This is a genomic window from uncultured Maribacter sp. (genome assembly GCF_963975365.1).
In the GTDB taxonomy this organism is placed as follows: Bacteria; Bacteroidota; Bacteroidia; order Flavobacteriales; family Flavobacteriaceae; genus Maribacter.
Genome location: NZ_CAXBGF010000010.1, coordinates 115,343 through 166,010, shown reverse-complemented (window position 1 = coordinate 166,010; position 50,668 = coordinate 115,343). Strand labels below are relative to the sequence as shown.

Genomic DNA, 50,668 nt, shown 5'->3' with positions numbered 1-50,668 from the left:
ATTATAAGAGTAGTTAATGAATTTTGATGCTAAAATCGCTGGATTCAAAATCCAGTTCTTCGGAGTGCGGGTTCGATTCCCGCCTCGAGTACTATTATGATATCAAATTAAATCAAAACCCTGTAAACCTTATGTTTTACGGGGTTTTTAATTTTATGCCATTTCATTTCATATCATTTTAAACCATCTGAAAGGTGTCTTATTCGGTTGCACTAGAGGCTTGAGATTTACTGCAACCGAATTGAATACAATTATCTTATTTTCAATTAGTTACAGTGTTATTTTCTGTAATTTATTTTCTATATTTAAGTATTAAAAGTCAGAAAATCATGCAAGATTTATTGTCTGTTCTATTTTATATTCGAAAAGCTGGGACCAGCGACCTTACTCAGGCCACTGTCTATCTCAGAATAACCGTTAATGGGAAAAGAGCCGAAGTTAGCACTATGAGGAAAGTTCCTATTGCTAAATGGGATGCTAAAGCGAACAAAGTTATTGGATATACCATAGAGACAAAACAAACCAATCGTCAGCTTGATATTGTTAAGAATAGAATCTATGAGATTTATCATAACCTTTTACATGAAGATATGGAAGGTATATCTGCAAATAGGATAAGGGATGAATATATAGGTGCCAATAAAAATCGGAAGTTTATTCTAGAGATGTTTGAAGAACACAATCTAAAAATGGAGCGATTGGTAGGTAAGGATTTTTCTTTTAGAACGCTACAAAGATATAGGACCACAAAGAAGCATCTTGTCAATTACATTAAATCTGGCTACGGTGTAAAGGATTACCCATTAAAGAAGATAGATGTTAAATATGTCAACGGCTTCATTTATTTTCTAAAAGCAGAACAAAATCTTTCCCATAATTCAGCTCTAAAGTATGTAGCTTATTTCAAAAAAATTATAAGGGTGGCATATGCAAATGGATGGTTAGATAAGGATCCTTTTTATAATTTTAAACTACGTCCAAATACCATCGATAAAGAATTTTTAAGTAATGATGAAATTGTTAAACTGATTCAAGCTGATTTTTCTATTCTTAGATTGGAACAGGTCAGAGATGTTTTCATCTTTAGCTGCTACACAGGTTTAGCCTATGTTGACGTTGCAAAACTCAAGGAAGACGATATTGTAATCGGAATGGATGGTAGGCGGTGGATCAAAGTGAACAGGACCAAAACAAAAACACTAAGTAGTATTCCAATTTTGCCCATTGCTGAACAAATTATATCCAAATATACTAGCCTACCAAAACATAAAAATATACTACTTCCGGTATATAGTAATCAAAAAACAAACGGATACCTTAAAGAGATTGCAGATCTTAGTGGTATTACAAAGAAATTGACCTTTCACATGGCAAGGCATACCTTTGCAACTACAGTAACGCTTTCTAATGGGGTACCTATTGAGTCTGTCTGTAAAATGTTAGGTCATAAATCTTTAAAGACTACGCAGCATTATGCTAAAATTCTGGACCATAAACTTTCGGAGGATATGGCAAAACTTAGATTGCGAATTGAAGGAAAGAGTGTTGCGCAATCTTTGAGTAATGGCATAGTTAACTTTCCCCAAGTAGAAACTAAGGAGACATTTTAAAACTTTATTGTTGGGAAATTGAACTAAGAATATTTATGTAAATAAAGATGCCCCTCTGTTTTTTCTAGGGTAATTTATGCCTTTTAACGATAATGCTTAAATAGGACAAGCCCGATGAAATGCCGAATACTTCCATAAGTGGTATTGGTGATGCAGTTCAACGATATATTACCCGATGTTTATCGAATTTTTCTGCCATTATTAAAGAATAGGGAGAAGTTTGGTGAAAATTAAACCCCCGAATATGAAAACAGTTTTACTTGTAAGAGAAATCTATTTTGAAGGATTTAGAAACCTTGGTAACAATATAATAAAGAATTCTTTCAGGGCTTTTGCATGGTTCACTATAGCTATGTACGCTTTAGTTCTTTATGCTTTTATTGAAAGAGTATCTAATGGCTTCACCTTTAGCAACCTTTAACTATGGATAAGAAAAAGAATCATGACAATGAGTTTATTATCATAGGTAGCATGTTTTGCATTTCTATGTTGATGTTTATTGTAGAGATGACCATAGGTTCATATTAGCACTACGAGCTTAACTTGAAAGCTTCAACTCAATTTATTTTGGCTTTTATAAAAGGATACGGTCTTATTTTTGAATGTAGTTTGTCATCGAATCAAATTGTTGAATATGAAATATATGATCGTAAACGAATTTCGATGATACGATGATAAAACGATTACCAGTAAATCATAGTTCCTAAGGGTGGTCAGCTAGATTCCGTATCATTTGAAATTAAATTTTTCTTTTGAAAGGATAAACATACCACTAACTTTAATTTTTTTGATGAAACGATGACAGTAAAGGTTAACCCAAATCTTTATAGGGGCTAAAGCTGTCATCAAATTATCATCAAAAAACTGAGATGAGGGAAAATCTTGAAAATAGTTAAGAGTGATGCTATGCTAAAGAATTGATGACGTTTAGAGAATATTGGTTAGGAATTATAGGGAAGATTATCATCAAAAATTTATGCGGACTGATTGGTTATAGAAAGAAAAAAATAACTATTCCCTGGTCAGGAAAGTGTAGCAGTTATCCCTCAATCATTATTTATCTGCTCAATTATAGAAATCGTTATCAACGGTATTTGCTCCATATTATGGCGCGCTTCTTTTAGCCTGAACGTCTTTCCATAGAATTTTGAAAATATGGAATAGTACCTAATTAGTTACCTAAGGATGAAGGAAATCAACGGCACTGGGACTTAGTATCAGGTAACTTTTATAATACTATCTTACCTAAAGGTTACCTATCCTACCTAAATGGTAACATAGGTGACTTGAATAAAAGAACCGACCTATGCCATAAGCCCTTTAATTTAGGGAATAGGTAGGAAGGTAGGTAAAATCTAATACGATAAGCTGGTGAAGAAAAAAGATAGTGAATTGTTATAGATTTTCAACAAGCGCTTTAAAATTGATACTAGGGAAATCCGATTATTAACCTCATATAGTCAATACTAGTTAATTATTTTTTTTCTTCATCAGCAACCTTTGAACAATATTAAGAGGTGGAAATAAATAGCATAAATTATAATAATAACAATCAAACAAGTGCCATCGAGGACCAAAACCAATACAAAGGATATAGTACTGAAAATGGAATTGGTCAAGAAGCGCAAGAAGCGCAAGAAGCGCAAGAAGCACGAGATGTGTTTTTGTGGCCACAAAAACAAACTCGCTTTACTCCCGACGGTTGCAAAGTGAATGAAATTGAAGAAAAGTGTTCCAAATCAAAAGTAGGGTGCGCCCTATTTTGATTTTACTTAACGCTTATCTGCCGGAATACTATAAAATCGAAATAGGATCCAGGCGCAGTTAAGTCATGGTAAGATTTGGGATAGACACCTTGTAAGAGCCAGATGTTAAATAATCGTTCATAACTCAACCAACTTCTTTAAGATAAATTGGATTAATCAAACTATTGCATAATTTTAAATATTCTTAATCTTTTAATTGAACAAAAAAAGCCAACTCCTTAAAGGTCGGCTTTCCCATTGTACTGGCTGAGATAATCGAACTCTTGACCTATGGTAGTAGGTGCTAAGTTAAAGCACTCAATATAAATGATAAGATTTGGGTTCAATTCCTTAATTCTACTTAAAGATAAGTAGTTAATTTTCATTTGGAAAATAATGATGTTTCACCTACAAATCTTAAACGTTTCACAACATTTTATGGAATCTAAAAATGTTATTGCCTAGCTTTTATCTAAATCCCCTAAATAATTAAGTATTCTAAAATCTATTTGATCGATGACGTGGAATTGGTGAACCTAAGGCATCAGGTCCTTCTTAGGAAATTTGGATTGGATGACAAAATAATCTCATTTACCAATCTAGAAAAGGCTTTGGACCATTTATGTTTTCAGGAAACAAATTCGGAACCAATTCTAATTCTCTTGGATATTAATATGCCGGAAATGACCGGTTTTGAGTTTCTAGAATTTATGATGCTTGAAGAGTTTCCTGCCAACATTGATGTAGTGATTGTAACTTCTTCCATTTATGATAAAGATAAAAGGCTGGCAAAAACTTTTCCACAGTTCGTAAAGAATTTCGTATCTAAACCATTAAAAACAGAAAAATCAAGAGAACTGTTTCAGGAACCTTTAAAAAAGGTTGTATAGGAATTTAATATTTTTGGCTAGTAAATCAAGTTAAAACATATTAAAACCCATAATAAAATCATAAAAAAATGTTAAAGTTTGCTGATTCGGTTGCACTCCTTTTTCTATTTTTTTAAAGGTTTATATATAGGGAGCTGTTAAGAATTATTGGCACTCCCGCCTCGAGTACAGATTAAAACCGTAACAATCTAATTGTTAGATTTTTAGGGTTTTTGTTTATTTTATAAGGATGTTTTAATGGTCTTACCATACGTTTTTCAATAACAGATAGTTTTAAAATGGTTTTTTCTATGAGCAATATTAGTTTTGAAGCTGATATATTGTTAAGGGAAAATAATAACAGCATTTCTTTTCCCAAAAGAGATGTGTGTAATCTTTAAAAAATTTAAGTGGAATATATGATCTTAAAGGATTTTGGTTTATAAATAATAACTTTCCCCGACATAATGGTCAATTAGAAAGGCTCTTTTTTTATTCAAGTCATGTAAAATGTACCAGTATTATGTAACTTTTGAATAAAGGGGTGTATTCATTTAATAATGCATAAGAAGTATTAACTTGGCAATTACCTGTCTTAATATTTTACCTGTACTAAAATTAATCTGATTTTTAACTTCTAGGCTTGTTCTAAAGTATTTTGATTAAATTATTAGTTAGAATTTCAAGTGTCGAAATTCTAACTAATAATTTAAATTAATAACCCAAAAAAAAGTAAAAAAATAATATGAAGATTGTAGTTCTATCACAAAACCCAAACTTATATTCTACCAAGAGATTAGTCGAAGCCGGAGAGAAAAAGGGTCACGAAATGGTTGTTATAGATCATACCAAATGTAATTTGGTCATTGAAAAGAAAAAACCAAGTATTATTTATAAAGGGCAAGAAATTACTGATGTAGATGGTGTTATACCTAGAATTGGTGCTTCCGTGACTTTTTTTGGTACAGCCGTTGTTAGGCAATTCGAAATGATGAAGGTTTTTACCGCAACTGAATCTCAAGCATTGGTTAGATCTAGAGATAAACTTAGAAGTTTACAGATTTTGTCTCGAGCGGGCTTAGGGCTACCTAAAACCGTTTTCAGTAATTATTCTAAAGAAGTAAGTCAAATTGTAGAACGTGTTGGAGGAGCTCCGTTAGTTATTAAATTACTAGAAGGAACTCAAGGTTTAGGTGTGGTTTTGGCAGATAATCAAAATTCAGCGGAGTCTATTTTAGAAGCATTTAATGGACTACAAGCTCGTGTAATAGTGCAAGAATTTATAAAAGAAGCGAAAGGCGCAGATATAAGGGTTTTTATTGTTGATGGTGTAGTGGTGGGTGCTATGAAGAGACAAGGAAAAGAAGGTGAATTTAGATCAAACCTTCATAGGGGAGGTAGTGCGAGTATTATAGAATTAACTGATGAAGAAGAAAATGCAGCACTTAAGGCAGCAAGAGCTATGGGCTTAGGAATCGCAGGGGTAGATATGCTACAATCAGCACGTGGACCTCTAATATTAGAAGTGAATTCTTCGCCAGGCTTAGAAGGCATTGAAAATGCAACTGGCAAGAATATTGCAAATCATATTATTAAATATGTTGAAAGAAATGCTGAATAACAATTCAGATATTATTGGCTATTATAAGAAAATGGTTTTTTTTGTTTATAAAGTATTAAAATTTTTATGGAATACGATACCTTTTTACATTCAACGGCCTTTAATATAGGTGTAATTTTATGATAAAATCTCACAAGTATTATATTGAAAACATGTGTGTTATAACATTTTTTAAATTTTAATTTCCGTGTTAAAATTTAATATACTTTCGCACACTTTTTACTAGCAAAGAAAACAATGTAAAAGCGGTAATTGAACATAATATGGATCAGTATATTATTTATTTAGGGTTTTTTATAGCGGCCTATGCTGTTATTGCAAATGATGTAATTCAAACATTGGGAACATTTATTGCTTCGAACTCTGGTGTAAAATGGTGGTTACTTTGGGCATTTGCGGGGTCAATATTGACATTGACTTTAGTATACGGATGGTATGTAAATGTAGGTGATGTGTCGTATGGTAGGTTGTCAGGTATTCCATTACCTGATTCTATGCCATGGTGGTACCTACTTGCACCCATTTCATTATTGGTAATAACACGTTTTGGAATTCCTGTTAGTACCACATTTATGATTTTGAGTGTTTTTTCTTCTGGTCAGTTGATAGAAAAAATGATTTTAAAGTCTGTCTTGGGTTATTCCTTGGCCTTCGTTTCAGCCTTCGTTCTATATTTATTAATAACCAAGAAATTCGAATCTCCCGCCTCTATACGATTGATGGATAAAAAGAAACAAAGGCCATATTGGTTGGTTGCTCAATGGTTTTCTACAGGATTTTTATGGTCACAATGGCTCATACAAGATTTCGCCAATATTTATGTCTTTTTACCTAGAAGCCTTTCGGTATATGAGCTTATTGTTTCCCTAGGTTTGATTTTGTTGATTATGGCCTATATTTTTAATGTGAAAGGAGGTAAAATACAAGGCATTGTAAATCAAAAGTCAAATACACAACATATACGCTCAGCGACTATAATTGATGCGTGTTATGGTCTACTGTTGTTGTTTTTTACGACAATCAATACCATACCCATGAGTACAACTTGGACATTTATCGGTATTTTGGCTGGTAGGGAAATTGCAATTAGTTACCGTCTTAATAGGGATGAGCTCAATAAAACGTATCGGATCATTGTCAAAGACTTTGCAAAAGTAAATATCGGACTTTTTGTAAGTATTTTGATAGCCTATTTAATTCAGTTTCTAAAAGCATAGGCAACTAGTGTGCACTTGTAAATTTATCTGATAATGTCTTTAATAATTGAATATGCCATGCTCATAAATTATGAGATGGTATTACTTAACACTAATCAATACAGCTTCACAACTTTGAAGGTCTGAATTTAGAACAATATTCTCAGATTTTTTACCATCTGAAATTTCAACTGATACGGTGTTAGGCGGTGAGTCCCCTAAATTGTGTGCATAAAGAAATAGGTCATTAGATTTCTTAGGATCTATTTTTACGTTAAATTCTTTTTTCCAGTATGTTAAATGATATTTAGAAACTACCGATAATCCATTGAGGTATATAGAAACAATATCGCCATCTTGTCTACCATGATCCCAAATCTTAATAATTATATTTTCAGAATCGAATTGTAATTCCTTGGTGTATGATATTTTTCTACCCTCAAAAGTTTCTCTTAAGACCGGTTTCTTTTCGGTTTGTATTACTTCGGTGTTTTTAGGAGCAATTGCTTTTTTAGCTTTTGATTTTTTCTCACTTGGGACAGAGGTGGTGTTTGCTAATTGTTGTTTTTTCTTTCGCTCATCAGATGCCACATTGGTAATGGTAAAGAAGGGAGTCACTCTTTTGGCAATTTTAAATTTATTGTTTGGAAACAATTCTATTGCAACAACTTGATATCGACTGCCTGATCCAATATTCTTAGCAAGCTCAATACCATCTTCAAATCCATCATTCTTAAAAGTCCCTAATTCTTGAACGACCATTTCATTTCGTACCAGAAAAAAACGGATAGTTTTACTCGTGTCAATATGTACGGTGTTCCATTCTAAGGTAATTTTATCAGGAATGTTCCAATTAGTACCTGTATCGGGTTTGGTAAGATTTATAACAGAAATCGTATTGTCTGAATTATCTTGTCCAAAAGAAGTTGCACTAAAAAGACACAAAAAAAATAAAATTAAAAAATGGTTTTTACGCATATATAAAGTCTTGTTTCAAATATAGTATTAAACCCATGCATCCTAAGTGCTTTTGTAGATTGCAATGTATATGCCATTTATTTACACAAACTATAATCAAATTATATTACGTAGCTTTATTATGTATGAAACTGTCCACTATGATACTATTTTTAAACAGATATTCAAAAAAGATAAGCAATTACTTCTTAGCACTATTAATAATAACCTCTCTAATTTCCTGTACGTATAAAATGGGTTCTACAGGAAAAATGGTACATGATATAGTGCAAGATTCTTTATTGGATTATAAGACCTATCAACAAAAAAACACTGATATTACAATCTCGAGATCAGTATACAAGAATAAATTATATGGATTTTGGTTGGGCCAATGTATTGCCAATTGGACAGGCTTGATTACCGAAATGGATAAAATTGGAATTCCCAATAGTGAAGGAAAAGGAGAAGGTTTTTACACTATGGATGATTGGGGAAAAGCCGACCAGCCTAATTTATGGGGCTCAAATAATTATTCTAAGACAATTGATTTTTTATACGCTGATCAAGACAGTATATGGGGTGCAGATGATGATACGGATATTGAATATATCTACCAAGAGTTGCTTTATAAGAATAAGACCTCAATCTTAACAGGTGACATGATTAGAACCGGATGGTTAAAGCATATTAAAAAAGAAGAAGAAAATTATTTATGGGTTTCCAATCAGCAAGCGCTTGATTTAATGGAGGAAGGTATGCTACCACCGCAGACAGGGTTACCTGAAAACAATCCGTTTTATGAAATGATCGATGCCCAATTGACTACCGAAATATTTGGTTTTTTCGCTCCCACACGTTCAGATGTAGCGCTGAAAATGGCGAATTTGCCTATACGGACGGTTGCGAGAGAAAATGCAGAGTGGATCTCTAATTTTAATGTGGTTATGTATGCTTTGGCCCCTTTGGCAGATGATGAAAAATCAATTAAAGAGAACTTAAATTGGATGGCTGCAGAAGCCCGTAAACAATTGCCCAACGATTCATACTCAGCTAAAATGTTCGATTTTGTAAAAGGGGAATATGAATCTGGTGTTACATGGGAAGAAGCTAGAGATGCTTTGCATGAGAAATATCAAATTCTTCAAGAAGACGGCTATTTATGGGCTACTAAAGATGAGACTTGTAATGGTTGTTTTGCGGCGGGCATCAATTTTGGGGCAAGTATTGTTAGCTTGCTATATGGTGAGGGCGATATAAAGGAAACCATAAAAATTGGTGCACTTTGCGGGTGGGATTCAGATAACCCTACCGCTACGTGGGGTGGTTTATTGGGTTTTATGCTTGGCAAAGAAGGAGTTGAAAAGGCTTTTGATAGAAAGTTTGCCGAAAAATTTAATATACATCGTACTAGAATCGGTTTTCCAAACAATGGTATCGATGATTTTAACCATATGGCTGAAAAAGGAATTTTTATCATAGATAGGGTAGTGCAAGAAGAACTTGGCGGTGGGGTTGACTTAAATAAAGATGTTTGGTACATACCTCAAAAAAATCGAATCAAATAGTAAGATGTTAAATATTGGAATAAATCCTAATTATTGGAAATAATCCATAATTTAGCTATCCCGATTTTTTAGAGGGATAGTTATGAGCAAGACCATACTTCACATAGATTTAGATACATTTTATGTATCCGTAGAGCGACTCAACAATCGTGAATTGCAGAACAAACCTTTGCTGGTAGGCGGTACGGGAGACCGTGGTGTGGTAGCGGCATGTAGTTATGAAACCCGTGGGTTTGGGGTGCATTCTGGTATGCCCATGAAAATGGCTCGTGAACTCTGTCCCGAAGCTTTTGTAATTCGTGGTAATGCAGGTGAGTATAGCAAGCACTCAGATGTGGTGACGGAAATCATCAAAGAGTATGTTCCCGTATTCGAAAAATCGAGTATCGATGAGTTTTATGCAGACCTCTCCGGTATGGACCGTTTTTTTGGTTGCTACCAGTACGCCTCTGAAATGCGGAAGAAAATCATCAGAGAAACCGGACTCCCCATTTCCTTTGGTCTATCGGTAAACAAGGTTGTTTCTAAAGTTGCTACTAACGAAGCAAAACCTAACAATCAATTGAAAATAGATGAAGGGCTTGAGAAACCTTTTTTAGCTCCTCTTTCTATAAAAAAAATCCCCATGGTGGGCGATAAAACGTATCAGACGTTACGAAATCTTGGATTGCGACAAGTGCGAACCGTACAGGAAATGCCTATGGAGGTCATGCAACGGGTATTGGGTGCCAATGGGGGAGTCATTTGGAAAAGGGCCAACGGCATAGATAATACGCCCGTAATTCCTTTCTGTGAACGAAAATCGATTTCTACCGAACGTACGTTCGATAAGGATACCATTGATGTAAACAGACTTAGAGGTATTCTCATTGCCATGACCGAGAATCTAGCGTACCAATTACGACGAGGAGAAAAGTTGACGGCCTGTATTTCTGTTAAAATCAGATATTCAGATTTCAATACCTATTCAAAACAGTTACGTATTCCTTATACTAGTGCAGACCATATTCTCATTCCCAAGATTTTAGATCTATTCAAGAATTTATATAACCGTAGATTATTGGTGCGGTTGATAGGCATACGTTTTAGTCATCTAGTGTCCGGTAATTATCAAATCAACCTGTTTGATGATACTGAAGAAATTCTAAGTCTTTATAATGCCATGGATGAAATACGTAAACGCTATGGAGATAAAAGTGTATTGCGAGCATCGGGCATGGGAGCAAAGACGATTGGGCGAATGCATAATCCTTTTAACGGACTTCCGCCTGTTGTGTTGGCGCACCGGAAATTGTAGTTGTTCGTTGTCGGTTGTTGGAGGTGTTTTGTCTGGTCGAGCGCAGTCGAGACCTATTTTTTTGCTAAGGAGAGAAAAGAAGTTAGAAAATAGAGAAGAGAAAAAGCGCATTGCGCCCTACGCTTTGCACCACACGCCGAGGGTAAAAAAGCAATTGCGTATAACGAATAGCGAACAGAGCAAAAAAAAACAACAACTGAGAACGAACAACCATCAACCAAAAAGTCTAGCGCAAAACCCAAACAACGAACAACAAAAACGTGTACCTAAACTGCCATACATATTACAGTCTTCGCTACGGTACCTTTTCAGAACTGGAGCTCTTGCAATTGGCAAAGGAGCATCATGTGACGCAATTAGCCTTGACGGATATAAACAATACTTCTGCTTGTTTAAATTTTGTGCGAAAGGCAGCTGAATATGATATACGGCCTATTTTGGGTATCGATTTTAGAAATGGGGTAGAACCTTGCTTTGTAGGTATTGCCAAGAATAATAAAGGGTTTTTAGAACTGAATAATTTTCTGTCACATCACATTCATCAAGGAAAGAAAATTCCTGAAATAGCTCCAAGGTTTGAACATGCATATGTTCTTTATCCGTTTGAAAAAGTGCTTCAAAATGAAAAAAAAAGTTTTACGGAAAATGAGTTTATAGGAGTTTCTGTTAGTGAATTGAAGCGCCTCCGTTTTTCAAAATTATTAGAACAACGCGACAAAATAGTACTGTTGCAACCCGTTACTTTTAGAAACAAACGCGATTTTAATGCGCACCGATTATTGCGTGCCATTGATAATAACACCTTGCTCAGTATGTTATCGGTTACGGAACAGGCGGGTGAAGATGAAAAAATGTATCCCATTCCTAATCTAGCGGCACATTTTTCTGAACATAGTTTTATTCTAGAGAATACACAGCGTTTGATGGATGCCTGTACCATCCATTTCGATTTTTCTGAAGGGCGTAAACCACAGAACCTGAGTATGTATTTGGGTAGTAAAGAAGAAGATGAGGTGTTTCTTGAAAAACTGTGTCAAGAAGGTTTGCCACATCGATACCCAGAGGTGAACAAAGCGGTTTTAGACCGTTTGGAAAAAGAACTGTACCTCATTAAAAAGATGGGTTTTGTCTCTTACTTTCTTATTAATTGGGATATTATTTCTTATGCGCGTAAGCAGAATTTTTTTTATGTGGGGCGGGGTAGTGGAGCGAATAGCATTGTAGCCTATTTGCTTTTTATTACCGATGTGGATCCTATGGAACTAGACCTCTATTTTGAGCGGTTCATTAATCTATACCGCGTAAATCCGCCAGATTTCGATATTGATTTTTCACATAGAGATAGGCCCGTAATGACCGAATATATTTTTAACCGTTTTGAGAATGTAGCACTTTTAGGAACTTACGTCACTTTTCAGTCGCGCGGTGTTATACGTGAACTGGGCAAAGTGTTCGGTCTTCCTAAAGATGAAATCGATTTGCTTTGCGATGGTGCTATTCAAGCGGGTCGTCTAGATAATATATCGGCTTTAGTACTAAAATACACGCAGTTGCTACACGGTATGCCCAATTACTTGAGCATACATGCCGGCGGAATTTTAATTACCGAGAAACCCATTCATTGGTTCTCGGCGACCAATATGCCTCCAAAAGGGTTCCCTACCACACAATTCGATATGGTGATTGCAGAAGATGTCGGACTCTATAAATTTGATATTCTTGCACAACGAGGACTCTCAAAAATAAAAGAGACCTTGGATATTTTAGAACGCGACCGACCAGAGGAATTTGCCAAGTTTGATATTCACGATATCAAGGCGTTTAAAAAAGACCCTAAAATCAATAATATGGTTAAAATGGCGCAATGTATGGGCTGTTTTTATGTGGAATCTCCAGCTATGCGTATGTTATTGAAGAAGCTAGAAGTGGATACCTACTTGGGTCTGGTGGCGGCAAGTTCTATTATTCGCCCGGGTGTTTCAAAAAGCGGAATGATGCGAGAGTATATTCTACGGCATCGTAATAAGGGCAGGGCAGAGGAGTTGGCGCACCCGGTGATGTTGGAAATTATGCCAGAAACTTATGGGGTTATGGTATACCAAGAAGATGTCATTAAAGTAGCCCACCATTTTGCAGATCTAGATTTAGGGGAAGCCGATGTATTGAGACGCGGAATGAGTGGTAAGTTCCGTTCACGGGACGAGTTTCAAAAAGTGCAGGATAAGTTTATGGATAACTGCAGAAAGAAAGGTTATGAAGAAAAACTTATTAAAGAAGTTTGGGATCAAGTGGCTAGTTTTGCTGGTTATGCTTTTGCTAAGGGCCACTCCGCTTCGTATGCAGTTGAGAGCTATCAGAGTTTGTTTTTGCGCGCTTATTATCCGTTAGAATATATGGTAGCGGTCCTCAATAATGGTGGCGGATTTTATAAACCCGAATTTTACGTGCACGAGGCCCGAATGTTAGGCGCTACCATACATCCACCTTGCGTAAACAAGAGTAATGTTGGTAACCGTATTTATGGAAAAGAACTGTATTTAGGCTTAGGCTATCTACGTGAATTAGAAGAGCGGGTTATGCAGCGTATTCTAAAAGAGCGCTATGCTAATGGATTTTTTATTTCGTTGGAAGATTTTCTAGATCGCTTAATTATTTCTATAGAACAAGTAAGTATTTTAATACGTATTGATGCTTTTAGGTTTACAGGAGCAGATAAACACGAATTGTTATGGAAAGCGCATCTTTTTTTGAACAAAACAAAAAAGATAGACCACCCGAAACTGTTTGCGCCACGGCATCAACACTTTGAAATTCCCTCATTATATAGTACCAATTTAGAGGTTGCTTTTACACAACTAGAGTTGCTGGGGTTTAGTTTGTGTAGCCCGTTCGAGCTCTTGTCAGAACCGTTATTGAATAGCACGGGCAGTAAAGATCTTGAAAGATACCTGAATAAAAATATCGATATCTATGGTTACTTAGTGACGGTAAAACGTACTAAAACACATACGAATAAGGCGATGTATTTTGCAACGTTAATAGATCAACAAGGTCAAGTTTTTGACACGGTATTGTTTCCGCCCGTAGCAGTTAAGTACATGTTTAGGGGTAGGGGTATTTATCGATTCTATGGTAAGGTGGTAAGCGAATTTGGCTTTTTAAGTATAGAGGTTGTTAAACTACAAAAACAAGATTTTGTTCAGGACCCAAGGTATGCCGATATGAAGACCAGCGCTAAAGTTTTTGATCAAAAGAAAACGAATGACCAAGAAGAAAATAGATTAGGAAATCTGCTTGTTTAAAAAGCGTCAAGCACATATCCTAAAATCCAGAATAATATAAGGAACACAAAAAAGGTTCCTATACATCCACATTTTCCGCCTCCAATTTTCTTTGCGCCGTACCAGGCACCAATAATTTGAATTAGTTTTTTCATGGGATAAAATTACAAGTTTTTAAAAAAGCAGCGTAAATAAAAATTACTGCAAAAAAAGATATAATTATTCCGAAAAAACAATTTTCGATTTTTCAGAAATACCATTATTGTTAAAAGCTTCTATTTGGAGATAATATGAATCTACGCGGTCCATTCCCGTAAAGAAATAGTCATTCTTTCCATAGACCATAATACTGCCATAAAGTTTATCCTTAGATTTTCCAAAATAAATGACATAACCATCAGCATCTATATTTTGTTCCCATTTTAGCCAAGCGCTTCTTCTTTCACCGTATTTCTTTGGGTCTGCCCTTAATACAATAAAATCCTTTACAGGTTTTGGTCGGTTGCCAGAACCTTTGCCAAATACCCTAAATCCACTCAATGCAAACTTTCCTGTGGGCATTTTTAAGTTTTCCATTTTTAAAAATCTGGATTTTATAGGTTTTTGTAACTCAATATAATCATGAGGAACGTCTGTGGTATTGGCACTTTTATCAACAAGGGTTTTCCACTTGGTGCCATCATTGGAATAGTATATTTTGTATTGATGAAATTCATTTTTTGTTTTGCCTAAAAATTCTACATCTTGATCTGCATAATTGATTTGGATGGCATTGATAGTAGAGATTTCACCCAAATCGGTCTGGAACCATTCACCTACTTGGCCGGTTTTGGCGCTCCAATATGATTTAATATCTTCATCTACTGCATAATTAGATTGAAAGCCGCCCAGTGTAGATGAAACCTGTACAGGTTTGTTATAGTTTAATAACATCCAATCGGTAAATAAACCTGTGATATGATTTGCATTAATTTTAGGTAAAAAGGTAGGGTAATCACCATATGCAGTATTGCAGTACATAACATCATCATTATCAAACCCAGCTGGCCAAATTCCTATTCTTCGTTCAAAGTTGTTTTTTACACCCAAAACTAGTGTAGATACATGCCACCAATTACCATAATTATCTTGATATGTAGCACCGTGTCCTGCACCTTTTGCAAAACCACCTGGTTTATAAGCAAACGGGTTATGTGATTGGTATATAAAACCACCTAAAGGATTATCACTGACGTAAACCCCGTCTGCATAACCACTAAATTCAGTTGCAGGAGCCCCATATTGTAAATAGTATTTATTCTTGTATTTAGTTACCCATGCCCCTTCCATAAAAGGTTGTAAAAAGGTATTGTCATTATATTCGCCAAATCGTTCCCATCCATGATCTTCAGGATGTAGGGACATTAATGGTTTTACATAACCTTCAGATTGTAATGTTTTTGTGTTCAATTTCGTTCCCATTAACGGAAATTCATTGCTCGAACCCCAATACAAGAAGAGTTCATTTTTATCTTCTTCATATAAAAACGCAGGGTCCCAGGCGCCTACTTTTAAAGAATCTACGGCAATTTCCCAATCGTCCACCGTAGGATTATTACTTTTCCAAATAGGAAATGTGGGGTCATGTGTAGAACCTATTACATAGAGTTCGTCTTTCATGACAAATGCGGCCGGTGCACATAGTTCATCATACACCTTATGTTGAGGTAATAGAAATTTTCGAGATACAAAATTCCAATTCAACATGTCTTTGCTCCACCAATAACCCCATTGATTGGTAGAAAATAAAAAATAATTGCCTTTGAAATTTACAATTACAGGATCGGCGGTTGCTCTATGTTTGCCCTGATTGGCAAAATTAGGAATGGGAGTATAACCGTAATCAATATTAATAGGGTTACAATATGTTTTTTGTTGGGTAGTGGCAAGAATTGGAAAAAGAAAAAAACTTATTAAAATAAAAGTGTAATAAATGTCACCAAAATATTCCTTAGACTTAGCCATTATATACTATTCATTATATCCACCTAAAATAGTAAATATTATAATAGTTTGTACTGGGATAAGATCACCCCGAATAGCTGTTGCTAATCAGGGTGCGTATCTTTGATAGATTTTTATATCTGAAAATAATTTTTATTTGTTATTATAAGCTTTGTCCAAAAACTCGTAACGAGCGTCATTCTTGGCATCTATCAGCTTGCTTTCCGTATCGATTACCATAACAGAAGGGCTATCATCTTTTGGTTCTGCGGCTTCCCAATTTGGTAAACCTTCTCCATTAGGGTTACCAGTTTTAATGAAATTAGCAAAATAAGTCATCATGTCTTTTGAAACTTTAAAGTCATCCGCTGTCCAAGCATAGTCTTTCACCAAATGAAGGTTGCCCATACAGTATTCAATTTCACAAGCATGTGGAGCTCCTACTGCTTTTGGCGTAGGTGGTGTATCAGAACCCTTTTCTACTGTTCCGCCAGCCAAACCTGACGCAAGGGTGTTATCTACAAGAGATGGTCTTAATTTGCTGTATAAATAGCGATAGACAGGTTGATTGCTATTTTTTCTATGAAGATCAAACCATTTCCAAGTACTGTATGATATAAATCTGTCAGAAGACAAAGCCGTGGCAGATAGTTCTATTTCTTTTTCTGATCCATGTGGGTACAATTCTAATACTTTAACATATTCTTTTGGATAAGCTTCTTTCACCTTGGTTACAAAATTTTCTTCTGTATAAGGACCTTGTGTAAATGCCATACCTGGTATTTCTGCTGAATTCCATCCAAGTAATAAAGGGACCATTGCCTGCTCTTTACTCTCAAAGATTTCAGGAAGTGTCTTAGGTAAAAAATAACCATCCAATACGGCAGGGAATCCAAATCTTTTTGAACTATTGTATAGTTCATAGACTTCCCGTGTACTCAATTTTCTCAATTCTGCAAGTGTTGGGTAGCCTATGCTTTTTGAAAATTCTAATCCAGTATTCTCGGCTTCTTTCAAAGTAACCGGTGACATTGTTGGATTGATTGAAGCACCACTTTCTCCTATTGCACCAGCAATTAGATTTTTTGATAAAGGCGAAGCCATTTGTTGACTTGTACCAATTGATCCAGCCGATTCGCCAGCAATGGTAACTTTGTTAGGGTTTCCACCAAAAGCAGCAATATTCTTATTTACCCATTTTAGTGCTGCATTTTGGTCTAATAAGCCATAATTTCCCGATGCTTTATAAGTGGCTTCCGCGCTTAATTCTGGATGCGCTAAAAAGCCAAAAATATTTAGACGATAATTTGTAGTAACCACAACAATACCTTCTTTAGCCATGCTTTCACCATCATACCTTGGTTCTGATGCATCACCGGCAACATTTCCACCACCGAAAAAGTAAACCAGTACTGGTAAATCTTTAGTATCCATATTTGCTGGCGTCCAAACATTTAAATAAAGGCAATCTTCACTAACTCCATTAGACCTTGAATTCATATCACCAAAAACCATCGTTTGCATGGGTCTTGGCCCAAATGATTTTGTTTCTTTTATACCTTCCCAATTATCTAACGGTTGAGGTGCTTTCCATCTCAGTTCACCTATCGGTGGTTTTGCAAATGGAATTCCAAAATAACGCTGAATACCATTATGGGTATCATAATTACCTTCGATAATTCCATTTTCAATTTTTAATTGAACAGGAAAAGAGTTGGTCTCCTGGGCTGGGGAATAGTTACTCGATAGGATCAAGGTAAATATTAGAATTTGAATATTTTTCATTTGAATAAATTTTCTATTGTCTCAATATGTAACAATAATACATTTATTATTTTAAATATTTGACTATCTGTTAATAAAAACACTCTTTTAGATGCTTTTTAGAAAACAAAAACCCAAAGATATTATGGAAATTGTTTTTGGAATGTGCATATTTTTCTTTTGTTTTATATCACTAACCTGCTATTTAGTAAATTGTAATTTCTATAAAAAACCTAAATTTAGGTGCTAATCTGAATCGTATGAAATCGATATTCTTTTGCTATCTATTAACTTTTTCAACCATAAGTTTTTCACAACAAGATGGTTTATCAGAATTAAACGCATTGGTAAAACCGCGTATGCGGGTGATTGTAGATAATGATTTAGGTGGTGATCCAGACGGACTTTTTCAATTAGCACACCATTTAATGTCTCCATCCGTAGAAATAAGCGGAGTTATTGCTTCTCATTTGTATAAACAGGGTTTTGGTGGCCCGGGAACTTCTGAGTATGCAAAAGAGAAGGCTTTAGAGATTCTAAAAATTTTAAAGTTGCAAAACTCAATACCGGTTTACACTGACAAAAGTGAAAGTATGACCGATGTTAATAAACCGATAGATAGTGATGCTGTGCAGGCAATTATAAAAGAGGCATTGCGAACCGATACAGATTTACCACTTTATGTAGTTTGTGGTGGTGGGCTAACTAATATCGCAAGCGCCTATCTAATAGAGCCTAAAATCGCAAATAAAATTACTTTAGTTTGGATCGGCGGACCAGAACATACAGATATTGCCATACCACCACCAGGATTTACCACGTTAGAATACAATTTGGGTATTGATATTAAAGCTGCTCAGGTCATTTTTAACGAATCTAACATTAAATTATGGCAGGTGCCTAGAAATGTATATAGGCAACCGATAATGTCTAATGCAGAACTTTTAACGCGAGTTAAAGGAAAGGGTGTTTTGGGCAACCATTTATATGATGTAATGGAAGAAGCTTTCAGTAAATTGAATAAATGGAATATACCTATAGGTGAAGTCTATATTTATGGGGATAATCCTTTGGTGTTATTAACAGCTATTCAGTCATCTTTTGAGCCAGATCCATCATCAAGCACTTATGTAATTAAGCAAGCGCCAAGAATTAATGATGCTGGAGTTTATGAAACTAACCTAAATGGAAGAATGATTAGGGTGTATCAACAGCTAGATAACCGACTATTGTTCGAAGATTTTTATGCAAAACTAGAGTTGTTTTCGACACAGAAAAATTAGATAGTTCACCCACTCAACTTCTCTAACATTTACACAGCCAATAATACTCCAATTTATATATGTAATATGCATAGATTATCGTTAAAGCAAAATATAAGAACATTAAAAATTAACCTCTATTAGGTTCCGTTACGTTTTTTAATAATCTCATCCAGCTTACCTTTATTGACTCCGAAAATGCCATTTTTCTCTACGTCGTCCATAAAGGTATTTATGTATTTTTGGTTCAATTCATCACTGTCACCATACTTTTTTCTAACTTCATCTAACTCTTTATGTAGTTTCTCTTTAATAGAAGTATAAGCAGGATTATCATATTCATTCGTTAATTCTTTAGGGTCTTTTAATCGGTCTATTAGTTCCCAATGATCTAAATCGAAATAATAATGAATCAATTTATATTCCTTGGTGATAATAGCATAATGTCTATTGACCATATGCTCTGCGGGATATTCGTAATAATGATAATAAACTGCTTTGCGAGTCCAGTCTTCCATTTTACCAGTAAGAATAGGTATTAAGCTTTCCCCTTGCATGTCTGTTGGTTGTTCTACACCGGCTGCATCTAAAAATGTTTCTGCGAAATCTAAATTCTGTACCATTTCATTTGATGTTGTTCCAGGCTTTACTTTGTTGGGCCATGCAATTAACAGTGGAGTTTTAAACGATTCATCGTACACAAAACGCTTATCGAACCAACCATGTTCCCCTAAATAGAAACCTTGGTCAGAGGTGTAGACGATGATGGTATTTTCCATTAAATCATTTTCTTCTAAATAATCTAACACCCTACCTACATTTTCATCAACAGATTTAATAGTGCCTAGATAATCTTGCATATAGCGTTGGTATCTCCATTTCATTTTGTCCTCATTGCTGAGAGAAGGGTAGTTGGTTTTAAAATCTTCATTAATTTTATCATACTCTGATTTGAAATTAGATAGCTGGGTAGAATCCATTCTGCCAACAGAATATTCGAATCTTAACTTATCGATACCTATTTCGGGTTCGTTCATGTCATCGATGGTTTCAGGGTAAATTTTATTATCACCTGTCCAGCTTAAATGTTTTAAAATACTCATTTCAGCCTCTGCCGCAGCAGGGCGACCCTTATAAGTATCGAAAAGTGTAGAAGGCTCTGGGAAGGTTTTATTGGTGAATTCTTCCATATGACGTTCGGCCATCAACCAAGAACGGTGCGGTGCTTTGTGTAAATACATTAATAAAAAGGGATCTTCCGGTTTACGTTCGTTCTTTAGCCAGTTTAAAGTCATATCGGTAATAATATCTGTTACATAGCCTTTTACATTGATTTCACCTTCATTTTTTGTAATGAAGTCAGGATTGTAGTAGGCACCCTGACCTGGTAGAATTTTGAATTGGTCAAATCCTTTAGGGTTATTTCCAAAGTGGAGTTTTCCGAACATGGCTGTTTGGTAGCCTGCCTTTTGAAGAATCTGCGGGAAGGTTACGTTGGTGGTGTCAAAAGGAAAATGATTATCAATTTTCCCGTTTATGTGAGAATGTTTTCCAGTAAGAATTACGGCTCTAGACGGTGCGCAAATCGAATTGGTGACACTTGCATTGGTAAAGAGCATTCCCATTTTTGCAATGCGGTCTATATTAGGTGTTTCAATAAAGCTATTGTCATAGGCAGAAATTGCTTGATATGCATGATCGTCAGACATTATGAATACAATGTTAGGTCTAGTTTGTAGAATTTCTTCATTTTTAGGGTTACATCCTATGAATAGAATAGAAGTAATACCTATTAGGTAGACGAAATTTTTCATGAAATGTCGTGGTTGTTTAATTAGGTATTTAAAGTACATAAAATAGTTCAATCTTTATCAATTGGTAGGTTTTGATATGTTAGGTATTTTTGCATTGATTTAAGATATTTCTAGAATCATAATATATTGTAAGGTCCTAAAAAATAGGTTTTGAGTTACCATTTATGTGGATTGAACTCCAAAATATGACTTGGATAAATTATTTTTGACCAAAATATAGAAATATGGCCTCAGGATTTTTTGCGATTTTAGATGATGTAGCCGCACTGTTAGACGATGTGGCGGCAATGAGTAAAATTGCAACTAAGAAAACAGCAGGTATACTTGGCGATGATTTAGCGGTAAATGCTGAGAAAGCCTCTGGTTTTGTTTCTAAACGTGAGCTACCTGTATTGTGGGCCATTACAAAAGGGTCTCTTCTCAACAAAATTATAATTCTACCAATAGCGTTTTTATTAAGTGCCTTTTTGCCTTGGGCAGTAACGGTAATTTTGGTGCTTGGCGGAGTCTATCTTGCTTTTGAAGGTGCCGAAAAAATTCACGAATTTTTTGTACCTCACGAGCATGTACATGTTATCGTTGAAATGGAAGAAATTAGCGAGGAGGAGATTTTGGAAATGGAAAAGAAAAAGGTAAAATCGGCTATAGTTACCGATTTTATTTTAAGTATAGAAATTGTTATCATTGCTTTGGGTACGGTAATAAAAGAACCTTTGGTGAATCAAATTGCTGTAGTGTCTGTTGTGGCATTATTAGCAACAGTGGGTGTTTATGGTATTGTAGCGCTTATTGTACGAATGGATGAATTTGGATTTAGATTAATTGGCCTAAACGAAGAAGAGGATAGTATCTCTGATAAAATAGGGCACTTTTTTGTTAATGCACTACCTAAAGTAATAAAAGCACTTTCGGTTATTGGAACAATTGCCTTGCTACTAGTCTCTGGAGGTATTTTTGTCCATAACATCCATTTTTTTCACCATCTTCTGCCCAATGTACCTAGTATACTTGTTGAGTTCGGTATTGGCTTGGTAGTTGGTTTTGTTGCGCTTCTTTTGTTTATGGCTTTTAAGAAGGCATTTTTTAAAACTAACTAGATTTATGTTATTTTCTTACAAAGTGATTTAATAAAACTTTAAGTGTTGTATAGTCTCTTTAGATTTTATCACTAAAAAATCTTTATAAACGCAATAATATATTCAAGAAATTAAGCACTTCTTGCGGTCTATTTGCAACTTGAACTTTTCGTGTAAACGCCCTTAATAAAAGGTATGCCAAAGGTGAGTTTTTATGAATAACAGCATAGCTCACCTTTTACCAATATTTAATATTTAAATTAATGTATTGATTAATCAAAAACGTAAGCAACAAATTGATCCTTTCTTTGAACTTAATCATTTTTATCCATCGTTTTTACCTTCTATTTATTGTATTTAGGTGGTTTTAATGATGCTGTGTTTCCAGATGTCTCTTTATTGTCTCGTGAATACCTATTTGGTTTTCCTGGTTTTTTCGATGTTATGAACATTAAGAATTACATAAAAAACTTCCTAACTTATCCCCTCTTTTAACTTTGACAATGATTCAAACTGTTTATTTTTTTAATTAGAACAAAAAAATGATCAAACTTATGGGATGGAATCGGTTTAAAATACCAACAAGGTGTTGACGAGATTGCTTGAATGATAGCCACATGGGATATAAACCACCTTATGTCTCAAAAGAACAACATAATGTGGTACGCTTGTTATTGGAAATTCAATTAGAAGAGGCCAAATGGTGGCGTAATGATTGTCTACTATATTTTTAAACGTTCTCAAAAATGGAACTACCTAATGTCGTAGAAAAACCAGCACATACACTGGAATACTAAAACCCCTTAAATTTCCTTTCGCTCTGGGTATCAACCGCAGCGGGATTAAGCCTAAAACAGTTATTTTATGGTAAAAATTACACGTTGGTAACGTGTCAAAGAAGGAAAACCGGTATCAGTACCCGCCACTATAATATGGAATTTTTCTCCTTTTTTTGCATTTACAGGAAGCAAAACAGAAGCTTTATTCTCCAAAACCGAAATAGATGCATCGCCATCGCCCGCCTCACCATACGACCATGCCTTTAATGCTACAGGATGTGCATCTGGGTCTGTTGCACTTAATGTTAAATTTACCGTACCCCCTGAAGTTGCAGTAATCCTATTTCCTTCTTCAACCCTTACATTTGGGGCGTGATTGGCTTCTTTAAAAGATTTGATGCACCAATCTGCCCTCGCTGCAAAATCTAATTGCATAGTTTTTATCCAGCGGGTTTGAGGATAACTTGTATCCATCTCTCCTGTTTCAGGGTTTAATTCTGAAGCATTTACGCCATCTTCAAATCTAAAGGGAATTTCTTCTGATTGCACAAATCGGCCACTCCACCCGCCTCTTCACGGATCATCATAATTGTCCAGACCAACGTCCACCAAATGTAAAAATGACTGACTATCACCTTCAGAAATGAAATCATACTTGGTAAAATCACCTCGTTTTGTGTTTATGATTTTTAAAATATCGCCTTCAAAGTGGTTGGGGTCCCCTTCTTGGTTTTGCCCATCCCCATAAGAATAATATTTTTCGAACAATGGACCATGATTGTTAATGATATTGGGGCCCATAAGACTTTCTTCCAAATAGGGTTGCTGACTTTTAGGTACCACTTGTTTCCAAGGATATGCAAAGCACCAGAATTGATTGGCGTTATAAAAAACCCTGATCTCTGGCCAATTTTGACCAATGTATTTTTTGTAAGTAGCATCTTGGTCCATAATGGTATAAATAATGGCCTTTTTAGATACCTTTTGTTTTATTTTGTCCCAGTCCTTAGTGCCAGAATAATCTTCCTCTATTGATTTTAAGGCACGGGCTATTGTATTGGTGCCTCCCCAAACCCCTGTAATTATGGCAAGGCCCAAGAAAGTATTATATCTGTTAAAAAATAAAAGGATTTGTCTTGGACTCACCGTTAACGAGTTTCTTATTGTTGCTGAAAGGGCAAAGAAGAAAGATTTGAAAATCGTCGAATACATTCGAAAAAAGTCAACAGTTAGAGTGATGGCTATTAAGGAAATTTCACAAGAGCGAAATGATCTAATGGAACGTTTGGTGAATAGTGGAAAAAGATTCAATACTTTAACTAAAAATGCTAGTAGTGGAATACATAGACCACAGGAATTGTGAAAGGAGATGAACGAATTTCGGGAAATACTCCGTGCTCTACAAAAGAAATAGTGTAAAATGATGATAGGTCAAAACGATTGAGCGAAATCAGGACATTCTAATGGATTATTGTAACTACACTTGATTATTATAAAGACTTTAATCTACTTATTCAGAAACAAATGAACTCTTTTTATAGATATGCTTTGGCACATACGTTTCAATAATGTGAGGGGTTATTTTTCGTAACGTTTCTCCATTCGTAGGATGTAGTCCTGGTGACGTAAAATATTCAATTTCACCTTCCTTGTTTTTGAAGTACCAAATTAACGGTTCATTCTGTTCATTAAAAAATGGGTAGCCCAGCCTAACATTAACTTGTTTCAACTTTTTCAATTTCATAATGTCCATGGGTTCAACTTTAGTTCCAAATGCTGAATATGGTCTGGTAGTACATGGAACTGCAACATATAAAGAGTCTGCCCAAGTCATACAATTTACATTTGGATTATCATTAACAACCTCTTTGTCTACAATAATGAAAATCAAGACAAGTGCCACAAATACAAGACCGAGATACATGAGAATTTTTCGATTAAAACCTTTGTCCGAGTCTTTTATAACTTCCTTTGTTTTTGATTTTCTACTGGTATTAGAAATCTTTTGTTCTAAATCTTCTTCGGTTTGATTTTTAGTAATAAAATCTGCATAATCTGTATACCCTAAATAGTTGCACAAATAGGAGAGAACTTTAGGCTTTAATTCTTCTATACCTTCTTTTTTGTTTAAGGCATTGGTGTAATAATCTCTTAAGGATCGCTCGCTAATGGGGTATTTGTATTCCTACAGAAGATAATCTGAAATATGTTGGGCTCTATGTGTTTTCTTACTAGAACCTATTTCTTTTTCAGCTTTTTCAAAAGCTAGAATTATTATTTCGATAGACATAGTACTTGTAGATAACGTTCATAAAACTAACATTTCTATGGAACTTTTATGGAAATTCTTTTCCGGAAATTCTTTTCCAGCCTTTCTCCAAACACTTCTTTTTACTTGCCATTACTTTGTCCTCGAGGATGATTCCACTATGCATTGCTAACATAGTACTTCTAGAAAATCATGCTTACGGAAATGTAAAATGCGGCTAGTTATTGGCCAAATGGAAAGTAGTCTAGGACTGCCGCATTTGATTTCCACTTTCCACAAACACGGAGTACTTCAAACTCTTTAAGGAGTTGGTGAAAATGAATTTGGGAAAAACCCAGACAGCCACTCCTATTTCCAATTTTTAAAATAGTAATTATGAAAAAAGTAATGATAGCTGTAATGGCAATGGTTTTTAATATGTTCTTATTTTCCTGTTCAGATGACTCTTTTGCAGAAATGGATAGTCTTTATGATGTTCAAGCTACGGAAGGGGATGATGGTAATACACCTCTGCCTCCACCAGACAACTAGTGGGTCCATTAATATTTTGTATTTAATTAAGTTATACCTTTAGGTATAGCTTTTTTTTTAGATAGTTTTAAAAAAATATTCCTTTTGAAAATCTTCTATTTTGTTCTGTTTATTACGTTGTTGGAATCTTGTGATATAAGCACAGAAAAAAATGTCATAGCCTATAGCACATCAAGGGACAGTGTTTTGTTTTATTATAATATCTCCAAAGACAAAAGTATTTCTTTAGAACAGCGTCAAAAAGCTATTAACAAATCATTGATATATGTAAGTGAGAGTGATAAGGACACCATTTACAGCGAAGTTCTTTATCAAAAAAACTCAATTTATTTTTCTTTAAAAGAGTACGATAGTCTTCTAAGTTTCAATAAACTGCTTTTAAAAACTGCCAATGGAAATAACGCTGAATTTATTTTAGGAAAGCAATATTATTTGATGGGCTATTATTATAGTGAAGTTGCCCAAATGGCCGATAGCGCATTCATTAATTACAATAATTCTAAGAATTATTTTGAGAAAATAATGGATAGTACCCGTATAGGAAGAAATCTTTTGAATATAGGTACTATTCAAAAAGATCAAAACGATTTTTTTGGAAGTAAAGAAACCTTAACTGAAGCTTTACCCTTCATTACAAAAAAAGAGGATAGTTTATTAATTGCTGCCCTTTATAATACGCTAGTTACAGACCATAGAAAACTATTAAACTTTAAGGAAGCAGAAGCTTATTATATAAAAGCAATAGAAGCAACAAATAATCCAAACTATAGTTTGGTTTACAAAAATAATCTTGCGGCAACTTATATAGATAATAAGGATTACATCAAAGGAATTTCATTATTCAAATCAATTCTAATTGATTCTAATCTTATCAAAGATCAAAACGAATATGCACGTGTTCTTGATAACTTGACTTATGCACAATGGCTCTCAGGGGATAAGATAATAGAAAAAGAGTTTCAAAAATCTTTGGAAATCAGAAAACAAAACTACGATAAACGAGGACAAATAGCCAGTTATACACATTTAGGTGAATACAACAGTGCAACCAACCCTAAAAGGTCTATAAGTTATTTTGATTCTGTCATTCAATTATCTAGAAAGTTAAAAATACCTAGGGCGGAGGCTGATGCGCTTAGGTTTTTAATGAAGGTTGAGCCTAAAAATTTATATATTAGGGATAGGTATGTTTTTTTACAGGACAGCTTGTATCAACAGGAGTTGAAGGTAAAGACCCAATTTGCCAAATATAAATATGATGACAAAGTAACGCAGGAAGAAAACTTGCGTTTGGAAAAAGAAAATACCGAAAAGGAATTGGAAGCAAGTCGAGAACGAACTCAAAAAATTTTATACCTAGGAGGTTTTCTCTTTATTACTACCGTTCTTGGGCTTTCTCTCTTTGGTTTTAGACAACGTACCAAACGATTAAGGCAAAAAGGTAAGGCTGAAAAGCTAGAAGCTATTCAAGAAACCGAAGCGGAACTATCCCGAAAGTTACATGATGACCATGGTGGTAAATTAAATCAGCTAATGTCACTAATACAGCTAAATGCGGACAAAGAAGTAATTTTAGATAAAACAGAAGAACTTTATAATCATACTCGGGACTTTTCTAGAACCTTAAATTTGGTAGATACAGGTCCAGATTTTTGGAAGATTCTCAAAGCTACCTTAGAATTTGCGAAACCGGCAGAGGTCGAAATGATGTTTAATGGAGGTAAAGAATTGGATTGGTCAATGGTAAGTAATCAATCAAAAACCATTCTTTTTAAAGTATTGCAAGAACTGATTATCAATATGGCAAGGCATAGTAAGGCACAACAAACCGTAATTATCTTTAAAGAACATAACAAAATACTCAATGTGTACTACGAAGATGATGGGGTGGGTGCATCAAAAGAAGCCCTGTTCAGAAAAAATGGACTTCAGAATACAGAAAAGCGTATTCAAGCCATAGGCGGAAGCATTATTTTTGATTCAGAAGAAGGGAAAGGGTTTCGGGCAGAAATCCATATTCCCAAGTAATTAAGTACATCATGTTTAAAAAAATACTATTGGCTGAAGATTTTCAAGGAGAAAACTACGGCATTGTTGTAACCCTAAAAGAAAAATTAGCCATTGAAGAATTGCAAAACGAATTGTATTGCGATAAGGCTTTTATGCGTTTAAAAGTAGCCCTAAAGAATAATGATGCCTACGAGTTATTGATAACCGATTTGTTTTTTGAACAAGATCATGTAGACCGAAATCTGACTTCTGGTTTTGAACTAATTAGAGCTGCACGAACCTTGCAGCCTAGTTTAAAGATTATTGTGCACTCTATGGAAAACAATCCCATACAAATCAATACGCTTTTTATGGAGCAAAAAATTAATGGTTATGTATGCAAGGGTCGTAATGGTATGGTGGAGTTGGTCAATGCCATTAACGAAGTGTACCACAATAGAACCTATGTGTCCCCGCAGCTAAATTTGAATATTCCCCACAATGTGGTAGAATTAGATGATTTTGATCGTGCCATATTAAAAGAACTCGCTAACGGCCTCACAAAAAAAGAGGTTTCTGAAAAATTTAAAAAAGAGAAGATTACCCCTAATAGTGAAAGCACCATAGATAAAAGAATAAACAGGCTTTATGATGAGTATGAGGCCAAGAATACTACAAATTTGCTCTTTAAGCTTGCGAAGGAGGGTAGAATTTAACTCCTAACGTTTCTTATAAACTTCATAAAAGTTAAATAGCAACAGCCTGTGCACCTCCATATCCTGAAACCACTTCTTGTATGACTACAATGTCTACATCTCTCACAACCTCTGCAATTTGTTCCAATTCATCATTGCTTTTGGTCTTTCCAAAATCTTGAATGTTCCATGAGACAATGGTGATTTCATCCTGTTGTGAAAAATTCGGACTGAAATTAACAGGATGAATAAGAGTAGTATTTTCTGAAACATAATTTTGCGTTCAATGAAATGCAAAGCTATTGAAAGTTAAGGTTACAGGTTTATGTAAATCTGTAATCAATACTTGAATGAGCCAAATAACCTACCTAATCAACTCATAAAACAAGCATATTTGAGCCGAATAAATGATATAATCGGTTCATAAAATACAATTGGCAGCAAAAAGACTGGTCTCATTTTCAGTATGAAACTGAGGATGTTGAAGATTTACTCTATGATTTTGCAAAGCGTACGGGGCGCATTAGTGGAGTATTGGATGGTTTTTCTGAATCCGAACAAACAGAAGCCATGATAAACTTAATGGTTTCTGAAGCTATAAAGACCTCGGAGATAGAAGGGGAGTATCTGAGCCGTAAAGACGTCATGTCCTCTATAAGAAGGAATTTTGGATTAAATCCTGAACTACCTGCATCTAAAGATAAAAGAGTTGAAGGAATAACCGATTTAATGCTGGCAATCCGTAAACACTTTACGACTCCTCTTACAGAAAAGATGCTTTTTGATTGGCATACCATGCTTATGAAGGGTAGCAAAGGAATAGAAATAGGCCAATGGCGTTCGCATGAAGAACCCAAGCAAATCGTTTCTGGGGCAATAGGCCGAGAAATTGTTCATTTTCAAGCTCCACCTTCAAATACAGTTCCTTCAGAAATGAACGGATACATAACATGGTTTAATCAATCTCGGGACTTGATTCATAAACCTATCATACGGTCTGCTATCGCACACCTGTATTTTGAATCTATCCACCCTTTTGAGGATGGTAATGGTAGAATAGGAAGGGCTATTGCTGAAAAAGCGCTTTCTCAAAGCATTGACCGCCCAGTTTTGTTCAGCCTTTCTAAGTCTATTGAGAGTAATAAAAACAATTACTATACGGCTTTAAAAGCAGCGCAACGTTCCAATGAAATTACGGAGTGGATAAAATACTTCGTGGAAACTGTCCTGGACGCACAAATTGATGCAGAGAAAGAGATTGAATTTACTTTAAAGAAAACGAAGTTTTTTGACCAACATAAAAATGAACTTAATGAACGTCAACAAAAAGTGGTTCGTAGAATGCTGGAAGAAGGTTATCAAGGTTTTGAAGGAGGTATGAACGCTCGAAAATATATTTCAATTACTAGCACTTCTAAAGCAACCGCCACAAGAGATTTACAGGAATTAGTTCAAAAAGGGATATTTGAATCTATCGGTGGTGGGCGTAGTGCTAGATATAATCTGCTCGTTTAAATTACAATAAAGAATTTCATAGTTCATAAAAGGAGTCATGTCATCCTTTTTCAACTACATACATATAGTGCCACACAAATACACCTACGGAATAAACCAAGTGTTATATCCTTTTACAGTTAAAGAATAGGGGAGTGAAGAAGTACTGTAAAATGCTGCAAAGACGTAAAAAAAAAGGTCAAAAATGCAGCACGCTCGCAGCACGCTGATTAACTTTTGTTTAACATTAACATTTTTATAACGCTGATATCAATTAGTTAAAATGAAAAAAGCCTCTAAAAATAGAGGCTTTTGCGGTCTGGACGGGACTCGAACCCGCGACCCCCTGCGTGACAGGCGATTAAAATTACTTGTCATTAGGCATCATTAAGCATCATTTAGTCTAATTATCAGTTGTTTACAATTTGTAACTTTGCATTAGGCAATATTAAATATGCTTATAACATCCAATTTGTTGTACCCATGTTGTACCCATAAAACTAGAAGCTATGTCAAGTATTAAAATTGTTCTAAGAAAAAAAGGGCTTTCCGATGGCTCTTATCCTATTTGTTTGAGAATCACCAAAGATAGAAAAACGAAGTATTTCAATACTATGTTTAAAAGTACTGAAAAGGAGTGGGATGCTCCTTCAGGTTGTTTTAATAAAAAGAACACTAACTATATTCAAAACAATAGATTGCTATTGAAAATAAAAGCTAGGGCTTTAAAAGTCTATTCAGACCTAGACTTTGAAAAGGACTATTTTAACCTAGATGATTTTAGTCAACGTTTTAGGGTGGATAGTAACCCGGCAAATGATTCTGTTTTTCCATTTTGGGAAGAAATAATCTCTGAAATGAAATTAGCAGGCAGAATGGGAAATGCCACCATGTATATGGAAACTATGAAGTCAGTAAAACAATTCTGCGGATTCAAAAAAATACGATTTCAAGATATTACGAATTCCTTTTTGAATAAATATGAAGCATGGCTCCGTTCAAGAGGCGGAACAGGTGGCGGAATTAGTATTAAACAACGTACATTAAGAGCTTTATATAATAAAGCAATAGAACGCAATATTATAAAAGACATTAATCATCCATTCAAAACTTATAAAATTTCAAAACTTAAAGGTCAAGGGATTAAAAAAGCATTGGACTTTGATCAAGTTACCAAAATCATCAATTTTGATACTTCAAAATGCCCGCAATTAGCAGAGGCTAAAAATTACTTTGTTTTTAGTTTTTATACTAGGGGTATGAACTACACGGATTTGATGGTTCTGAAATGGGAAGATATTGATTCCAAATCTATATCTTATATTAGAAATAAGACCAAAGGTCGATTTGTAATTAGCATAGTTCCCCCTGTTCGTGAAATTCTTGACTATTATAGGGAGTACTCGCTACCTACAGAATATGTCTTTCCTATTTTATTAAAAGACGGACTTACCCCTAATCAGATTAATAATCGAAAAAAGAAAACCTTAGCAAAGTATAATAGAGACCTAAAAGAAATAGCTGGACTTTGCTCTATAAAAAAATCATTATCTAGTTATGTGGCAAGGCACAGCTTCGCTAATTGCCTGAAACAAAAAGGTGTCGCTACAGATATTATAGGTGAATCATTAGGTCATAAAAATATAATTATAACTCAGGTTTATTTGAAGGAATTAGGAAGTGATGTTTTAGATGAAGCCGTAGCTTTATTGCTTTAATACTTGACTTCATGTAAGTCAAAATCAGAAATGAATTGTTTTTTATCGTTTTGATAATTGAATGATTGATTTTTTGAACTCTTAATTTTTAAAAAGAAGTTATGATTTAATCTCATGTATTAATATAATTATTATATTGTAGGACTTCCCCTTATAATTTGATTCTATTTTAAAATTAGAAATCCAAAATCAACCAAATTATGAGACATCTTATATTTTTCTTGCCAGTATTCCTATTTTTTCAATCCAACCTATTATCACAGCAGGTAGGAACCGAATCTTTTTCTTATCAGGTCAAAGGGTCGCATATTTATATGTTTGAAATGAATGAAAAAGATGAAAAGATTAAAAATCCAATAAATAAAAAGTTGGCAAAACAATTTTTATTTCAAAAAGTTGGTGAATTTGATGTTGAAGATTCCTCTAATGAAGCGAAAACAACATACTATGAGATAAAACTGGTTCCTTTTAAACAAGACATTAAAATAACTGAGAAGGAGGCGATTAAATGGTGTCAAATGCGTAGAGAACCTAGTAAAGATAGGGCTTGCAGTGCTTTTATATTGTCTAAGAAAGATGGCGTTAATACGTATATTCGAAATTCTGATATAAGTACAAAATTTGAATACTTTAGCAATGAATCTAGGTCACATTTGGATAGGGTTGTTAAAAATGAGCTAGAATATATAATTGATCGGAATGATGCATTTTCATTATTCGCGATTGAATCGGGTCAATTTGATAAGCATCTTGAAAACAAAGAGTTGGTTCGGCGGTATTGGAGAAAACCACGAGTGGCATATGGACCATCCTTTTCTGTTCCATTTAAATTCCGTTCTGAAGTAAATGATGAGCCTTTAAGAATTGATCCTTCATTTCAATTAGGTGGATTTATAGGAGTAAAATGGCGAATTCATAAATATAGTCCGGTCTATATTTTGCCATTGGCAACTTTAGGAGTTACTAATATTAGTATTAATGAAAGTACTGTAAAAAGTGATGTTGATATCCCTGATGGTCAAATTTTGGCGAGAACTTTGTCTCTAGGCATAGTAACGCAAATTGATAATTTTCAAATTGGAGTTGTTCTTGGATGGGACAAACCAGGTGGTGATATTGGTAACGATTGGGTCTACTCAGACCGTCCATGGTATTCATTTCAGATTGGTTTCGATTTTTTGAATCTTAATAGTGGGGAAAAAGACAAAGAGTAAGTTTTAATTGTAAGGATTTATTAATTGTTTTTTAGAAGCTTTATTTAATGGATTTAGTTCAGACACTATTTTTCTAGCCCACATTATATAGTCTTTGATATCTGGATTTGATTGATTGCCATCTATAGCTTTCTTTTCCATTTCATTAAGATAGCGCTCCGCAAGTTCTGCCTTGCTCCAATTTTCGGCATCTGAAAACAATTGATTCACTTTGGCTTGTTCTTCTTCTTGCTGCGCTTTTATAGCTTCAAGTTTTTGTGCTTGTAATGCTTTTTTATTTTCTTCAATTGCTTGTTCGGCTCTTAAGTCATGCCAATACCGGCAATCCTTTTCTATCCATGCTATTATTTCGGGTAGGCATGCTTCAATTGTTCTTTTAGTATTGTCAATCCAATTTTTTCGGTCGAAAGAAGGACCAGTCTGAAATTCAAGCTTGTCAGACTCTTCCCAAGATTCACTGGTCCATCCTCTTTTATCAGTAGTTCTAATTCTATGTACTTTTTGTCTAAGGTTAATCTCTGTCTTTTGACCAAACATTTCTACATGCGCTCTATTGCAATAAAAAGTAATATTACAGTCCATTGCTTCAATTACCTTAATTAATGTATCCATTAAACGTAATGCCCTGGCTCTAAGTTTTGTATTTGTATGTATTGGCAATATGTCATGTTTTTGCGCTACTTCCCAGAACCTAAGTTTGTTTTTGCTTTCATCAATAATTTCTAAAAGGTTTTTTGATGATTTTACTAAAGGGTGGTATGTAGAAATTTTTCTTGGTACTTTAAAATTTAAGTCCTGTCGTTGTGCTAACTCAAAAGCTCGCTTATGATAATCGGTTCTAAATTTTCTAATGTTTAGGTCTATTAGGAGATTATCATGTTCTATCATTGGTAATGGAGTTTTGACTACTTTCTTTTTGAACCTAATTTTTGACCAATATCCTCTATCTGGTAACGGTATTTCATTTTCCTTACAAATTTCTTTTACCCTTTGTGGTTTTATCTGAAAATCATTTGCAATTGCACTTATAGATTTACTCCACACTAAATCATACAGGTCTTTTCTAGTGAATACATTTTTTTTCATTATATTTGGTTTTTCATGTTACATGAAAATTAAAAATAAATGAAAAATGATTGAACTCCAAAAGATTAAGGATCTTTTTAAAAACTTGGAATTTAAAGTGCAAATCGAAAAATTCATCGTTCAAAATGCAGAATCCGATGTTACATTTAAAGTAAATGGAGAAACTGTATTTGCAGATTTACGCAATGAAGTTCGTCCAAATCACGTACCTATATTCTTAAATAGGAGAGATAATCCTTTGTTGGTAGCTGCGGATTATATAACACCCAAATCAAAAGAAACCCTTAAGTCTAAGGGAGTTAACTATATTGATAGTTATGGAAATGTATATCTAAATCTTAAACATTTAAAAATTTATATTGAGAAGGACAATGCTAAACCCATTTACAATGCTTATTCAGATGTATTCACAAGAGCAGGAGGGCAGATACTTTTTCAATTATTACAAAACCCTGAATTAATTAATGCAAACCAAGAACATTTAGCAGATATAAGCTGTGTATCATTAGGTAGTGTAAGCAAAACGATAAAAGGACTTCAAAAAGAAGGATTCGCTGTTAAATGGAATAAAGAAAAAAAGTATCAGTTAGTAAAAAGAGAAGAATTACTTGAGAAATGGATAGCCTTAGCAAATGAAAAAATACTACCATCTCATAAGATTGGAAGTTACTCTTCAGTAGCAATAGAAGGTTTTAAAATGACACATATCAACTCGAATTCAGAAAGTTGTTGGGGAGGAGAATATGGAGCAAAACTTATCACCAATTATTTAAGTCCAGAAAAATATTCTCTTTTTACAACAGAAAGAGCAGATTTAATGAGGCTTTTTAGAATAGTTCCGGACGAGGAAGGTGAAATTAGCGTTTATAAAACATTTTGGAAACCAAAAAGTATTGCTTTTCAAACTAACAATGATAATATTCCCACAAACCCTTTATTAGTCTATGCTGAGTTAATCTATAGTGGTAACGAAAGAAATTTAGAAACAGCCAAAATAATTTTTGATGAGTATATCAAACCTAACTTATAAAGAATATTCGTTCCTCAAACATGGGGAGGTGTATCAGATTTTGGAGGAAGTCTTCACTGCTCATAATATCAAATACTATTTAATTGGTGCTAATGCAAGAGATGTTCAGCTTTATCGTGCTGGTCTAAAACCTACAAGAAATACTGCTGATATAGATTTTGCTGTTATGGTGCCGGACATAAATATATATCAATCATTATTTAATGAATTGTATAATAGAGGTTTCAAAAAGACCAATGAAATATATAGACTGGTATATGATAAAACCAATACAATACTAGATCTGTTGCCATATGGTAAAATAGAACAAAACCATACGATAAATTTTGACCAAAGAGATATGGAACTATCTGTTTTAGGTTTTAAGGAGGTTGGAGAGCAAGTAGAGAATATAAATATTAAAGAAGCCGGGTTTACTTTGCCGACTACGCCTGTAGTAGGTCTAATAATTCTTAAACTGGTCTCATGGAGTGATAAACAAGATAGAATCAAAGATTTAGAAGATATATCTTTACTGTTGAATTCGGGATGGGCATTCTATGAGGCGGAAGCCTATGAAAATCATTTAGACCTTTTTGATGATGACTTTAAAATGATAACGGCTGCCGCACGAATTATTGGTCGAAAAATGAAACCTATTCTAGCATCAAATGAAAAATTACAACAAACCATTATCAACATCTTAGATGATGCTATTCTTGAAAAGCCAAAAGCTAATATTACAGAAGTAACTCTAGCTTTGAATATGAAGAAATCATTACAAGAAGTTCAATTAATTTTGAATGAAATAAAAGTGGGAATTGAAGAATAAACTAATAGACTATAGATGAAAATAATATTTACAATACTTTTTTTGAGTTGTGTTTTGCCATGTTTGGCATTTCAAAGCCCTAGTGACTTCGATAGAGAATTAACGAATATTACTAGAGACTTAAAACAAGTTATTCTAGACGAAGATGCATGTGAAGATCTAAAAGATGAAGCAGAAGATATTGAAGAAGAGATTGAAGAGCTTTTAGATAATTCTGAAGACTATTCTCAAGGGGAAATATCTGAATTTAAGCAACTAAAAAAAATGGCTAAGGATCTTCAGGATTTCATAACCGTTGTAGCCGGTGTTGGTAATGCTTTTCCTAAGACAATAGACTTCAAACAAGTTAATGGCAAAGTTCGCATAGGTATTTATAAACTCGAAAAATATGATTTTTGTGTAGATGTTCAAATCGCAGAAATAGGTGATTATAAGGCTTATTTGGTTACAAATAATTCTGTTAATAATGTAAGACTTAAAATTAATTGGAAAACCGAAAATGGTACTAGTTCAGGAAGTTCTGAAGTTGGTATGCTTGGTAAATCTATTCGTCATATTTTAGACAATCGAGACGATTCCTTGGAAAATTTAATTATTCAAAGCATCACATGTACGGAGTTTTAACTTCCTAGTAATTATAGGTTTAAATTAATTAAAAGAAGTATTACAATTATATGAACGCAGTAGAAATAGAAGAAGCAGAATCAGAACTTGCATTAAAATATTTGAAGTGGAAGAATATTCTTTTTTTTCTCTAGCAAATATTACAACGGTAAAGCTACTTTAGTTGCTGGTTAAACAAATCGTAGCTTAGTCCAATAACCTAACTCGGGTAATGGTATGTGGTTTTCACTACATAGTCTTTTAAAGTCGATATAAGTAATTTCCTTTTCTTTACAGATTTGTTTTAGTGGTTTAGCCCATACCAATTCATATAAATCTTTACGCTTCATAATTTTATTTTTCAACTTACGGGAACCCGTAACTCTATTTCTATCAAAGTTATAATTTGCCAAATGGTTGGAGTATTGATGATTTACTTAATCGTATATTTTATGGTATTGTATTCATTATTAAATGGTTATAAATCTTCTTATTTCAGCATTGAATACAAGGTGAACTAATCGTATATTTAACCTCATAGTCTTTTGTTGAAAATTCCCTCGTAACCAGCAAATTAGTTAGTGTAGAATTAAATTGACCAGATTTTAAATGATATTCAACGAAGATTCGCGAGTTAAAATTCCTTCAATACTTCATCTAATTCAACTGGGTTACGAATACCTTTCTTTGAAGGATAGCCAATGGGATGAAAATACAAATATATTTACCTCAATTTTTAAGGAGCAAATTGAAAGCATAAATTACAATTTATCTAAAAAGGACATTCAAAAGGTATACGACGATATTTCTATATCATTGGAAAATGAAGATTTAGGAAGAGCGTTTTATAATAAGCTCATCGATCAAACAGGAGTAAAACTTATTGACTTTGAAAATTTTGATAATAATTCATTTCACGTTGTTACCGAATTACCATATAATAAAGACGACGAAAGCTTTAGACCAGATATTATTCTATTAGTAAATGGGATGCCATTGGTTTTTATAGAAGTAAAAAAACCGAATAATAGAAATGGTGTTCAAGATGAACATAGACGAATGCAAAGGCGATTTCAGAACAAGAAGTTCCGAAAGTTTATCAACCTAACTCAGCTCATGGTGTTTTCAAATAACATGGCTTATAGTGAAGAGGATACTCAAATGTTAGAAGGTGCTTTTTATAGCACAACAAATTATAAAAAACCAATCTTCAATTATTTTAGAGAAGAAGAAACCTTTGATTTAAACAAGCTACTTCAACCACTTACAGAGGGAGATGAAAATTTTGTTTTAAAAGACACAAATCTTCTCAGTATAAAAAGCAATAAAGAATACCAATCTAATAAAAGCCCAAATACAGCGACCAATTCTATTTCTACGTCTTTATTTCAGAGAGAGCGTTTAAAATTCATTCTACGTTATGCTTTTGCCTATGTAGAAGAAGAAAATGGACTAGAAAAACATATCATGCGTTATCCACAACTGTTTGCTACTAAAGCGATAGAGAACAAGTTGGAAAACGGCATTAAAAAAGGAATCATTTGGCATACTCAAGGTTCTGGTAAAACGGCTTTAGCATATTTTAATGTAAAGCACCTCACACATTATTTCCAGAAGCATAATATAATTCCAAAGTTTTACTTCATTGTAGATCGTTTAGATTTATTAACACAAGCAGCAAAGGAGTTTACTGCACGTGGTTTGGTAGTACATAAAGTAGATTCTAGAGAGGCATTTAGTCGCGATATTAAATCGACAAGTGTTTTACACAACAGTTCTGGTAAAGCAGAAATTACAGTTGTAAATATTCAGAAGTTTAAAGACGATCCTGATGTTATAAAAAACAATGATTATAATCTAAGTGTACAACGTGTTTTCTTTTTAGATGAAGTACATCGTAGTTACAATCCTAAAGGAAGCTTTTTAGCGAATTTGGAATTGGCAGATAAACATTCCATAAAAATTGGTTTAACAGGTACTCCTTTACTAGGTTCAGAATATAATTCTAAAACCTTATTTGGCGATTATATCCATAAATACTATTATAATCTATCTATTAAAGATGGATATACGTTACGATTAATTCGAGAAGAAATTGAAACCAATTACAAGCTTGTATTACAAGAAGCTCTTGAAAACATAAAAGTATTACAAGGTAATATTGATAAAAAGAAACTATATGCAGACCATCGCTTTGTAGAACCTATGCTAGACTATATTGTTAAAGATATGGAACAAGCTAGAATCTCTATGAACGATTATAGCATTGGTGGTATGGTGGTTTGTGATTCTTCAGATCAGGCTAAAATGATGCAAGAGATTTTCGATAATAAATATGCTGAAAATCCAGCGTCTCTTTTTAATGAAGCAGCAGAAGAACCTGCTAGTTATGGCAACAAGAAGAAAGAAGAAAGTAAAGTAAATAAAGCACAGGTTATTTTACATGATATTGGTACTAAACAAGATCGCAGAGATTGGGTGTCCGATTTTAAGGTGGGTAATCTAGATTTACTTTTTGTTTACAACATGTTGCTTACTGGTTTTGATGCCAAACGATTAAAAAAATTATACATAGGTAGAAAGATTAAATCACATAATTTATTGCAAACACTTACCCGTGTTAATAGAACCTACAAGACCCACAAATACGGTTATGTGGTTGATTTTGCAGACATCCAGAAAGAGTTCGATAAAACCAATCAAGACTACTTTAACGAGTTACAAAGCGAGTTAGGAGATGAAATGCAACATTATTCTAATCTGTTTAAAAAGCCTGAAGAGATAAAAGAAGAGATTGAGGAAATTAAAGATGTTTTGTTTAAATACGACACGACTAACGCAACTGTTTTTGGTGAACAAATTTCAGAAATAAACGAACGTTCCGAAATTCGTCAAATTGCTAAAGTTTTAAACAATTCAAAAGAATTGTATAATCTCATTCGTTTGTCTGGTAATTTTGAATTACTCGAAAAATTAGATTTCAGAAAACTATCTGTTTTAGCACGATTAACTAACGATAGATTAGCCTTAATAAATACCAGAATTGCATTAGAAAACAATGTAGATACTGATAACATTTTAAATACTGCTTTAGAAGATGTCATTTTTGCTTTTACCAAAGTGAAAGAAGAAGAAATGGTATTGGCAGATGAGCTTAAAAACACCTTAGGAAAAACAAGAGAAATGTTAGCAGGAAACTTCGACCAAAAAGATCCTATCTTTATTTCGTTGCGCGAGGAATTAGAGCGATTGTTTAAAAAGAAGAATTTAAGTGAAGTCACTAAAGAAGAAATGGAGGCGAACATTAAAGCTTTAAACGAAATCTATGGTAAAGCGAAAAAGCTAGAGCGTGAAAACCAATTACTGAAAGCAAAATACGATTATGATGCTAAATATGCACGTATTCATAAACGCTTAATGGAAAAAGACCCATTAACTGATAGCGAACGCAAATTATTTGAAGCCTTAAAAGGATTAAAAACAGCAGTAGATAAAGAGATTTTACAAAACTCTAAGTTATTAGAAAACGAAAGTTACGTAGAGAAAATGATGATGCGTTTAGTAGTGAGCCAATTTAAAAAAGAACAAAAGATTGATATAAATACAACCGATGTAAGGCGCATTAATAGCCTTATAGTAAAAGAATACATGAACGAATACAACGGCAACGTTGCTTAAAATAATATATGACAAGCACAGCACAATTTGAAACCCAAACCAAAGCACTAATAGACGACCTTAAAAGCGTTTGTGCCAACTATGGTTTAGGGAATGACGGAAACGAATTTAAAATAATTACTCAGGTATTTTTATATAAGTTCTTAAACGATAAATACGTTTACGAGTTGAAACAATTAGAACCCGATTTAGCAAAAGCGGATAATTTTGACGACGCACTTAAAAAATATTCTAATGATGATTTAGAGATGCTAACCATGCAAATAAGTGAAAATACAGCGCGCATTGCACCAAAAAACTTGTTATCTCGTTTATTCGAACAACAAAACAAAGACAATTTTGCCGATATTTTTGATGAAACCTTAGTAAGTGTAGCTAAAGATAATATCGATATTTTCTCGGTATTGACACAAGGTGGAGAAAAAGTAGTACTATTTGAAAACCTAAGTAAATATGTAACCGATAAAAAGGATGACTTTTGCAAAGCCTTAGTGAACAAGCTAGTTGGTTTTAGTTTTGAGCATATATTCACACAGAAATTCGATTTTTTTGCCACTATTTTCGAGTATTTAATTAAAGATTACAATACCAATTCTGGTGGTAAATATGCCGAGTATTTTACACCACACGCGGTTGCTAAAATTATGGCAGCTTGTTTGGTAACCGGAGACGATGTAAATAACGTTACCTGTTACGACCCAAGTGCGGGATCGGGAACTTTGTTAATGAATATTGCACACGCCATTGGCGAAGATAAGTGTACCATTTACTCGCAAGACATCTCGCAAAAATCGTCTGCCTTATTGCGTTTAAATCTTATTTTAAACAATCTGGTTCATTCCATACAAAACATTATACAAGGCAATACCATTTTAAGTCCGTATCATAAACAAGACAACGGACGATTAGAACAATTTGACTATATCGTGTCTAACCCACCATTTAAGTTAGATTTTAGCGATTATAGCGCAGATTTAGACTCTAAAGCCAATAAGGAACGCTTTTTTGCAGGTATACCTAATGTGCCTAAAAGCAAGAAAGACTCTATGGCTATTTACTTGCTGTTTATACAACACATAATGCACAGCTTAACTGCAAAAGGTAAAGCAGCTATTGTAGTACCCACAGGTTTTATAACCGCACAATCTGGTATCGATAAAAAGATAAGACAAAAACTAGTAGAAAGTAAAATGCTAGCTGGTGTCGTATCTATGCCTTCTAATATTTTCGCCACCACAGGAACCAACGTAAGTATTTTGTTTATAGATAAAACCAACACTAAAGATGTGGTGTTGGTGGATGCTTCTAATTTAGGAACTAAAGTAAAAGAAGGTAAAAACCAAAAAACTGTGTTAAGCGAAGCTGAAGAACAACAAATTATTAATGTTTTTAATAAGAAAGAAGCTAAAGACGATTTATCGGTTGTGGTGAGTTATGAAGATATTAAAGCGAAGAACTACAGCCTAAGTGCAGGACAATATTTTGAAGTAAAAATTGAATACACAGATATTTCTTCGGAAGAGTTTGTATCTAAAATGAACAGTTTTAAAACCAGTTTAAATAGCCTTTTTACTGAGTCTAAAACTTTAGAAAAAGAGATTAATGACAATTTGAAAAGTTTAAAGTATGATTAAGTTTGATACAGATAAATTCATTCAAACTACTTTAGGAGAATTAGTTTCAAAAGAAAAGAAATCAATAATTTCTGGACCATTTGGTTCAAATGTTGGGAAAAAATTTTTTAAGGAAGAAGGGATACCTTTAATTAGAGGTAACAATCTAAGTAAAGGAGAAGAAAAATTTAAAGACGATGGATTCGTTTTTTTGACTAGAGAAAAAGCAGATGAATTAAATTGTTATGCTATTAAGAATGATTTAATTTTTACAGCAGTTGGAACGATTGGTCAAGTTGGTATTATAGATGAAAAATTGAAATATGATGAATACGTTATTTCAAATAAACAATTAAGAGCAAGATTTGATAATAGTAAAATAACACCACTTTTTGCCTATTATTGGTTTTCATCTTATTGGGTTCAAAAATTAATTCTTCAACGTAACATTGGAAGTACAGTTCCATTGATAAATTTAAGTGTTCTTAAAGGGCTTCCAATCACATTACCAAAATCAATTGAAACTCAAAGAAGCATAGTTAAAGTACTAGAAAATATTTCTTTAAAAATAAAAGTCAACAACAAAATAAACCAAGAATTAGAAGCGATGGCAAAAACGCTTTACGATTATTGGTTTGTACAGTTCGATTTTCCAGATGCTAATGGTAAACCTTATAAATCTTCTGGTGGTAAAATGGTTTTTAATGAAGTGTTGAAACGTGAGATTCCTGAATATTGGGAGGTTGAAGAGTTAGAATCTTATGCCGATTTTAAAAACGGCAAAGGAATGAAGAAGGAGCTGCTTAGTGAAAATGGTAAGTATCCAGTTTTTGGTTCTAATGGTATTGTTGGTAAAACTGATAAATCACTATTTAATACACCAGTAATAGCTATTGGAAGAGTAGGAGCTAATTATGGAGAAGTACATTATTCTTTAGATTCTTGTTGGATTACTGATAACGCTGTCACATCTCAACCAAAAAATGAAGAATATTTATGGTGGCTTCTTTTAACTTTGAAAGGGATTAATTATTCTAATATAGCAGGTGGTTCTGCACAACCACTTATAACTCAAGGAAAGTTGAAAGCATTAAATTTTGCAATTCCAAGTAGTAATTTGTTTGATAATTTTCATAATAAAATAAACCCTATTTATCTTAAAATTAATAACGTACTTAAAGAAAACCAAAAACTCTCATCCCTTCGCGATTGGTTATTACCAATGTTAATGAATGGGCAGGTTACTGTTGGTGGAGTAGTGCAGGAGTTGGGAATGGTTGCTGAGGAGAATGCTAAATACGATGGTTTATGAGGTTAAGAGATAATTTTCCAAGAACCAAAGATGAAGCAAATAGCTTTTACGTTGAGATTCGCGATGAAGTAGGTGTGTTTAAGGTATTTGAAATAGATGATTTTTCTTCATTGACTTCACTAGAAAAGACAATCAACAACGTTAATGAATTCTTGGTAAAAAATGGTTTTGATTCTATTTCCTCAATAGAGTTTATCAAAAATGATTTTAGTTATGAATCTGTTGATGAAATTGTGTCATTAAGTAAGCACGGCTACTTAGAAGAGTTTGTACTTTTCATTGAAAGAGAGAACTACGTAAACTTAAATAAGGATACAGTACTTCTACTTAATGAGTTTTTTAAAAACTTAAAAGTGAAAGCTATAGGTTATAGTCCTGCACGAAATTTAAATGCTGTTTTAGAAGCAATCAATGTATTACCGGAAAAGCCAAAGCAAAATGCATTCGTATCCTTTGAGTACGAACATAGCGCCTTTCAAATAGCTTTTTCAGATTACAAAATGGAGTTCTCTAAGTATATACAAAATTTTGACACAGATGAAAATGGCAACAAAAGTAATTTTGAAAGCTATGAGGCATACCTTTTTTCTTATGAGTTTAGTGGACATACTGATGTCAATGGTGATTTTGATCAATTCCGAGAAGAGCTGTTGTTAGCATTAAAAAATGTGGAAGTTGCCGGGATTTCTATCAGTGATGAGGAATAAGAAGTTTGGAGGATAATATTGATATATAGTAATGATTAATATAGTTTGTTGATGAGACCGGATGTATACCCTAGAACTTTAGAAAATATTAAAGCTGTATTACTTTTTTATTTTCCTAGAATTAGTCATACTGAAATTGATGTTAATGCCGAACGAGTTTATGATCAACGAAAATTTAAGTTAAATGAATTAGAGCATTGCTGTGCAGTGGTTTCTAAAAACGAAAAAGTCATTCGTCAATTTTATAAGGCAGTTGATTTAAATATGCTTTTAGTTGTTGGACACGATGTATTATTTAAAGAAGAAATTTGTTGGGGAGGTACATCAAGAAGAGAAAAATTGAAAGGTATAAAGGCTGATTTAGTTTTTTGATTTAGGATTATAAATATATTACTGGTTTGCTATTACATATGTTATATAATACAATGGTAACTTTTGGTGGAGTTTACAAGGAGTTGGGTATGGTTGCGTAGGAGGAAGGAGTTTTAAATTATGATAATTGTAAAATGGAAGTTAAGAAAGAAAAGGAAATAGAAAGTTTAAATAACTGGGACACTATTACGAAATGGATATTAGGAATTTCTATATTTTTTATCATATTCTCCTTTGTAGCTCCAGTATTGTTTGTAAGTAAAGCAATATCACCCAAATTAGATTTTTCTGAAACTGGTCCTGTAGGTGATACTATTGGTGGTATTATGAATCCATTTATTGCTTTAGTAGGCATATTGTTAACCTTTTTAGCTTTTTACATGCAGATTAAAGCGAACGAACAGCAAAGACAATTATTTCTGGATGGATTGGCTGCTGAAAAGAAAAAAGAAGAAGATGTTGAGAAAAAAGATGCTAGATATAAACTGAATTTGTTAGCGATTGATTTAGAAAATATTACGTCAGATATTACTCAGAAAGCTTTAAGTATAAAAGATTATTTTGAAGCTGAGAGAGATAAGCCCTTTGATGCAAACATTCTTTATAGAACCCCTTCAAATAAATTAACTAGAATTTCAGATTTAGATAGATTATCAATATATAAAAGTTTTAAGCTTTTTTTAAGTTCAGATGATAAATGGTTAAAATCGTTCAACAATCTCTATAGTACTTTAGATTATTTACCATTATTTTTTGAACAACTATATAGAATGTTTGACAATCACTCAAGAATTAAGTTTGAACAAAAAAAAGAGGTTACAGAATTACTTTTAAAGCTCAACGAAGATGGAAGTAAAATTCTTACTGCTTATAAAGATGAACAAAACGCTAATGATTATCTAAATTTTCCTGCAAGTAGTTCTATAAATGAATTAATAGCCAAATACTATGAAATTATAGATGAAAGTGTTGATGAAAATGGGAATTTTAAAAGTGAAACCGATTTTGACAAATTTAGTAATGATATGTTGCTACCATTTATTTCAAATGTTCTTGATCAAAGAGAAGATATCGAAAACTTTGATAGAAGAATTGAGCCTTTAGGTCAATTAGCTTCTTCCATCCGAAAAAAAATTTATTTAATCGAACAGGAGAGTTTAAAATTTTCTGGTGAAGTTGAAAAGGAATACAATTTACTGATGGAGGATAGTGACGAATCAAAGTGCACTGCTACAGTTATAAAAGGAATTTATGAATTCATATCGAATGGATTACAAGAGGGAAAATGAAAATTTTATAGTTCAAGCAAATTTTTGGTCTTTTAGTTTCTTTTGTGAGTATAGATACAACTAATTTAAAATTAGTTAGCTCTAAGGATTAAATTCATTTTTCAGTACCAGTTGATATTGTTAATCCACTTAATTTTATGAAATAGGATTAGGAATAACTAGTGTGATATGATTGCTGACTAAGACAAAAAGATGGTGAGGTGTGAAATTAATAGTAAAATTGAGGCATGTTAAATAACTTTCAAATAATCGGAATAAGACCTTTAGAGGGTTGCCATGAAAAGTTCAGAAAGATTCTCACGTCAAAACGATTGTATCTCTTCGATGAGAGATACCATCTTGATTACAATGATAATAATGAAATAACTCTAGTTTCTATAAATGCTGAAAAAGACAGTATTCCAAATAATTTTTATTCTAAAGATTTAAATATTCAAATTAATGCTGTTGTTGGTGGTAATGGAAGTGGAAAGAGTGCTTTAGCTGAACTGTTCTTGTATTTTATGTTTTATTATGGGGTACAAAAAAATCACATTTCAAAACATCAATCTTCGTCAGATTCAGATAATGATGGATATGGTGCCTTTAATCAAGTTAAGTACACTCAAGAGTTAAGAATGATGAGCGCATATCTTAATGTTGAACTGGTATATATTAGTAATGATAAACTGTATCAGATAATCTTAAGAAAAAATGATTTTAATGTTAAGGTTTATAAGAAAGGCGAAAGTACATACTTATTAATAAAAGAGGTTCCTTTTAAAAATTTTACTTTTCCTTTTTATTCAATGTATGTTAATTACTCCCATTATGGATTGAATACCAATGTTGAAGGTGAATGGTTGAGGACATTATTTCATAAAAATGACGGCTACCAATTACCTGTAGTCATTAATCCTTACCGAAATCAAGGAAATATAAATATAAATGTAGAGAATTACTTGTCTAGGGATCGGGTTTTTACCAATATAATTAATACGAAAGATGAATCCTTAATTCTTCCTAACCTCAAAATTGATTACATTGAAATAGCGAGAGATTCTTCTAAAAATCTATATAAGAATCCCGTATACGAGAAAAGATTAGATGATATTAAATTGCTAGTAAAACCTTTATACAAGATTTTTTTTAAAGATGAAGATTACCCATCATCAATCAATTATTTTCAAAATGAAGTCGAAGATTATCTTCTTAGCAAAATAAAAATAATAACCGAAAGATATGTTGACTATAAACAGTACAATAATCTGGTTAACAAGCTCACCTCATATTTCGCTATCGAAGAAGATGAGCTAAAATCATTCTTCAAGAAAATTTATCGAGATCGAAGCCATGTAACATTAAAAATTCGGCAAGCATTAAATTTTTTGCGTCATGACATTTATCAAATTAATAATAATGATGGATCAAAAAAGTTTAAACTTATTGAAATAATTAAGAGTATTGATAAATTAAAGCAAGATGAATTCTTTACGGAGACAATTGATTATTTGCCACCATCAATATTTATGACCAGGTTTCACTTTAAAGATAGATCAAATTTTGATCATTTAAGTTCAGGTGAGAAACAGCAAATATATTCTATTCATTCAATCATCTATCACTTAAAAAATATAGACTCTGTACATTATAGTGATGGGGACAAGGTTGAATATAATTCAGTATTCTTAATATTAGACGAAATAGAATTGTATTACCATCCCGAGGCACAGAAAAAAACTATAGATAGATTACTTTATGCTCTTGAAAAATCGAAATTAAAAAATGTAAAGCATTTAAATATTTTGTTTTTAACACATTCCCCTTTTATATTATCTGATATTCCATCAGAATTTACATTAAAATTAAAAGGAGGTGATATATTTAGAAATCAAGAGAAACATAAAACATTTGCAGCCAATATAACAGATTTACTTACCGATTCATTTTTTCTGGAGAATGGTTTAATGGGTGATTTTGCAAAAAGAAAAATTGAAGAGGTTATTTCGTTTCTTAATTATAAAATTCTAAGCTACGAGATTAATCAACTGAAGAGTTCCCATAATGATTCCGAAAAGAAAAACAGAACTAAAGAACTAGAGTTGGCTTATAAACAAAGTTTACTCGATGACATTGTGGATTATGGTGAACAAGAATTCTCTGATGAGTACATTGAAAAATTAATAAAAATGATTGATGAGCCATTATTAAGTCATGGTGTGGAACAGTTGTTTAAAAAAACTAAGGTTTATTTGAATTAGTATGTTATATCTAGGAGAACAAAATAATGCTTTAAATCAATTTTCTAAAGAGGCAATATGTTTTTTGAATATACGTATTCATGGGAGAAAATATAAAGGTCTAGGATACGAATGTGGTGATACGCATTGTGGTGTTTGTAAAAGTGTAACCAAAGCCTCTAAAAAATTAAGATTACATAAACGTTTTCTTAATTTACTAACACCAGAAAGAATAAGTTTACTGGTAACATCAAAGCCGGATAAACTACTGGTTATTTTAGAAGATATTAAGGTGGATTATGGTACACCATTTAAAAGTTCACATTTAACTTTCAATGAACAATGCAAGAAGTTATTTGTAAAATCAGGATATAATAATTGGTTTCAAAATGGAGTAAACAATTACAGTTTAGCTAACAACCTAGGAACTCATTCCTGCACTTACTGTAATCGAGAATATACAATGACCTATAGACCTAATGGTCACAAAGGTAAAGGTATGGTACCCCAGTTTGATCATTGGTTTCCAAAGAAAGAATACCCTTTACTTGCTTTGTCGTTTTACAATCTAATTCCCTCTTGTGCTACTTGTAATGGTATTAAATCACAAATTGAATTAAATTTAGTAGAGCATATGCATCCTTATATCCATTCTGATATAAGCTCATCTTATAGCTTTGATTACTTACTAAATTCAATTGGTGAGCCAAGAATTGCTTTTTTAAACAATCGCTCAAATTCAAAAAGCATAGACACAATTAAAGCTTTAAATCTGCCAATGATTTATAGCGGACATTCAGATAAGGAACTCAAAGATTTATACGAATTAAGGTATAAGTATTCTGATAATTATTTACAGGAATTATTAGATAAAACTTTCAAGTCGTTAACTATTTCAGAACATGAAAAATATAGATTGATTTTTGGTGTTGAATTAGAAGAGAAAGATTATCATAAACGAATCATGAGTAAGTTTAAAGTTGATATAGTTAAAAAATTACTTGCTTTCAAATAATAGGTAAATACAAACACAAAATACTTTGTTACTCAATATTCAGTCTGCTTTTTTATCAGGGGAGATAAAAATAAATAAGCACTGAGTGAGTTGATTCTTATTAAAGGTGGATTGTATAATCAAAATATTGTAGTAGAAATTATAAGTTGGATTACGTAAATATTTTGCTGAATGAATTATCCCAAATCTTACCATAACTTAACTGCGCATGGATCCTATCCGGTTTTTGTAGTGTTCCGGTAGATAAACGTTAAGCAAAAACCGGATAGGGCGCACCAACTTGGCTATGAGGTAAGTTATTTGGATTCAGACCATTTTTTGTAACGTTCTAGAGCCTTTGGATTCTCACTTAAATACAGATTAATATACTCCGTCGCTGCCTTTTCACCTTTAATGTATGCTATCTTTTCTTTTTCAGTTGTTTCTATTTTAACTGTGTAAGCATAAAACGATATTAAACAACATATTATAATCATACTCATGAAACTAATGATTGCCCATTTAGGGTAGAAACTAGCATTTTTAACTATTGATTGTAAACGGTCTAGGTAAGAGTCCTGCTGCTTTTTGCTTAAGTTTAATGATTGCTCATGAGCCTCTAGCAAAGGTTTTAGTTCTTTTAAATTTAATTCTATCTTAGTATCACTGATTTTAGTTTCTAAGCTTTCTAGCTTAGAAATATTTTTTTCAAATCCTCTTAGCTCTGCCACTAATAGTGCTGCTAACTGTTCAATTTTTGTCATGCGTTTAGTTTTAGTATCCAATTCCTTGGGTTATCGTTTTTTTAATAGTTGTTTTAGCTATGCTTAATAACATATTGGTAGACATTTCAACAGTTTTACCCATTAGGTTGAGATTTCTACTTTGTTTAATAAATTTTTCCACTCCTGTATTTTGAGCTAGTTCTTTACCAATATTTGAACCTGTCATCGTTCTGTGAATTTCACTTCCTTTTAGATTTTGACCGTTATATTCAAACCTAAAACCTTGTAGCTTATTGGCTTTATTGATTGAGGGAATTACTTTGATCCCATTTCTTGCCATAGCATCTATGTATTGTTCAAAAGATTTTGGTTTGAATTGTTTCAATGTAAGATTGTGTCTTCTTTGTACTTCTTGGCGTAATTCTTTAAGGTTGAACTCTTTTTCAAATTGCACTTGTCTTACAGTTTTTAACTGCATTTTCTCGGCAACGGCTTCAGCTGCTCTTTGACTACGAACACCTATAAGCCTATCTTTAAAAGCCACTCCTTTAAAATCAATTCGATTAACATACAAATGGATATGGACATGACATTTGTCACGATGAACGAAGGCTATTGCTTGTCTTTCCTTTAAATTTAATTCGTCCATGAATTTTTTGCAGATAGTATTTAAGTCTTTGTTTTTTAACTTTCTTCCATCTTCAATAGTTGGACTGATTACAAATGAAAAAGTGTTGTTTTTACAATGGTAATTTTGAGCCTGAACCAATTCAAATTCTTTAGTAATTTCATTTGGGTTTTCTCCCACTAAATGTTGTTTAAAAACTATTTCTGCATTTTTTTCTTGATTCCATCCATAAGCAATTGATGCGCTTGTGTGTGAGATTGCTTTTCCTTTACCTATCATGGATCAAACTTTTTTAATTGTTCTTTTATAGCTTTAGCTACCTCTAATATTTCTTGAGTCAACTTAGCGTCTTTCTTCTTAAATGAATTACTTATCATTTTAAAATTGTTATGATATTTTACAAGCATCTGATAAATTTCAATTTCTGAATCTGACAATCTCTCTATAATCTTCTGTTCAAAAGCTACCCGTCTGAAATATTCGCTTAAGGTTAAGCCTGTGGTTTTAGCTTTAATTATGAGCAGTTTTTTTTCATAGGCTGTACATCTAAATTTTATGATTTCGTCCTTTATGTTTACTTGTTTTTTTGAACTGCGACCTTCGGGAGTAGTCAAGATTGTATCCACAGATACCCATCTTGAGTTACTTCCCGCCGATTCATTCCGTTGTTTAAGGTCTGGTTCAATCTTTAAAGACAAACTATCCTGTTCTAGTAACATATCATATGAAAGATGGATAGTATGCATTTCTTTGTGCCTAGTATCTTCTTCTCTTTTTAGTTTTTGTTCTAACTTCCTTTTTCGTTCTAGTTTACGTTCTAATTTTAAATTGCGTTCTCTTTTTGGACCTCCATTTCTTGGGTCATATCC

General features: G+C 33.4%; 42 protein-coding genes (1 of these 42 only partly in view). 29 read left to right on the top strand and 13 right to left on the bottom strand.

The window, feature by feature from the left end:
• The first annotated feature begins 329 nt into the window (after positions 1 to 329).
• From AACZ49_RS12645 to AACZ49_RS12620, 6 genes are all read left to right on the top strand, one after another.
• Positions 330 to 1,610: a site-specific integrase gene (locus AACZ49_RS12645; protein WP_339655430.1), complete on the top strand. Its 1,281-nt coding sequence runs from the start codon at positions 330 to 332 to the stop codon at positions 1,608 to 1,610.
• Positions 1,611 to 1,854: 244 nt separating this feature from the next.
• On the top strand, positions 1,855 to 2,031 hold the full coding sequence (locus tag AACZ49_RS12640; RefSeq protein ID WP_339655428.1) for a DUF6747 family protein: 177 nt from the start codon (positions 1,855 to 1,857) through the stop codon (positions 2,029 to 2,031).
• Between the two features lie 1,096 nt (positions 2,032 to 3,127).
• Positions 3,128 to 3,376 (top strand): hypothetical protein, encoded by a 249-nt coding sequence (locus AACZ49_RS12635; protein WP_339655425.1) that lies wholly within the window; start codon positions 3,128 to 3,130, stop codon positions 3,374 to 3,376.
• A gap of 488 nt (positions 3,377 to 3,864) precedes the next feature.
• On the top strand, positions 3,865 to 4,245 hold the full coding sequence (locus tag AACZ49_RS12630; protein WP_339655423.1) for a response regulator: 381 nt from the start codon (positions 3,865 to 3,867) through the stop codon (positions 4,243 to 4,245).
• Between the two features lie 724 nt (positions 4,246 to 4,969).
• Positions 4,970 to 5,845: a 30S ribosomal protein S6--L-glutamate ligase gene (gene rimK / locus AACZ49_RS12625; protein ID WP_339655420.1), complete on the top strand. Its 876-nt coding sequence runs from the start codon at positions 4,970 to 4,972 to the stop codon at positions 5,843 to 5,845.
• Positions 5,846 to 6,108: 263 nt separating this feature from the next.
• On the top strand, positions 6,109 to 7,062 hold the full coding sequence (locus AACZ49_RS12620) for a hypothetical protein (RefSeq protein WP_339655417.1): 954 nt from the start codon (positions 6,109 to 6,111) through the stop codon (positions 7,060 to 7,062).
• Between the two features lie 81 nt (positions 7,063 to 7,143).
• Here the strand turns inward: AACZ49_RS12620 and AACZ49_RS12615 are convergent, their stop codons facing one another.
• Positions 7,144 to 7,986 carry a hypothetical protein gene (locus tag AACZ49_RS12615; RefSeq protein ID WP_339655414.1) on the bottom strand — a complete coding sequence of 281 codons (843 nt, stop codon included), beginning with the start codon at positions 7,984 to 7,986 and terminating at the stop codon, positions 7,144 to 7,146.
• A 173-nt stretch (positions 7,987 to 8,159) separates the two neighbouring features.
• On the opposite strand from AACZ49_RS12615, the gene AACZ49_RS12610 reads away from it, so the two are divergent.
• The 3 genes from AACZ49_RS12610 to dnaE all read left to right on the top strand — a co-directional run bounded on the left by AACZ49_RS12610 (position 8,160) and on the right by dnaE (position 14,165).
• Positions 8,160 to 9,566 (top strand): ADP-ribosylglycohydrolase family protein, encoded by a 1,407-nt coding sequence (locus AACZ49_RS12610; RefSeq protein ID WP_339655412.1) that lies wholly within the window; start codon positions 8,160 to 8,162, stop codon positions 9,564 to 9,566.
• Positions 9,567 to 9,648: 82 nt separating this feature from the next.
• On the top strand, positions 9,649 to 10,863 hold the full coding sequence (dinB, locus tag AACZ49_RS12605) for a DNA polymerase IV (protein ID WP_339655408.1): 1,215 nt from the start codon (positions 9,649 to 9,651) through the stop codon (positions 10,861 to 10,863).
• Positions 10,864 to 11,123: 260 nt separating this feature from the next.
• The gene (gene dnaE / locus AACZ49_RS12600) at positions 11,124 to 14,165 is read left to right on the top strand and encodes a DNA polymerase III subunit alpha (RefSeq protein ID WP_339655405.1); all 3,042 of its coding nucleotides are present in this window, start codon (positions 11,124 to 11,126) and stop codon (positions 14,163 to 14,165) included.
• Here dnaE and AACZ49_RS12595 read toward each other — a convergent pair.
• The 3 genes from AACZ49_RS12595 to AACZ49_RS12585 all read right to left on the bottom strand — a co-directional run bounded on the left by AACZ49_RS12595 (position 14,162) and on the right by AACZ49_RS12585 (position 17,912).
• Positions 14,162 to 14,299, bottom strand: coding sequence for a hypothetical protein (locus AACZ49_RS12595; RefSeq protein ID WP_339655402.1), 138 nt, complete (start codon positions 14,297 to 14,299; stop codon positions 14,162 to 14,164). The genes dnaE and AACZ49_RS12595 overlap by 4 nt on opposite strands.
• A 64-nt stretch (positions 14,300 to 14,363) precedes the next feature.
• Entirely contained in the window at positions 14,364 to 16,148 is a 1,785-nt protein-coding gene (locus tag AACZ49_RS12590) for a discoidin domain-containing protein (RefSeq protein WP_339655400.1), read from the bottom strand.
• A gap of 132 nt (positions 16,149 to 16,280) precedes the next feature.
• Positions 16,281 to 17,912, bottom strand: a complete 1,632-nt coding sequence (locus AACZ49_RS12585) for a carboxylesterase family protein (RefSeq protein WP_339655397.1) — start codon at positions 17,910 to 17,912, stop codon at positions 16,281 to 16,283.
• A 239-nt stretch (positions 17,913 to 18,151) separates the two neighbouring features.
• Between AACZ49_RS12585 and AACZ49_RS12580 the strand changes: the two genes are divergently transcribed.
• Positions 18,152 to 19,174 (top strand): nucleoside hydrolase, encoded by a 1,023-nt coding sequence (locus AACZ49_RS12580; protein WP_339655394.1) that lies wholly within the window; start codon positions 18,152 to 18,154, stop codon positions 19,172 to 19,174.
• Between the two features lie 119 nt (positions 19,175 to 19,293).
• Here AACZ49_RS12580 and AACZ49_RS12575 read toward each other — a convergent pair whose 3' ends face one another.
• On the bottom strand, positions 19,294 to 20,967 hold the full coding sequence (locus AACZ49_RS12575) for a sulfatase (RefSeq protein WP_339655392.1): 1,674 nt from the start codon (positions 20,965 to 20,967) through the stop codon (positions 19,294 to 19,296).
• 224 nt (positions 20,968 to 21,191) lie between these two features.
• Here AACZ49_RS12575 and AACZ49_RS12570 point away from each other — a divergent pair, with 224 nt between their 5' ends.
• Positions 21,192 to 22,064 carry a DUF808 domain-containing protein gene (locus AACZ49_RS12570; RefSeq protein ID WP_339655389.1) on the top strand — a complete coding sequence of 291 codons (873 nt, stop codon included), beginning with the start codon at positions 21,192 to 21,194 and terminating at the stop codon, positions 22,062 to 22,064.
• 836 nt (positions 22,065 to 22,900) lie between these two features.
• Here the strand turns inward: AACZ49_RS12570 and AACZ49_RS12565 are convergent.
• Positions 22,901 to 23,371, bottom strand: coding sequence for a hypothetical protein (locus AACZ49_RS12565; protein ID WP_339655386.1), 471 nt, complete (start codon positions 23,369 to 23,371; stop codon positions 22,901 to 22,903).
• 24 nt (positions 23,372 to 23,395) lie between these two features.
• On the bottom strand, positions 23,396 to 23,920 hold the full coding sequence (locus AACZ49_RS12560; protein ID WP_339655383.1) for a nucleoside hydrolase-like domain-containing protein: 525 nt from the start codon (positions 23,918 to 23,920) through the stop codon (positions 23,396 to 23,398).
• Here AACZ49_RS12560 and AACZ49_RS12555 point away from each other — a divergent pair.
• Positions 23,907 to 24,185: a hypothetical protein gene (locus tag AACZ49_RS12555; RefSeq protein WP_339655380.1), complete on the top strand. Its 279-nt coding sequence runs from the start codon at positions 23,907 to 23,909 to the stop codon at positions 24,183 to 24,185. The genes AACZ49_RS12560 and AACZ49_RS12555 overlap by 14 nt on opposite strands.
• Before the next feature lie 147 nt (positions 24,186 to 24,332).
• Here AACZ49_RS12555 and AACZ49_RS12550 read toward each other — a convergent pair whose 3' ends face one another.
• Entirely contained in the window at positions 24,333 to 24,902 is a 570-nt protein-coding gene (locus tag AACZ49_RS12550) for a hypothetical protein (RefSeq protein ID WP_339655377.1), read from the bottom strand.
• A gap of 564 nt (positions 24,903 to 25,466) precedes the next feature.
• Between AACZ49_RS12550 and AACZ49_RS12545 the strand changes: the two genes are divergently transcribed.
• The 6 genes from AACZ49_RS12545 to AACZ49_RS12520 all read left to right on the top strand — a co-directional run bounded on the left by AACZ49_RS12545 (position 25,467) and on the right by AACZ49_RS12520 (position 32,732).
• Positions 25,467 to 25,622 carry a hypothetical protein gene (locus AACZ49_RS12545; RefSeq protein ID WP_339655375.1) on the top strand — a complete coding sequence of 52 codons (156 nt, stop codon included), beginning with the start codon at positions 25,467 to 25,469 and terminating at the stop codon, positions 25,620 to 25,622.
• An 84-nt stretch (positions 25,623 to 25,706) separates the two neighbouring features.
• A complete protein-coding gene (locus AACZ49_RS12540; protein ID WP_339655373.1) occupies positions 25,707 to 27,650 on the top strand; it encodes a hypothetical protein in 1,944 nt (647 codons plus the stop codon).
• An 11-nt stretch (positions 27,651 to 27,661) separates the two neighbouring features.
• Positions 27,662 to 28,327, top strand: a complete 666-nt coding sequence (locus AACZ49_RS12535; RefSeq protein WP_339655370.1) for a DNA-binding response regulator — start codon at positions 27,662 to 27,664, stop codon at positions 28,325 to 28,327.
• A gap of 402 nt (positions 28,328 to 28,729) precedes the next feature.
• Entirely contained in the window at positions 28,730 to 29,821 is a 1,092-nt protein-coding gene (locus AACZ49_RS12530) for a Fic family protein (protein ID WP_339655442.1), read from the top strand.
• A gap of 488 nt (positions 29,822 to 30,309) precedes the next feature.
• A complete protein-coding gene (locus AACZ49_RS12525) occupies positions 30,310 to 31,518 on the top strand; it encodes a site-specific integrase (RefSeq protein ID WP_339655367.1) in 1,209 nt (402 codons plus the stop codon).
• Positions 31,519 to 31,718: 200 nt separating this feature from the next.
• Positions 31,719 to 32,732, top strand: a complete 1,014-nt coding sequence (locus AACZ49_RS12520; protein WP_339655365.1) for a hypothetical protein — start codon at positions 31,719 to 31,721, stop codon at positions 32,730 to 32,732.
• Positions 32,733 to 32,735: 3 nt separating this feature from the next.
• On the opposite strand, the gene AACZ49_RS12515 is transcribed toward AACZ49_RS12520, so the two are convergent.
• A complete protein-coding gene (locus AACZ49_RS12515) occupies positions 32,736 to 33,818 on the bottom strand; it encodes a hypothetical protein (protein ID WP_339655362.1) in 1,083 nt (360 codons plus the stop codon).
• Between the two features lie 46 nt (positions 33,819 to 33,864).
• On the opposite strand from AACZ49_RS12515, the gene AACZ49_RS12510 reads away from it, so the two are divergent.
• The 3 genes from AACZ49_RS12510 to AACZ49_RS12500 are packed head-to-tail and all read left to right on the top strand — an operon-like array spanning position 33,865 to position 36,283.
• A complete protein-coding gene (locus AACZ49_RS12510; RefSeq protein WP_339655360.1) occupies positions 33,865 to 34,848 on the top strand; it encodes a type IV toxin-antitoxin system AbiEi family antitoxin in 984 nt (327 codons plus the stop codon).
• The gene (locus AACZ49_RS12505) at positions 34,823 to 35,659 is read left to right on the top strand and encodes a hypothetical protein (RefSeq protein WP_339655357.1); all 837 of its coding nucleotides are present in this window, start codon (positions 34,823 to 34,825) and stop codon (positions 35,657 to 35,659) included. Before AACZ49_RS12510 ends, AACZ49_RS12505 begins: the two co-directional genes overlap by 26 nt.
• A 42-nt stretch (positions 35,660 to 35,701) precedes the next feature.
• Entirely contained in the window at positions 35,702 to 36,283 is a 582-nt protein-coding gene (locus tag AACZ49_RS12500; RefSeq protein ID WP_339655354.1) for a hypothetical protein, read from the top strand.
• A gap of 170 nt (positions 36,284 to 36,453) precedes the next feature.
• Here AACZ49_RS12500 and AACZ49_RS12495 read toward each other — a convergent pair whose 3' ends face one another.
• Positions 36,454 to 36,612 carry a hypothetical protein gene (locus tag AACZ49_RS12495; protein WP_339655351.1) on the bottom strand — a complete coding sequence of 53 codons (159 nt, stop codon included), beginning with the start codon at positions 36,610 to 36,612 and terminating at the stop codon, positions 36,454 to 36,456.
• A 259-nt stretch (positions 36,613 to 36,871) separates the two neighbouring features.
• On the opposite strand from AACZ49_RS12495, the gene AACZ49_RS12490 reads away from it, so the two are divergent.
• The 8 genes from AACZ49_RS12490 (at position 36,872) to AACZ49_RS12455 (ending at position 48,467) form a co-directional block, all read left to right on the top strand.
• Positions 36,872 to 39,940 (top strand): type I restriction endonuclease, encoded by a 3,069-nt coding sequence (locus AACZ49_RS12490; protein WP_339655349.1) that lies wholly within the window; start codon positions 36,872 to 36,874, stop codon positions 39,938 to 39,940.
• An 8-nt stretch (positions 39,941 to 39,948) separates the two neighbouring features.
• Positions 39,949 to 41,574 (top strand): class I SAM-dependent DNA methyltransferase, encoded by a 1,626-nt coding sequence (locus AACZ49_RS12485; RefSeq protein ID WP_339655346.1) that lies wholly within the window; start codon positions 39,949 to 39,951, stop codon positions 41,572 to 41,574.
• Positions 41,567 to 42,865 carry a restriction endonuclease subunit S gene (locus tag AACZ49_RS12480; protein ID WP_339655344.1) on the top strand — a complete coding sequence of 433 codons (1,299 nt, stop codon included), beginning with the start codon at positions 41,567 to 41,569 and terminating at the stop codon, positions 42,863 to 42,865. Before AACZ49_RS12485 ends, AACZ49_RS12480 begins: the two co-directional genes overlap by 8 nt.
• On the top strand, positions 42,862 to 43,572 hold the full coding sequence (locus tag AACZ49_RS12475; protein ID WP_339655342.1) for a hypothetical protein: 711 nt from the start codon (positions 42,862 to 42,864) through the stop codon (positions 43,570 to 43,572). Before AACZ49_RS12480 ends, AACZ49_RS12475 begins: the two co-directional genes overlap by 4 nt.
• A 51-nt stretch (positions 43,573 to 43,623) precedes the next feature.
• Positions 43,624 to 43,944 carry a hypothetical protein gene (locus AACZ49_RS12470; RefSeq protein WP_339655339.1) on the top strand — a complete coding sequence of 107 codons (321 nt, stop codon included), beginning with the start codon at positions 43,624 to 43,626 and terminating at the stop codon, positions 43,942 to 43,944.
• 134 nt (positions 43,945 to 44,078) lie between these two features.
• On the top strand, positions 44,079 to 45,233 hold the full coding sequence (locus AACZ49_RS12465; RefSeq protein WP_339655337.1) for a hypothetical protein: 1,155 nt from the start codon (positions 44,079 to 44,081) through the stop codon (positions 45,231 to 45,233).
• Between the two features lie 227 nt (positions 45,234 to 45,460).
• Positions 45,461 to 47,473, top strand: a complete 2,013-nt coding sequence (locus tag AACZ49_RS12460) for a hypothetical protein (protein ID WP_339655334.1) — start codon at positions 45,461 to 45,463, stop codon at positions 47,471 to 47,473.
• A gap of 1 nt (position 47,474) precedes the next feature.
• Entirely contained in the window at positions 47,475 to 48,467 is a 993-nt protein-coding gene (locus tag AACZ49_RS12455) for a hypothetical protein (RefSeq protein WP_339655331.1), read from the top strand.
• 296 nt (positions 48,468 to 48,763) lie between these two features.
• Here AACZ49_RS12455 and AACZ49_RS12450 read toward each other — a convergent pair whose 3' ends face one another.
• The 3 genes in view from AACZ49_RS12450 to mbpA are tightly spaced (at most 10 nt apart) and all read right to left on the bottom strand, a layout consistent with a single transcriptional unit that may run on beyond the window.
• Positions 48,764 to 49,210 carry a DUF6730 family protein gene (locus AACZ49_RS12450; RefSeq protein WP_339655329.1) on the bottom strand — a complete coding sequence of 149 codons (447 nt, stop codon included), beginning with the start codon at positions 49,208 to 49,210 and terminating at the stop codon, positions 48,764 to 48,766.
• 10 nt (positions 49,211 to 49,220) lie between these two features.
• Positions 49,221 to 50,078, bottom strand: coding sequence for a relaxase/mobilization nuclease domain-containing protein (locus tag AACZ49_RS12445; RefSeq protein ID WP_339655326.1), 858 nt, complete (start codon positions 50,076 to 50,078; stop codon positions 49,221 to 49,223).
• On the bottom strand, positions 50,075 to 50,668 hold the 3' portion of the coding sequence (gene mbpA, locus AACZ49_RS12440; RefSeq protein WP_339655324.1) for a mobilization protein MbpA. The gene runs 15 nt beyond the window's last position; the window shows 594 of its 609 coding nt (coding positions 16-609); the start codon falls outside the window, past its right edge; the stop codon is at positions 50,075 to 50,077. The genes AACZ49_RS12445 and mbpA overlap by 4 nt, the downstream gene beginning before the upstream one ends.

What these genes read in the sequence shown, in the direction of transcription:
- AACZ49_RS12480 (WP_339655344.1), top strand. Translation starts at nt 41,567, where the DNA reads ATGATTAAGTTTGATACAGATAAATTCATTCAAACTACTTTAGGAGAA.
- AACZ49_RS12640 (WP_339655428.1), top strand. Translation starts at nt 1,855, where the DNA reads ATGAAAACAGTTTTACTTGTAAGAGAAATCTATTTTGAAGGATTTAGA.
- AACZ49_RS12495 (WP_339655351.1), bottom strand. Translation starts at nt 36,612, where the DNA reads ATGAAGCGTAAAGATTTATATGAATTGGTATGGGCTAAACCACTAAAA.
- AACZ49_RS12460 (WP_339655334.1), top strand. Translation starts at nt 45,461, where the DNA reads ATGTTAAATAACTTTCAAATAATCGGAATAAGACCTTTAGAGGGTTGC.
- AACZ49_RS12445 (WP_339655326.1), bottom strand. Translation starts at nt 50,078, where the DNA reads ATGATAGGTAAAGGAAAAGCAATCTCACACACAAGCGCATCAATTGCT.
- AACZ49_RS12455 (WP_339655331.1), top strand. Translation starts at nt 47,475, where the DNA reads ATGTTATATCTAGGAGAACAAAATAATGCTTTAAATCAATTTTCTAAA.
- AACZ49_RS12580 (WP_339655394.1), top strand. Translation starts at nt 18,152, where the DNA reads ATGAAATCGATATTCTTTTGCTATCTATTAACTTTTTCAACCATAAGT.
- AACZ49_RS12620 (WP_339655417.1), top strand. Translation starts at nt 6,109, where the DNA reads ATGGATCAGTATATTATTTATTTAGGGTTTTTTATAGCGGCCTATGCT.
- AACZ49_RS12535 (WP_339655370.1), top strand. Translation starts at nt 27,662, where the DNA reads ATGTTTAAAAAAATACTATTGGCTGAAGATTTTCAAGGAGAAAACTAC.
- AACZ49_RS12505 (WP_339655357.1), top strand. Translation starts at nt 34,823, where the DNA reads ATGAGTATATCAAACCTAACTTATAAAGAATATTCGTTCCTCAAACAT.
- AACZ49_RS12590 (WP_339655400.1), bottom strand. Translation starts at nt 16,148, where the DNA reads ATGGCTAAGTCTAAGGAATATTTTGGTGACATTTATTACACTTTTATT.
- AACZ49_RS12570 (WP_339655389.1), top strand. Translation starts at nt 21,192, where the DNA reads ATGGCCTCAGGATTTTTTGCGATTTTAGATGATGTAGCCGCACTGTTA.
- rimK (WP_339655420.1), top strand. Translation starts at nt 4,970, where the DNA reads ATGAAGATTGTAGTTCTATCACAAAACCCAAACTTATATTCTACCAAG.
- AACZ49_RS12520 (WP_339655365.1), top strand. Translation starts at nt 31,719, where the DNA reads ATGAGACATCTTATATTTTTCTTGCCAGTATTCCTATTTTTTCAATCC.
- AACZ49_RS12470 (WP_339655339.1), top strand. Translation starts at nt 43,624, where the DNA reads ATGAGACCGGATGTATACCCTAGAACTTTAGAAAATATTAAAGCTGTA.
- AACZ49_RS12515 (WP_339655362.1), bottom strand. Translation starts at nt 33,818, where the DNA reads ATGAAAAAAAATGTATTCACTAGAAAAGACCTGTATGATTTAGTGTGG.
- AACZ49_RS12595 (WP_339655402.1), bottom strand. Translation starts at nt 14,299, where the DNA reads ATGAAAAAACTAATTCAAATTATTGGTGCCTGGTACGGCGCAAAGAAA.
- AACZ49_RS12525 (WP_339655367.1), top strand. Translation starts at nt 30,310, where the DNA reads ATGTCAAGTATTAAAATTGTTCTAAGAAAAAAAGGGCTTTCCGATGGC.
- AACZ49_RS12490 (WP_339655349.1), top strand. Translation starts at nt 36,872, where the DNA reads ATGATATTCAACGAAGATTCGCGAGTTAAAATTCCTTCAATACTTCAT.
- AACZ49_RS12585 (WP_339655397.1), bottom strand. Translation starts at nt 17,912, where the DNA reads ATGAAAAATATTCAAATTCTAATATTTACCTTGATCCTATCGAGTAAC.
- AACZ49_RS12645 (WP_339655430.1), top strand. Translation starts at nt 330, where the DNA reads ATGCAAGATTTATTGTCTGTTCTATTTTATATTCGAAAAGCTGGGACC.
- AACZ49_RS12545 (WP_339655375.1), top strand. Translation starts at nt 25,467, where the DNA reads ATGAAAAAAGTAATGATAGCTGTAATGGCAATGGTTTTTAATATGTTC.
- AACZ49_RS12555 (WP_339655380.1), top strand. Translation starts at nt 23,907, where the DNA reads ATGGCAAGGCCCAAGAAAGTATTATATCTGTTAAAAAATAAAAGGATT.
- AACZ49_RS12510 (WP_339655360.1), top strand. Translation starts at nt 33,865, where the DNA reads ATGATTGAACTCCAAAAGATTAAGGATCTTTTTAAAAACTTGGAATTT.
- AACZ49_RS12575 (WP_339655392.1), bottom strand. Translation starts at nt 20,967, where the DNA reads ATGAAAAATTTCGTCTACCTAATAGGTATTACTTCTATTCTATTCATA.
- AACZ49_RS12450 (WP_339655329.1), bottom strand. Translation starts at nt 49,210, where the DNA reads ATGACAAAAATTGAACAGTTAGCAGCACTATTAGTGGCAGAGCTAAGA.
- dinB (WP_339655408.1), top strand. Translation starts at nt 9,649, where the DNA reads ATGAGCAAGACCATACTTCACATAGATTTAGATACATTTTATGTATCC.
- AACZ49_RS12465 (WP_339655337.1), top strand. Translation starts at nt 44,079, where the DNA reads ATGGAAGTTAAGAAAGAAAAGGAAATAGAAAGTTTAAATAACTGGGAC.
- AACZ49_RS12475 (WP_339655342.1), top strand. Translation starts at nt 42,862, where the DNA reads ATGAGGTTAAGAGATAATTTTCCAAGAACCAAAGATGAAGCAAATAGC.
- AACZ49_RS12610 (WP_339655412.1), top strand. Translation starts at nt 8,160, where the DNA reads ATGATACTATTTTTAAACAGATATTCAAAAAAGATAAGCAATTACTTC.
- AACZ49_RS12485 (WP_339655346.1), top strand. Translation starts at nt 39,949, where the DNA reads ATGACAAGCACAGCACAATTTGAAACCCAAACCAAAGCACTAATAGAC.